We start from the raw sequence: 57,671 nt of genomic DNA, 5'->3' as shown, positions 1-57,671 counted from the left end.
TGTAAAAGAAATATTGCTGCGTTTGGATCGCAAATTTGCAGAGCTCGCATTCATGACAATTGACTCAGCAAATGCCTGTGTAGAGGCTCTTTCTCATAAGGAGGCGGGGCTTCTTTTTAAACAGAGAATCGATAGGTACATGGCACATTGGAAGGCAACGAACTATGAGGTTACGGATCATGCTGAAATCAATAAAGTAATTGCCTATATGAATCAGCATTTTGAAGAAGAGATGCCACTGTCACTGCTTGCTGGTATTGCAACGATGGATGATAAATATTTAAGTGTTCTTTTTAAGAAAAAAACAGGTAAAACGATAACGGAATATATCATGGGGCTGCGCATTGAAAAGGCTTGTCACCTGCTGCTGCACACGGATCAACCAGTTGCTCAAATCGGGGCAAAGGTTGGTTTTGCTAATGAAAATTACTTCGCTCGCATATTTCGGAGAGAAGTCGGCATGCCGCCGAGTATTTTCAGACAACAAAATGCGAAGTTATGAAATCAAACTTTTGTGCTAAAAGAACAATACATTGTTCCTTCGAACCCTAAAAAGCTGGTGATATAGTTGATTTGTAACCAGTAAGGATATGAAATACAGGAGGGTCAAATGATGAATATGAAGAAAACAACGCTAAGTCTACTCTCTGCGGCTATCGTGTTGGGAGTTACAGCAGGCTGCGGTTCATCGGGTGAGAATGCCGCTAAGAACAGTCCCGCTGCTACTTCAGAAGCTAAGAAAGCAGTCACGCTTACGATGTGGGGGGGCGTACCAGCCGAAGCCGGTCCGCAGTTGGTAGTTGATAATTGGAACGCAAAGAACCCCGATATCCAGGTAAAATATGAGCGTTTTGTCAATGATGATGCCGGCAATCTGAAGCTCGATACGGCTCTTACGACAAATCAAGGTATCGATTTATATGTCAACTATACCTTATCATTTTTATCAAAACGTGTTGATGCTGGAACCGCACTCGACCTTAGTGAATTTAAAGACTACAATATTGACGATAAAATGGGCAGCGATGCAAAGGACTGGAAAGTAAAAGATAAGTATTACGGACTTCCCACCAAAAAGAATGTATCTTTCGTTTGGTTGAACAAAAATGCACTCGATGAAGCGGGGCTGTCCGTTCCTGCGTTAGATTGGACGATGGCTGATTTGCAGCAATATGCGACGAAGCTTAAAAAAGGCACACGTTGGGGCTTTACACAGCATATCTCCGCGTATCCTAGCTTCTTCGATGGTACCAATGCGGGAGCAGGATTCACGAAAGCAGATGGCACATCTAATCTCGATGAACCAACTGTTCGCAAGGCCTATGAGGCCGTGTTTAACATGATGTATACCGATAAGTCGATGCCCTTGCTAGGCGAACAAATGACGAGTAAAATGCCGACCGATTCGATGTTTTTAAAAGGCGAAACAGCTATGCTGGGCGCGGGCGAGTTTATATTCCGCAGTTCAAATAACATGAAAGATTTCCCTCGCGACTTCAAGATTGCTTTTGCTACGGTTCCTAAAGTGACGAAAGAACAGACTACTTTTAAATATCCGGGAGGACTTGGCGACGTTATTTCCATTAATCCAAACTCGAAGAACAAAGAGCAAGCTTGGAAGTTTTTGAAATGGTATGCGGATGGCGGAATGATGCCGATGGCTGCCGGCGGTCGCATTCCTTCTTCTAAAGATGCGAATGTGGAAGAAGCCATTAAACTTCTCCTTGGAGATAATGAAAAAACATATGATGTAGATTCGCTCAAAAAGGTTGTATTCGGCAAATTCCCTACGTTTACAGCAACGATTCCGCAACAGGTTGTAGATGCGCGAAGAGAAGAATATGAGAAATATTTCTTGAAGGCACAATCCTTGGAAGACACCCTGAAAAATACGGTCAAGCGCCATAACGATTACTTATCCAAAAACAAGAAATAGCAAGAAAGATAGGGGGATGCATCAAGAAAGAGGCACCTCCCTTTTTTGTTCAAAAAAGGAGTGATTTATGGAATGAACTGGGCAAAAAAACAACGTAGATTAGGGTACTTGTTCATTTTACCTAATATGCTAGGCGTCATCTTATTCTTTGTCATCCCTGCTATATTTTCGCTGGGGATTATGTTCACGAATTATAAATACACATCGCCGGATATCGAATGGATCGGCCTCGAAAATTTCAATAGATTATTTCATGACCCCGTATTCTATGTTTCATTAAAGAAAACAGCCTTATTTCTTGCCGCTGTCCCTGTTTCAATCGGATTGGCCTTTCTTGTAGCTCTTGTATTGAATCGGAGTGTGTATGTAAAGAGTCTGCTAAGGGCTATGTTTTTCATGCCGTACATTACGAGCGGTGTAGCTGTAGCTTTTGTATGGATGCTTCTGTTTCAGCCGTCGCAGGGACCTATTAACAGCTTTCTCCGTTCCATTGGCATTGATAATCCGCCAGGATGGATGTCTACGACGACCTCTTCGATGTATGCCATAGACATTATTTGGATTTGGTTTCTTCTTGGTTATAATATGATCATTTATTTGGCAGCCTTTCAAGAAATACCGCAAGAACAACTGGAAGCCGCAAAAATCGATGGAGCCAGCTCATGGACGACGGTTTGGAAAATCATCTTCCCGCTAGTGAGTCCCTCCACGTTCTTATTAATGATTACGGGCTTAATTACGTCGATGAAGACGTTTGGTATGATTGAAGCTGTTACGCAAGGCGGACCTGGAGGCAGTACAACGATTTTATCCTTGTTTATTTACCACAATGCGTTTCGTTACTATGAAATGGGCTATGCTTCGGCCATCTCATGGGTCTTATTCGCTATCATCTTCTTGATCACGATGATTCAATGGGTTGGCCAGAAGCGATGGGTTCACTATTAAGTAAAAACCGGAGTTGAGACAATATGGAGATAAAATCGACAAAATTACTATATACGATTGCCATGCTGGTAGTGGGTCTTTTTATGATTTTGCCGTTTCTTTGGATGATAAGTACATCTTTTAAGACACCTAATGAAGTGTTCCAGTACCCGATCCAATGGATACCCCAGAAGGTGACGTTTGAACATCATCTTAAAGTGTGGACAGGCAAGGAAAGCTTTGTTACTTATTATATGAATTCGTTGAAAATAGCGCTGATTTGCATGGTTGGAGCTACATTCTTGTCCTCTTTAGCGGCTTATGGATTTTCGCGAATTGAGTTTAAGGGAAGAAACCTGCTCTTCATGTTTTACTTATCTATGATGATGGTTCCACCGCAAGTGCTATTTGTTCCTAAATTTATTTTGTTTGATAAAATAGGGATTTATAATACACACTGGGCACTTATTCTTCCTGGTTTGTTTACCATTTTTGGGGTATTTCTGATGAGACAATTTTTTATGTCGATCCCGCAGGAGATTACTGAATCTGCTTTTGTAGATGGGGCTGGCCATTTCCGTATTTTCTTGCAGCTCATGCTGCCTCTGGCTAAACCGGCGTTGGCTACCTTAGCGATTATTGATTTCTCCTGGAACTGGAATGACTATGAGAATGCCCTCGTTTTCCTACTTGACCGTGATCTGTATACAGTCCCGCTGGGCATGCAAAATTTCATTCTAGAATTCAATATTGACTATAACGGGATGATGGCGGCTACATCTGCTGGCATTGTTCCCATGCTGCTGGTATTTCTTGTTGGGCAAAAATATATCATACAAGGTATTACGGGTTCCGCGGTAAAAGGTTAAGGGTTGATTGGAGGAGTAAATAGGTGGAAGTGGTGTACATGGTGTACACTCAAAGATTGGAAGTGTCGTTATCCTTTACCACGTCTTGAAAGGGAACGAGGATTCGCTATTTTATGAATATACGCTAAAAATGGCGCTGGGCGGAACGAGTAGGCGCTATGTGTTAGGAAATGATGTCAATCATGCCTGAAACTGCAAAATAGCGCTTCTACGTTCCTCCAATGCTGGGATTTGCCTGATTTTAACTAAATTAGCGCATCTACGTTCCTTCAAAGGGCTCATTTAAGATTGAAAAACCCTAGCCAGTGGCTAGGGTACTTCAATCTTGATTATAGGAAGAACGATTAGATTTTCTCAATTACCTTATCAATCAATCCATATGTTTTCGCATCTTCAGCGGTTAGGAAGTAATCACGGTCTGTGTCTAATTCAATCTTCTCGATCGGCTGCTTAGTTGTTTCGGCAAGAATTCGATTCAGTGTTCGCCGTGTTTTGAGAATGTGCTGGGCACGAATGTGAATATCGCTGGCTTGGCCTTGGGCGCCTCCCCATGGTTGGTGAATCATAACCTCGGCATTAGGGAGAGCGAACCTTTTGCCAGGCGCACCTGCCGTTAAGAGAATGGCACCCATGGATGCGGCCATACCTACGCAGATGGTGGAAACGTCAGGTTTAATGAAATGCATCGTATCGAAAATCGCCAGTCCTGCAGAAGTGGAGCCGCCGGGTGAGTTGATGTAGAGTGAAATATCTTTCTCCGGATCTTCAGCAGAAAGGAATAACAACTGGGCAACAATCGCATTGGCCACTTGATCGTTAACCTCCGTGCCAAGGAACACAATGCGATCTTTAAGCAGTCTGGAATAAATATCATAAGAGCGCTCGCCGCGCGAAGATTGTTCTACTACCATAGGTATGAAACTCATAGGAATCATCCTTTCATTTTTAAGTACTATATTTTAAGAAGCTTTGCTTTGGACGGTATGACTGTGGATAGTACGTTTTTGACCAAAACCAGAGGATACCATGATTAGACGGATCGGTTCTTCGCCATGGGTGGTTTGAAATTCACGAACGGTGAAGGTAGCTTCCGATTCATTAAGCGAGATACCTTGACGACGATAAGAGTCGATCGAGATCACGTTGCTTTCTGAGGTTTCAGTAGTACGATTAACGGCTTGCTCCCAAGCAATAACAGGTGTTGCAGGTACTGCGTCATTCTGCGGTTTACTTGTTTGTTGTTCATGATTCATGGCGTTTGCCTCCTCATTCTTTCGGTTTGGGATATACGGCTAACAAGACTTGATAGGCATCATTTCCGTCTTTGCAGCTCGAGTATCGATCCACCAATTGCTGCACCATGGCAGCGTACTCCTCAACGAATGTTTGCCTTTGCTGTTCATCAGACAGATGGACCTGCAACTGAAGTGTTGCACTAGGAATGACTTCGCCCACATCGGATTGCTCCATAAGCAGCATCGCATCTCTACGAATCCGCTCGGATGTGGTCACAAGGTGAGCCAAAGAGCTCTGGTCCTTCAACTTCTGCAAGGTTTCAGGCTTCATACTTAACGATTCGGCCAATACGAATGTTTTGGCTATCGCTCTGTACAATACTTCAACCAGATTGCGCACCTGGCGTGTGCCTACGCGTTGAACCAATCCGGCTTTTTCCAAAGCTTTGAGGTGATAGTTAATGCGTTGAGCCGTTTCCCCGAGTGTTCGAGCCACTTCAGCAGCTGAGCCAGGTTCCAGCAATTGAGCAATGATCTCCCCGCGAATAGGGTTCAGCAAGACGGTAGCTTGCTCGGGAGACTCGATGTAATAGCTGTCTTGAATATCTTTTAGCATGGAGTGGATAGCCTCCAATACAAAGTATGTGTTACGTAAAAATATTTTATTACGTGGAAGATGAAATGTCAATGGGCGGGGGGAGAAGAAGAGTGATATCGGATGACAAATAAGTTTTGAAGTGACAAATAAAGTTCTGAAGTAACAAACAAAGTTTCGAAGTAACAAATAAAGTTCTGAAATATAGAATATTGTCTTTTTGGCGAGATTCTATAATACCAAGATATATGGATATTTGTCCTTAGTCAGCATGCGTTCACTCCAATGTGTGAACGCATATTTTTACTTTTAGGGAGAATGAATAATGAATAGAGGTAGTGCAATACGCAAAACACAGATGAACAGACTTAAGGATGGCAGAGGTCAAGAATACGGAGAAGGTTACAAGCTTTTCATTCAAGCAAGTGACAACAAGGCGCCTTCTCTAGGATATCTTATCAGAGAATTAGGATGGAAGACTGGTAGAATACACCATACTCTTTCTAAAGAAGAATGTCGCTATCTAATGGTATTAACCTGGTCAGATAAAGTCGTAAATATAAGAGAACAATACCCACTTAAGCCGATTGAACGGAGTATTGAATTTGCGGAGCAATTGAATATTAAGCATTCAATTCAAGATAATGAACCTATTCTTACAACGACCGATTTTATGATCACAATTGAGACAGAGAAAGGATTTGAAGATGTTGTTTAATTTAAATTAATGTTTCAATAATTATGATTAAACCTGTATGTCCGATTCACTATATCCTAATCTTATTAGAAAGATAATTAAATCAGAATGCGAGTGGGGTCTCCTTTTGCTTTTTTGCCACCACAACAGACATATATTTGAACTGTCTTGTTTCAGCCGTAACAGCTACTATACTCATCATGCCTGCAAGTAGCCTTGCTTGGTTTACAATACCCAAGACAATCACTCCTTCTTAGATTTTCTGAATCAACAAATATATACATTATTTAGATGAGACATATCTTTGAAGTGGAAGTCGGTAAAATGCAATAGATAAGTCGCCTTAGTAGTAGTCGGGACTATCATGAGACGGTAAACTTATGATAGTTTATCTGCATTAATTACGAAAGAGGTGCCTTATATTGAAACCGCTACCCTATTTAGCAAAAGAAAACGGACTTTTTAGCCTTATTGTAGATGGCAATCCTTACATTGCTCTTGCCGGAGAGATTCACAACTCCAGTTCTTCAAGCCTTGAATACATGAAGGAAAAGGTATGGCAGAATTTACGCGGTCTTCATCTGAACACCCTCATTGTGCCTGTTTTTTGGGAGATGCTGGAGCCTCGCCAGGGCAGCTTTGATTTTACTTTGGTGGATGGCATCATCGAGCAAGCACGCGAGGAGAATATACGTCTCGTACTGCTTTGGTTCGGATTGTGGAAGAATGGCAGATCTACGTATGTACCGGGTTGGGTGAAGAGAGATGATATGACCTATTTCAGAGCCTGCTATCCGGGGCCTTCAGCAACGGATACAATTTCACCCCTGTGTGATGCAGCCGTTCAAGCTGATGCCAAAGCTTTCAGCCGGTTAATGAGCCACTTGAAAGAAGTGGATGGCCAGCAACATACAGTTATTATGGTGCAGGTGGAGAATGAGATTGGATTTCTAGGCAGCGACAGAGATTATTCCGCTTATGCCAATGAACAATTCGCTCAATCGGTTCCGCAAGACGTGAGTGAGGCTTTTGACCGTGACGGTACTTGGAGCGAGGTATTTGGGGAAGACGCCGCGGAATATTTCATGGCCTATTATTATGCTCGGGCAGTGGAGGAGATTGCACAGGCGGGGACGAAAGAGTATGCTTTGCCTATGTTCGTAAACGCATGGCTTGAGCAATTCCCTGAGCGAGCGGGTTCTTATCCGAGCGGCGGTCCGATAGCGAAAGTGATGAAGATATGGAAAGCAGCGGCACCTACGATAGCCCTCTACGCACCTGATATTTATTTGGCTGACTTTGCCAAAGTTTGTGAGGAGTATACGGCGGGAGGCGATAATCCGCTGTTCATTCCTGAAGCGAGGCGCGATATGGTATCCGCCACGAATGTCTTTTATGCGATTGGCAAGCATGATGCGCTTTGTTTTGCGCCCTTTGGTATCGAAGATTTTCTAGCTCCCGCAGACGGCAGCGATACAGGGATTGATTTCGGAATCATGATGGCGTTGAACATAGACGTATCCGCTTTCCATTTGAACGGGACTGGGCCTTATTTGGCCCAAAGTTATGAATTACTCAGCAATATGCTGGGAATTATAAATCAATACCGCGGCACGGGGCAAATGACGGGATTTCTGCAGCATCACAACAGCGGTTGCATACTTCCGTTCTCGAAATATGACTTAAAGCTGACGTATAAACGTCAGGAACAGGGGAAACCCATAGCCGGAGGGCTGGTTATCGAAGTTTCCGAAGATGAGTTTATACTGGTGGGTATCGGATTTTCAGCGGAATTTCTCCCAAAACGCGGGGAAGCAAAAAAAGTCGGTTTTGTGAAAATTGAAGAGGGATCCTTTGTGAAAGACCGGTGGAAAATGAAGCGGGCACTTAATGGGGATGAGGCGGCATACGGGATTTCAATAGGAAGGAATCCTTCGGCGCTTTGTGTGGAAATGTATAAATACAATGCTTGATTAATATAAGCAAAAGCAAGGACTGTCGAGCAGAAGCTGGCGGTCCTTTTGGACATGTAGGAGGGCTGGTTCATGCTTGGATTCATATCGCATATTTCATGGAATTCAATTCGATTTAAACTGGTAGTTGGACTTTTGTGCATCACAGTGCCGCTGATTACTCTACTGATTTATACGAACTATTACAGTATTCATGTCGTTCATAATCAAGTGGCCGTGTCTAACAAAAATATGATGTCGCTTTACATGAAGCAAATCGATAATCAACTGGATGATGCGGACAAGCACGTGGTCAGCCTTGCCGCTACGGATCTGGATATTCAAACGTTCGGAGCTCCGGAATCGGATAATGCCTATCAATTAGCCAAAACGAGCCTTAACAATAAACTATCCACCGATATACTGTCCAAGTCCGTCGATTCATTTTTTGTTTACTCTATTCCCAAAGATGATTTGTTAGATGTGTTCCGCAGCCCTACTTTCTATGGAGAAAGGACGTTAATCAGAGACTACCTACATTCTTATTTGAGCAGCAATCCGGATTATGACAGCATCCATGGCAACAGATGGTTCGCACAGAAGATTGGACAAAGCTTTTACTTTTTCCGTATCCTTCAAATTGGGGATATCTATATAGGAACTTGGGTCAATGCCGGAAGGCTGCTGACTCCACTTAATTTTATTAATCTTGGTAAAACAGGGGCGGCATTATTCGTATCGGATAAAGGGGATCCCATGAGCAGCACAAATATTTTACCATATGGGAAGATTGATCTTCATCAGGGGCTTCAACAGTATTATATGACAGGGGATAAAAATGATATCCTTGTAGTCGGCGAGGCTTCACGCATAGGTGATTTCAGCCTGATGGCTGTCATTCCTGATGATCAAATATTACAGCATTTGCCTTATCTTACCCGTATCATTACAGCCATATCGCTCGGTTCCATCGCATTGCTTCCGCTTAGCTTATGGTTCCTGCGGAAGACGGTTCTCGTTCCGCTAAAACGGATACTGGCGACAATGCGCCGGATCGGTGACGGACATGTAAGTGTAAGAATCGAACCGTTTTCGACGTCAGACGAATTTCGGATGGTAAACGATACGTTTAATAAAATGATGTCGCAAATTGAAGATCTGAAAATTAACGTATACGAAGAACAGCTTAGTAAGCAAAAAGCTGAACTCCAGCATTTGCAGCTACAAATCAATCCGCATTTTTTTATGAACTCGCTGAATATTTTATTTAACTTAGCCCGGATGAAAAACTTTGATTTGATTCAGGAAATGACGCTTTGTTTAATGCAATATTTCCGTTATATGTTTCGCAGTAACTTAAGCTTTGTCACCTTAAGAGATGAAATCAAGCATATTCAAAATTATTTGCGTATTCAAAAGCTTCGTTTTCCGCGGACGTTAACTTGCACCATATCAGCTCCTGATTTCTTATCGGAGACCCAGATTCCACCGCTTGTGATTCAGACCTTTGTAGAAAATGTTATCAAACATGCCATTACGATGGATGATCCGATGGAGTTGACCCTTGATATCGATTTAGATGAAACAGCACTTGAGCCCAAACTGAAGGTAGTCATTCGTGACACGGGAAAAGGCTTTTCTGAAGAGGTGCTTGATGAAATCCATAAAGGAAATAGAATCATTGATGAGCATGGAGATCACATCGGAATTTGGAATGTATCACAACGCTTGAAGTTACTGTATGGGGATAAGGCTCGGATCGTTTGTTATAACGGGTTTCCACAAGGGGCCGTTGTTGAAATGACGCTTCCACTTGAACCGCCAGAACAAGAAAGGGGATGATCGACCGTGTTTTCTGTACTTATCGTGGATGATGAACAAATAGCCGTAGAAAGCATACAATTCGGTTTGAATTGGAGTGAATTTGGCGTTTCCTCCGTTCATACCGCCTATAGCGTGCGTCAAGCGAAAGAAATATTTGAAAACCATCGGATTGATATTCTGCTCTGCGACATCGAGATGCCTCAAGCTTCGGGACTCGATCTGCTGGCGTGGGTGAGGGAGCGTTTTCCCAAGACGGAAACGATTTTCTTGACTTCCCATGCGGATTTCTCTTACGCGAAGCAGGCTATACAACTAGGCAGTCTTGATTATATGCTCAAACCGATCCTGTTTGAGGAGCTGGGAGTAGTGATGGGCAAGGCCACTGAGAAGATCAGTAAGGAGAGCGAGTTGAGCGAATACAGCCAGTATGGAAAATATTGGTTTCAACATCAACCGCTGTTGATCGAGCGGTTTTGGTTGGACATTATAAACCAGACAATTCCATCAAACCCCGAAGCTGTGATGAAAGCCGCTGAAGAACGGAATATTCCATATGCCGACGAAATGTCCTTTTACCCGATTCTAATCCGTGTTCAACGTTGGCACAAGAGTGTCAGTCTGCGTGACAAGAAGATTCTGGAGTACGCGTTAAAAAACTCAGCAGAAGAATTAATCATCAAAGAACGGCAGAATGGGATGTTGATTGCGATGGGGGCTGACACGCTTCTGGCTATTTTGACTGTCGAGGCAGGCACACAAGAGGATCTGAAGCAATCTTGTCAGAAATACATCGCATCTTGCCATCAATATTTCTTTTGCGATTTATCTTGTTACATGGGGGATGAGGTCGTCGGTCATGAAATGACGGCCATGGTTTTCAAGTTGATGGAGTTGGATAAAGACAATGTCGCCTATGACAATCGTGTATTCTTGTTAAAAGAAGCGCAAATCGCCGAACGGAGCGGCAAGCTGCCGGATATGAGTCTGTGGGCTGTCTTGCTGAAGGAGGGAGCCAAAGAAAAAGTGTTGGCGGAAGCAGCGCTTTTTTTCGAGCAGTTCAACGTCAAGGAACGGTTAAATGCACAGCTGTTGCATCAATTTTATCAGAATTTCCAACAAATGCTGCATTACTTGCTGCAAACAAAAGGGATACAGGCGCACCAATTACTGAGTGAACAAGAAACCATAGAGTTGTCGTCTAGTGCGACCCGATCTGTGACCGATCTTCTACGCTGGATCAGGCATGTTGTCACTAAAGCAATGGATTACATGGTGATTGTGGAGCAATCCCAGAGTGTGGTGGGAAAAGTAATCGCCTATATCAAACAGCACATCTCCGAGGATATAACACGTGATGACATCGCTGCCTATGTGTATTTAAACCCGGATTATTTAGCGCGTATTTTCAAAAAAGAAACGGGACTGATCATCTCTGATTATTTGAATCAGGAACGTGTGAAAATTGCCCAGGAGCTGTTGGCCAATACCGACATGCCGGTAGCTGCGGTCGCTTCACAAATCGGTTATTCTAACTTTTCTTATTTCTCCAGGGTTTTCAAAAAGGTCACGGACTTGAATCCGATCGAATACCGATTGAAATATCATACCGGGCGGAATGGCTCAAAAAGTCGGCTAAGTGAAAATGAAAAGTCGTGACTGAAGCAGATACCTTTCGTAGTGGATTGTAAAATAAAGATACATTCGTCAGGAACTGCAAAAAGGTTGAAGAAACCGGTTCCAATTTGGCGAATAGAAGATGAAACGGGGGATAACCATGAACAAAAAAACAATGGCAGTAAGCTCAGTTGTACTCTCTTCCATGCTCTTCCTCTCCGCATGCGGCAGTAGTGGCAACCAAGCCAGCACTGCGACACCGGGCTCATCTACCTCGGCGAATACACCTTCATCCAATGAGAAATCGGTAGAGTTAAATGTAGCTTTTCCGATCTTCGGAGCCGTGCCGAAAGATATTCTGGCAGTACAGGAGGCTATTAATCAGATTTCCCTGAAGAAAATCAATGCAACGGTCAAATTAACGCCGATTAGCATCGGCGACTGGCAGCAGCAGAATAACTTGATGCTGACAAGCAATGAGAAGCTGGATTTGATGGCTGTTTTCGGCAATAATTACAGCAATCTCGTTGCTAAGAATCAGGTTCTGCCCTTGTCTAAGCTATTGGATCAGCAGGGAGCAGGCATCAAAAAGTCACTTGATCCCGCCTACTTGAATGCCGCCAAGATCAAAGGCGATATTTATGGAGTGCCCACGATTCGCGATCTTGCTGTCAATTATGGGATTTTAATGAAAAAAGAAATTGTCGACAAGTATAAAATTGATACGACGAAAATCAAAACGCTAGACGATGTGGAAGGTGTACTGAAGACAGTTAAAGATGGCAATCCGAACTTTACACCGCTCGTGCCGGCCGCTGTCGGCCAGTCGTTCATGGATGAGTATGTAACCTTTGACAGCATGGGCGATTTTATCGGAATTCTGCCAAATTATGATAACGATTTGAAAATTGTTAACTTGTATGAATCGAAGGAATATGCGGACTACGTGAAAAAGATGAGAAGCTGGTACAACGACGGATACATTCTTAAAGATGCAGCCACGAATAAAGACTCGCAATTCGATTTGATGAAAGCAAATAAAGGCTTTGCGTATATGTCCAATCAGAAGCCTGGCTTCGAAGTTAACGAATCGAAGTCCGTCGGTCAGCCAATGGTCGCAGCTTCCTTGATTTCTCCAGTTGCGACTACAGGCACTGTAACCTCAGTTATGTGGGGAATTCCACGCAACACCAAGATGCCTGATAAAGCGATGGCGTTCCTGAATTTAATGTACTCGGACAAAGAAATCATCAACTTGTTTGATTGGGGTATTGAAGGTAAACACTACGTGAAAAAGTCGGACAATGTCATCGATTATCCGGAAGGCGTTAACGCCTCTAACAGCGGATACAACCTGAATATGGGATGGTTGTTTGGCAATCAATTCTTGTCCTATGTATTTAACGGGGATGACCCTAATCTTTGGAAAAATTTAGATGAATTTAACAAGTCAGCCAAAAAATCGAAGGCTCTTGGTTTTATTTTCGATGTGACACCAATCAAAACCGAATATGCGGCTGTTACGAACGTTGTGAAGCAATATAAACTGCCGCTTGAAACAGGATCCGTGGATCCGGATAAAGTACTCCCTGATTTCATAGCCAAGCTAAAATCAGCCGGGATGGATAAAATTATCGCTGAGAAGCAAAAACAGCTCGATGAATGGGCGAAAACTAATAAATAAACCTGCGTTTTCATTATGGTTCTACCTGCCCGATCAACGCCATGTTGATCGGGCTTTTCTTTTTACGTGGCAGCCTGATAGTCGCCTGAGTGAAAGTGAAAAGTCGGTTTAAAGGTAGTTGGGGAAATCCAATTTCACTATCATTAAGAGTATAAATAACATCAAGAAACACCTATTAAATGAAGGGGGAAAGCGCCATGGCAACTATCCAAATGCCAAATAAGAAAGTAAAAAGAATACTGAAATATAGCCCGCTCTACGTCATGATGATCCCAGGAATCGTGTACATGCTAATCAATAATTATATGCCGATGTTCGGACTCAGCATCGCATTTAAAGACATTGACTATGCCAAGGGTATTTGGGGCAGTGATTGGATCGGGCTGAAAAATTTCGAATATTTATTCAAAACACAGGATGCGTTCATTATTACTCGCAACACGATATTATATAACACCGCTTTTATTATTCTCGGTCTAATCGTTTCGGTCGGACTTGCCATTCTACTAAACGAGATCAAGAGTAAATTTGCTTCACGTTTTTATCAGAGTGTCGTTATATTACCGTTTCTGATTTCGATGGTGCTTGTTAGTTATCTTGTCTATTCCATGCTCAGTATGGAGAATGGTTTCATTAATAAAACGATTTTGCCTGCAATCGGCTTGGATCCGATTTCTTGGTACAGCGAACCGAAATATTGGCCGTTCATTCTGACTTTCGTCAACATTTGGAAAGGGGCAGGTTACTCTTGCATCGTCTATCTGGCGGCGATTATCGGCATCGACCAAGAGTATTATGAAGCGGCAACCTTGGACGGAGCGTCGAAGTTTCAACAGATCCGTACGATTACGATTCCGCTGATTACTCCCGTTATCATCATGCTAACGATGCTTGCAATAGGCCGCATCTTTTATTCTGACTTTGGCTTATTCTATCAAGTGCCTATGGACTCGGGAGCGATCTATGATACAACGAATGTTGTTGACACTTATGTGTATCGAGGCTTGATGCAGCTCGGCGATATCGGTATGGCATCGGCAGCGGGCTTCTATCAATCGATCGTCGGCTTCGTGCTTGTCATCGTATCCAACTTTATCGTTCGTAAAATAAACAAAGAGAACGCACTTTTTTAAGGGGGAAACATCGTGAACAAAGAAAATCGCGCCTGGCAGTCGGCGGCCCATATCATTCTAATCTTGTTTTCCCTGGCTTGCCTGCTTCCGTTCGTTCTGCTCACCGTCTCATCCTTTACCGATGAGAATGTGATTGTCCAATACGGCTATTCTTTTTTCCCAAAAGAACTGAGCCTTGAAGCTTATGTGTATTTGTGGCAGCAGTCCTCCCAACTTTTGCACGCTTATGCCATCACCATTCTGGTGACGGTGCTAGGGACAGCATCCAGTCTGCTGATAACATCGCTGCTTGCTTATCCACTGTCGCGTCGTGATCTTCCTGGGGGTATATTCTTTGCCTTCCTGCTCTTCTTCACGCTGCTGTTCAACGGAGGATTGGTTCCGACGTACTTGATCTATACACAAATTTTCCATATAAAAAATACAATCTGGGCGCTGCTCATCCCAGGACTATTGATGAACGGCTTCAACGTGCTGCTGATGCGAACGTTCTTTATGACGACCGTGCCTGTGCCTGTGCTGGAGTCAGCGAGCATTGACGGCGCAGGGGAGTTCAAGATGTACTACAAAATCGTTCTTCCGTTATCGCTGCCGATTATGGCGACCGTAGGGCTCTTCCAGGGTCTTGCTTATTGGAACGACTGGTACAACGGCTTGATATATGTGACGGATCCCAGCTTGTTCAGCTTGCAGAATGTGCTTAACCGCATCATGAGCAATATTCAGTTTCTGGCCAGCAACAGTTCGTTGAGCTCCCGGTCCAGTGAAGCGGTTGCACAGATTCCGGGCGAAACGTTCCGGATGGCGATTGCGGTGGTCGGTGTCATTCCGATTCTGATTGCCTATCCGTTCTTCCAAAAATATTTTGTCAAAGGCATGACGGTTGGAGCAGTGAAGGGTTAATTCCATTAAAAACGAAAGAGAGCTGAGAGAATACATGATAGGTAATTGGCATTCCATACACCAGACTCCACAAACAAGGATGAAATTGCAGTTTATCATTGAGAACAAAGAAACGTATACATTGACGATTGTGATGGAACCTTTTCCAATGTCTATTGTGATAAAGACAGTCACTTTTGAAGGAAATAGCTTGACCGCGAAGGGGTATTCAGCAATGGTACCGACGGAAGAGGTAACGGTTGAGTTGAATTTTAACGGTGATATCTTTAGCGGCGAGATCAAGCTTCCTTTTATGGGAAGTATACCGCTGCAAGGAGTTAAAGGCCGTGGTCCTTCCCTCTCGGAAACGCTGATTGAAGAAGTGGTGCCTTACCGGAAAACCGGAGTCACCGAGCGATCGGATGAGGAAATCCGCAAGGCTGTCGACGAGCTGCTTGGACAAATGACTGTTCTGGACAAAGTCGGCCAAATGAGCCAATGTATGGCGTCGAATTTCTCCTTTGGCGGCGACGTTGCCTCCGATCCACCGGAGAAGCTGGTTGCGGAAGGCAGAGCGGGGTCAATACTTGGCGCTTTTGACAGCCGCCGTGTATTCGAATTGCAGAAAATAGCCGTTGAGCAGTCGCCGCACGGCATTCCACTTTTGTTCAACGCCGATATTATTCACGGACATCAAACCGTATTCCCGGTACCACTAGCGTGGTCATGCAGTTGGGACATGGAAGCAATCAGGAGAGCCTGCGCGATTGCGGCCAAGGAAGCAAGTGCTTCAGGTATCACATACAATCACGGCCCGATGGTCGATATTACACGTGATGCCCGTTGGGGCCGGGTCGTAGAAGGCGCAGGCGAGGATCCTTACCTCGGCGCGCTCATTGCTCGGGCGCAGGTTGAGGGGTTCCAGGGAGACAGCTTGTTTGATCAAGAGACGATCATCGCCTGTTTGAAGCATTTCATCGCCTACGGGGCCGCGGAAGCGGGACGGGATTACAACAGCGTAGATATTTCTGAAGGTACGCTGCGTAACGTGTACCTGCCGCCGTTCCAGGAAGGAATAGCTGCGGGAGCGGGTTCGGTCATGAATTCCTTTAATATTTATCAGGGGATACCTGTGGCAGCCAGTAAGTTTTTATTGAATGAGTTATTGCGTGAAGAGCTTGGCTTTGATGGTATTCTTATTTCCGATTATGGGGCGATCGATGAGATTGTTATTCATGGAAATGCCAAGGACAGCAAGGAAGCAGCACGGAAGGCGCTTGAAGCGACGATGGATATCGAGATGGTGACTCGCGCTTACGATCATCTGCCTCAATTACTGGAGGAAGGCTCAATCACGGAGAAACTGTTGGATGATGCCGTTCGGCGCATTCTTATTTATAAATACAAATGCGGACTTATGGATGATCCATTCCGTTACATTAGACCAGAGATGGAAATAGCGTATCACTTTAGCGAAGCGCACCTTGAAGCTAGTAGAGAATTGGCCCGCAAATCAATTGTGTTGCTGAAAAATAACGATGTGCTGCCTTTAGCTGGCAAAGGGCGGACTGTAGCGCTGATCGGGCCGTTTGCTGACAGCAAGGATTTGCTGGGTCCATGGCAATTTTCGCGTTATGGACACGAAACAGTCACTTTAAGGCAGGGGCTTGAGGCTAAAGGATTGAAAGGCGGACAACTGCTCTATGCGCAAGGCTGCGGAGTAGAGGAAGAGATCGAAGACGGCATTTCTCGGGCGGTTGAGCAGGCGAATCAGGCCGACATGATTATTCTTGCGCTTGGAGAGACAAGCGATATGTCCGGTGAAGCGGCCTCACGCATGAGCATCGAGCTGCCGGAAGTGCAGCAGCGTCTTGCGTTAGCCTTAGCGGAGCTTGGAAAGCCCATCGTGCTGGTGCTGACGAACGGCAGGCCGCTTGTGTTAGATGGGATCGAACAGCTTGCGGATGCCATTCTGGAAACGTGGTTCCTTGGCTCGCAAGCCGGTCATGCCATCGCCGACGTGCTGTACGGAGATACCAATCCGTCGGGCAAACTGACAATGAGCTTTCCGGCAAACACGGGGCAGGTGCCTGTTTATTATAATCATTTCAGTACAGGCAGGCCCGTTACGGAAGCGAATAAGTATCAAAAATTCATTTCGAAATATTTGGATGGGCCGAACGAGCCTCTCTATCCATTTGGCTATGGGCTTAGTTATACAAGTTTTGCCTATTCGGATATTCGTTTAGATAAAACTACTCTGAAGGCAGGGGACTTGTTGACTGCATCGGTAACCGTTACCAATTCAGGTTCCATATTTGGCGAGGAAACCGTACAACTTTACATTCAAGATGTGCACGGAAGCGTTGTTCGGCCGGTGAAGGAGCTGAAAGGCTTCCATAAAGCGGCGCTTGCCGCAGGAGAAAACGAGGAAATCAGCTTTACGATCTCCGTCTCCGATCTCGCCTTCTGGACAGCAGATTTAAAGTATGAAGCGGAGCCGGGTGAGTTTAAGCTTTACATCGGAGCGAATTCAAGGGATGTGCGTGATGCCTCCTTCGAGCTGTTGGACTAATAACAATAATAGGGGTGTATACATCGATGGAACGGAATATCAAACAGATGATTAGTCAAATGACATTGGAGGAAAAGGCAGGACTCTGCTCCGGTCTTGATTTCTGGCATACGAAAGGAGTTGAAAGACTCGGCATTCCGTCTGTGATGATGACTGACGGTCCTCACGGGCTGCGCAAGCAGAGGGCTTCAGCTGATAATCTGGGCATTTTCGATAGTGTCCCTGCTACATGCTTTCCTTCCGCAGCTGGACTCGCGACTTCGTGGGATCGCGATCTGATTGAGCAGGTAGGCATCGCGCTGGGCGAGGAATGCCAAGCTGAGAATGTTGCTGTTTTGCTTGGACCTGGCGCCAACATCAAACGTTCGCCACTTTGCGGGAGGAACTTTGAATACTTCTCGGAGGATCCTTACTTGTCCTCCGAGATGGCCGCACACCATATCATGGGTGTGCAAAGTCAAGGCGTGGGTACGTCACTGAAGCATTTTGCTGCGAATAATCAGGAGCACCGCCGCATGTCGATTGATACGATCGTCGATGAGCGGACGCTCCGGGAAATTTACTTGGCAAGCTTTGAAGGTGCTGTCAAGCAGGCACAGCCATGGACAGTGATGTGCGCTTATAACCAAGTGAACGGCGGATTCTGTTCGGAGAACGAGTACTTGTTGACCGACATCTTGAAGGACGAATGGGGACATGAAGGCTTTGTGGTGTCCGACTGGGGCGCAGTCAACGACCGTTCTGTCGGTCTAGACGCCGGTCTAGAGCTAGAAATGCCGTCCAGCAACGGAGCCGGTGATCGCAAAATCGTTGAGGCTGTGCGCAGTGGCAAGCTGTCTGAACAAAAACTGGATGCAGCGGTCGAACGTCTGCTTACGGTCATTTTTAAGACGGTTGACAATCGGAAAGCGAACGCTGATTACGATGCGGAGGCACACCACCAATTGGCTCGGCATGTTGCTCGCGAGAGTATGGTGCTGTTGAAGAATGAAGATGGAATCTTGCCGCTGCCAAAATCCGGACGGATTGCTGTTATTGGTGCACTTGCGAAGCAGCCGCGTTATCAAGGCGGCGGCAGCTCACATGTGAAGCCTACTAAGTTGGAAGATATTAGTGAGGAGCTGGCGAAGTCCGCAGGGCATGAAGCAGGGATTGTGTACGCACAAGGTTATGAACTGGATGGTGACGCAACGAATACGCAGCTGCTTCAGGAAGCAGTGAAAGCAGCGCAAGAAGCATCCGTTGCCGTTATTTTCGCCGGACTGCCAGAACGATACGAATCGGAAGGATTTGACCGAACGCACCTTGATATCCCAGCGAATCAGTCGGAACTGATTGACGCAGTCGCCGCTGTGCAGGGCAGAGTCGTTGTCGTGCTAAGTAACGGATCGGCTGTAGAGATGCCGTGGCTTGGCAGCGCTAAGGCAGTGCTTGAAGCGTACCTTGGCGGTCAGGCGTTAGGCGGCGCGATTGCAGACCTGCTGTTCGGCGACGCAAATCCTTGCGGAAAGCTCGCGGAAACGTTTCCAGTCCAGCTGAGTGACAATCCTTCCTACTTGTTTTTCCCAGGTGAAGGCGATCGTGTCGAGTATAAGGAAGGGCTGTTTGTTGGTTACCGTTATTACGATAAAAAGAAGCAGCGCGTGCAGTTCCCTTTTGGTCACGGGTTAAGCTACACATCCTTTGAGTATACAGATTTATGTCTGGATAAAACGCATCTATCTGACGCAGAGGAGCTTCATGTCTCGGTTACAGTCAGAAACATTGGTAGCCGTGCAGGAAAGGAAATCGTGCAGCTTTACGTACGAGACGTGGAGAGCAATGTGGTTAGACCAGATAAAGAACTCAAGGGCTTTGTGAAGGTATCTTTGGAACCAGGTGAAGTAAAAAGTGTATCGTTCACATTGAGCAAACGTTCTTTTGCCTACTATAACGTTCAATTGAAGGATTGGCATGTGGAGACAGGCAAGTTCGAAATCTTAATTGGCCAGTCATCTAGTGACATTGTGCTGAAAGAATCTGTTACGGTACAGTCGACGGTCGCTCTAAAGAAGACATACACGATTAATTCTACCGTTGGTGATTTAATGGATGACCCGGATGCCGCGCAAATTGCCATGGAGCTCGTGAAGCATTCCCCTTTTGCAGCAGCAGGTGGGGAGATGGATGGGGCATCGGATATGATGGCTGCCTTCCTCCGTTATTTACCTTTACGCGGTCTTGCTGCATTTAGTGGGGGAGCCGTTTCGGAGGAGCAGCTTGATAGAATCCTTTTTCGGATTAACGATAATCTAGAAGACATTTTATTAAAGAATTAATAGCCATTCTATACAGATGAGTGGACTCATTGGGGTCCACTCATTGTCTTTAGATATATAAAGAAAAAACTTATATATTCCAATGAGTTAGCGACTGCCACAGCGACAATATTTTATCGACTTGAGAGCGTAAAAAGGCTTAGGAGGAGAATATATTGAAATATCGGAATCCAGTCATTAGCGGCTTCCATCCTGATCCGAGCGTCTGTAGGGTGGGCAACGATTATTATTTAGTTACCAGTTCGTTCGAGTACTTTCCCGGCGTTCCCATCTTTCACAGTCGAGATTTAGTAAACTGGCGACAAGTCGGACATTGTTTAACACGAGAGAGTCAACTTCCGCTCAAACAGTGCAAAAGCTCATCGGGCATATTCGCGCCCACGATTCGTTATCATAACGGACGTTTCTACATGATTACCACAAATGTTGCGGTAGGAAAGAACTTTATCGTATGGGCAGAACAACCCGAGGGACCATGGTCCGAGCATATATGGCTGGATTGGCCGGGAATCGATCCGTCACTTCTATTTGATGAAGATGGCAGGGTCTACATCACGGGAACTTCTGATTTCTTTAACTCTGAAGTATTGGGGATCTATCAATCAGAAATCGATGTGGAGACTGGTGGTATTCTAACGGAACGACAATTGGTATGGGAAGGAACCGGAGGACAGTTTCCCGAAGGTCCCCACCTCTATCGAATCGGTGATTGGTACTACCTAATTATTGCTGAGGGAGGTACCGAATATGGACATATGGTGACGATAGCCCGAAGTCACACGCCATACGGCCCCTTCGAAAGTAATCCGAATAACCCGATTCTGACTCATAGAAGCAGTGCTAGCCTGATACAAGGCACTGGGCATGCAGATCTTGTACAGGCTGAGGATGGCAGCTGGTGGATGGTATTCTTGGCAATACGACCTGCACCAATTCTATTTGCCGGGAAACATCACCATTTGGGACGAGAAACGTATCTGGCACCGGTACAGTGGTCTAATGAAGGGTGGCCTTTAATTGGCAACCGCGGTACAGTTGAGTTGGAGATGGATGCAGGTAACATTCTCCTGGAGGAGCAGGAGTCTTGGTGTAGTAAAGAAGACTTTAACAGCAGTAAATTGGACTTTGCCTGGAACTTCTTACGGAATCCTTATCCGGAAAATTTCTCTCTCACCGACAGGTTGGGATTTCTCACCCTTTATGGATCTGCGGTCACTCTTGATGATACCGATTCTCCTGCCTTCGTAGGAAGAAGACAGCAGCACTTTGATTGCAGTGTATCGACCCATTTGGAATTCAATCCTGCACAGGAGGGGGAAGAGGCAGGGTTAACCGTATTCATGAATGAACGGTTCCACTATGAGATCGCGTTAGGCTTCCGGAACGGTGTCCGTAAGGTTTTGGTAAGGCGAAGAATTGGGTCGTTATGGAGAATTGAGTATGAACAGGGGTACGATGCGAACAGCGTTATTCTCGGCATACGTGCTGATGCGAAGTGTTACAGTCTTACGTATCGACCACTGGAAGGTGAAGAGGTAGTAGCATCTATCGGGGAATGCGCGTTAATCTCGACGGAAACTGCCGGCGGGTTTACCGGCGTATATTTCGGACTTTATGCCACCGGAAATGGTAGGAATGCGACAACACCAGCTTATTTTGATTGGTTTGAATATGCCCCGACCTAATACTGTCCGCATTTTGATCTGGACCCTCTGTCAAGGACACTTGAAAAAAGCCTAGTATCTCTAGGCGAAACGCATCATACATGCGCTGGAGCTGTCGTCTCAGCCCGATGCAGAGGCACATCATCGATGGCGTAGACCAGTGGGATGACGAAATGAAAATCATAGTCGTACCGGGGCATACACGGGGCTCCATGACACTGTTGTACAAGAACCGATTCCTGTTCACAGGCGATCACCTGGCTTGGGACAGGCTCCGCAGTAAGCTGGAATCGTTCGACGATTTCTGCTGGTATTCATGGGATGAGCAAATACGTTCCATGGATCGGCTTGCCGCGGAGCCATTCGAGTGGGTCATTCCAGGACACGGTGAAAGAGAAAAGCTGCCGCCGGAGGAGATGAAGCTCGCGATCCGGGCTATGACCCGTTGCGTACTCTCATCTTACCGAGGCGCTCATTTTTATTCAAAGTCCAAATTAATCGTTCCACAGGAATTCTAACGGGGAACGTTAGTTTAATGAAACCGTAGGCAATAATTTGTTAGAAGTACTTCAAAACCTATTTGTAAATCAGGTTTTTCACACCAAAACACCACTTCAAAACTTAATTTGTAAATCGATTTTTTATTAAAATCCAGCAAACCCTTGAGTTTGCTGGATTCTTGCACTTCAAAACTTATTTGTCACCCGACAGAGAAGAGTTTTTTAGATGACAAATTGGTTTTGAACTAGACAATAAAGTTTTGAAATTTGGCTGCGGAAATCGCAGGGGCATTAGTTGAAGAAAAGGAGCAGATCGTTTGGCGAAGTAGTAGTAGATTAAAGAGCTTACGTGAGTAGCATGCCTTTCAATTTGTTTTATCTTTGCTGAATATGTAGAAAAATTCATGGTCACAATAAGACTATAATGCTGAGGAAAATTTTCCTCTTGCATTTATGTGCATATGAGACTAAAATCTGTTTAGCAAGTTGATTTACTGAACTGAGCACAATAAGGTTACGATTCAGGAGGTGAAAAAATGTCGGTAGATATCAATATCCCAGAGCTATGTAACTGTACGAAGTTAAGACGCGCTCAACGTCATATTACACGTCTCTATGATACCTTCCTAGCAGAGTCTGGGGCAGAGCTGCGAGCGACTCAATTCTCCATATTGGGTTATCTTAAGATTGGAGGCCCGAAGACGATGATGCAACTCGCCGAACTGATGACTATGGATCGTGCTACAATTGGACATAATTTAAAGCCACTTGAGCGCGATGGTTTGGTTCGTATAGAGGTTAGCGAATCAGATCGACGTGCCCGAATTATTTCAATAACGGATGAAGGTCTTAGACGAGTCGAAATCGGAAGACCTGGATGGGATCGTGCTCAAGCTGAATTTGAGAGGCTTTTCGGCACCGATCACGCCAAGTCAATGAGGGATATGATGGATGAGATTAGTAACCTTCCCTTTACCATAAAATGAATGGGCTGCTTTAATACATCAGCCTTTTGTAATAGAGAATTCATCGATATGCGACATACGTGCATATGAGACTATTTTGTGATATACGTGCATATGAGACTATATTCTTAACTTTACTTTATTGTAGGGCATACTAAAGTAGATCAACAAAACAAGAGGAGAGTTAATAAATGACAACAACGAATACGAACTTCCAAGAGCATCGCATCGACCGTGGACAAGGTAGTATCTACGTCCGTGATTACGCGGGTAAAGGTCCAGCATTTGTACTGATGCACGGCTACCCTGATAATTTGCATATTTACGATGACTTGGTTCCTCACCTGGTAGCTGGCGGTCGTAGAGTCGTTGTATTCGACTTCCTAGGATTTGGTGCATCTGACAAACCAGTTGGTGGGAAATATAGCTTTGAACAACAATTAGGCGATCTGCATGCAGTAGTGGAGGCCTTGAAACTAGACAAAATCATACCTGTAGGTCACGACTCCTCAGGTCCAGCAGCGGTCAACTATGCCATCGAGTATCCGCAACACGTTGATTCCGTTTGCCTACTCAACTCCTTTTATATGGAGTCGCCAACGGCAAAATATCCTGAATTCATCGAGTTGTTTGCCACTACGAATCTAAAAGCACTCACACAAGCCATTCTTAGAAGCCCAGAACAATTCGCATGGGTCCTTCAATTCCAAAGAAGCAAATTCCAAGAGCATCTAATAGAGGAACAGAAGGAATACTACTCAAAGATCCTTGGCCCAATAATAGACGCCAACTTCCGCCAGCAGCCGAGCTCTGGACCAGCGTTCGCACAAATGACTTCACAACACTTTGATGAACTTTCAAGAAATACGAAACGAATTAATAAGATGTGGCAGCTTGATATGCCAGTCAAACTTATTTGGGGCGAAAAAGACCCGTACCTTAACTATGGTATTGCGAGACATCTCACGACGCTTCTAAAAAAACCGCAACTGCATGTTTTGCCAGCAGGTCACTGGTTGCAAGTGGATATTCCTGACCAAGTCGCAAAGGTTATGTTAGAAAACGAATAAAAAAGATTTTGACAGATCACCCGAAGCAGCTAAAAAAGCTGCTCAGGATAAAGGAAAATATCAGTTCTTAATTTTAAAAGGAGAGCTTGAATGAAAAGAATGCTATTGATCGTACTTATTATGTCTTGTGCGGCGACGTACATTTCTTCTTTGTTCCCTGTTTATGGGGAGCACTATAAGCTCAGTAGTTTAGAAATTACAATTTTGTTTGCCGTTTATGCTGCAATCCTACTTCCAACATTGCTAATTGTGGGAGCGCGAGGGAGTTACTGGGGATTGAAGAGGGTACTTCGAATCAGTATTTGGCTTTCCATTGCATCGACGCTGCTCTTTATTGTGAGCACCAATGTTTGGATGCTCTATGCTTCAAGGATTTTGGAAGGTATTGCTTACGGGGCTTTTACAGGTGTAGCAAGTGCTTTTCTGCTGAAACAAACCGCTAGCGATAAAGTTGTAACTGCACTGAAATTATCCGGAGTAACGGTTAACTTCGGATTTGGATTGGGACCGGCCATCTCAGGCTTAATTGTACAATACTTGCATGTACAACCGCTTCGTTTACCGTTTTGGTTCTTGCTTGGCATGTTATTAATTTCTTGGGTAATACTCGAATTGTTGCCAAAACACGCAGATCAGAATGCACAGAAATATAAGATTTCACTCGGAATTCCATCTAATATTCGCGCTCAATTCTGGTCGTTTATCGGCTTGCCAATCTTCACCCTATTTACGCTTGGTGGGATTGTGTTCGCGCTTATTCCCTCTTTCGTTAAGAATGTCCTGCACACCAGCAATCTTTCTATTTCAGGACTTTTGATTTTGTTACTTCTTGGCGGAGGGGCACTGATGCAGTTTTTCCCTTGGCCTCGTCATCCTGTAACTCGGATGCGAACAAGCATCCTAGCGCTTGCCACTGGATCATGGCTCATTGTGTTATCTGGACAAACAGAGAGCCTTTTCTTACTTTGGGCAGGTATTTTCATTCAAGGAATTGGTGCAGGATGGACGTTTCAAGTCGCATTGCGCTTTGCCGGCCAGCTGCCGAAGCCTGAAGAACGACCGCGCGTCATTTCCGCTTTTTATTTGTGTGCTTACGCTGGATTTATTGTTCCTCCGGTTGCGGTAGGCCTGCTAACACTATTCTTTAACATAAATGTGTCTTTGGTCATTATTAATTTGTTTGCAGCAATGATTGTGATCTATATATTAATTTACTCTTTTTCGTTTCAACGTTATTATGCAAAACTCACATCTAACTAAAGACCATTTGTGACCGAAGGGAAACAAAAAGAACAGGCTTGTTAAGGAGGAAATACTCATGGATTGGAAAGAAATCACAACGCTTGAAGAGTGGAATGAAGTTTTGAACAGGTCGACTGAACGCGGACAAGTAATCTTAAAACACAGCACGACGTGCGAGGTCAGTGCGAATGCGATAAAAGAGTATGAGTCATATTTGAAGACCTCCCCAAACCCTAATAATGATTATACACTTATTAAAGTTGTCGAATCACGCCCAGTATCTAATAAGATTGCCGAGGACTTAAATGTAAAGCATGAGTCTCCACAAATGATTTACATTGTAGATAAAACCAAATACTGGGCAACATCGCATTGGTCGGTTACAAAAGCTCATATGACAGCAGTACTTGATTAATCCAATAGAATATTAAACTGAAGGAGACAATAATAATGAGAAAAGAGTTTGTATTTCACCTTTACAATGTGGAGCTGATAATTTTTTGAAACTAATTACCAAATGTCCAGAAGAAAAGCGCATGGTAGCCCCTGAAGGATTTAACACAAGTATATATTGGCATCTGGGACATGTGCTGCGGATCACGGAAGTTCATGTTTATGGCTTATCGCAACAAACAATGGCTCTTCCGGAAATTTATAAAGACTTGTTTCACTACGGTACAAGTGCAAAGGGCTGGACGGATGAGCAACTGGCGCAGCTGCCGAACTGGGATACATTGATAGCGCAGCTCAAGGAACAACGAGAACGTATCTACAACACATTGAAGGACCGTCTAGAAGAAACTGTTCCAGAGAACTTCAAGAAAGCGGAAACCTTTGGAGAGTTGATCGTAACGACAGCGGCACATCTATCAAATCATAACGGTGTTGTAGCTGCTATGCTGCAAGTGCTTTAATATATAATCGAATAATTTCCATTTATCGGCTGAAGATTTTGCCAACTTAAATGGATGCCTTCAAGTTTGAAGCGATCAAGCGAGCAGTGTGGTAAATGGTAAAAATACTTTGAACATGAGGTGGTAAAAGGGTGGAGGTTATTTCATTAATAAAAGAGACACTCCGAGGACAGATAAATCATGGGATCACGCTCGTTGATTTTTATTCGCCTGAGAGCGAATCTTGTCAAGAGCAGCTTCTCATTGCTGAGAAGCTGGCTCGAGACGTAAGATATCAAGCTACCATCGCCAAAGTTAATATCGATCAGGAAAAAGAACTTGCCACGGAATACGGTGTGTTGAGCGTGCCAACTTTAATGCTGTTTAAAGATGGCTATCAAGTGGAAACATTGGTTGGGCAACAAAGTAAAGAAATTTTGCTGCAGAAAATCAACCGATATGCGACCATGGGCGATTCATGCGTGTAATGATGTAAGATAACTCAATCATGACTCAATAATTAAATTAAAAAGCGACTGCCGGCGTGAATCGGTAGCCGCTTTTTTTTGAAGTAAAACTCGAAAAACTGCGCATCATATTTTTGGTTTCCTCAATTGGTAGTTGTGGTGTTTTTTTAGTGAAAGGGCAGTTTACTATGATATCTGGTGTTAATTATAGAAGCGAAAGACGGCAAAAGTCGTTATATGTATAGGGATATGTCGTCAAAACGGTAGCGAAGACATCTAGGAATCCTATATGATTACGATGGCATACTAATGAATAAAGTCGGACTGCTGAGAGGATTCTTGGCAGTCCTTTTAGACTTCCAGAAGGGAGAGACATTGGATGGGACTGCGGCTTCCGCATATATCATGGAATTCCATTCGGTTCAAGCTAGTGGTTGGGCTGTTATTCGTTACGGTTCCTCTCATCACGCTGCTGATCTACAATCATTTCTACAGCATTCATGTCGTACACAATCAGGTGGCGTTGTCCATCAAAAATTTAATCTCTTTGTATGAGGGGCAAATTGATATCCAACTGCAAGATGCGGATCGAAATTTGATCAGCTTAGTAACTTCGGATAATGATATCCGTTCAATGAATACTCCTAATTCGGAGGATGAATATCAGCTGGCCAAACATAGCGTTTCGGATAAACTGACTAACGATATTGTTCTTTATAAATCGGTCGATGCTTTTTTTGTGTATTCACAGTCAAGGCAGGATCTGTTGGACGTTTTCAAAGCATCAGTTACATTTCAAGAGAGGGACCCTGTCGAGCAATATTTACATCATTTGCTGAGCGAACGTCCTAATCTTGCGGAGATTCGCGGCAGCGGCTGGTTCGTTCAGAAAATCGGACAAGACTATTACATGTTGCGCGTCATTCAATCGGATGATCTGTATATTGGAGCATGGGTCAACGCTAAGACGCTGCTCATACCTTTGAATCTAATTAATTTGGGCAGCGAAGGGAGCGCTCTTTTTGTAACAAATCAAGGGGAGTTGATGGTCAGCACCAATCCATTGGCTGATGAAAACATTGATTTCTCGAAAAGCTTTCAGCAGTTTTATATGTCGGGAAGCAAGAATAACTTGCTAATTGTCGGGGAGCCCTCGCAAAAAGGCGACTTTAACCTGGTAGCGGTTATTCCGGATAAACAAATTTTACAAAATTTGCCTAATTTGACTCGTATCATAGAGGTGATTTCACTTGCCTCCATTGTGCTTATACCGATAAGTCTTTTTTTTCTCCGCCACATTCTGCTCGTTCCTCTTAAACGGATGATTGCAGTTATGAGAAGGATCAATGATGGAAACGTGAACGTTCGAATCGAGTCTTATCCGGCTTCTGATGAATTTCTATTGGTCAACCAAACTTTTAACCGCATGATGTCGCAAATCGAAGAGTTGAAAATCAATGTGTACGAAGAACAGCTTAGTAAGCACAAAGCGGAGCTTCAGCACTTGCAGCTGCAGATTAACCCGCATTTTTTCATGAATTCTTTGAACATCCTGTTTAATCTGGCTCAAGTGAGAAACTACGAATTAATTCAGGAAATGACGTTATGTCTTGTCCAGTATTTCAGATTTATGTTTCGAAGTAATTTGACGTTCGTTACTTTGCGGGAAGAATTGCAGCATGTCCGAAACTATATCCGGATTCAGGAGCTCCGGTTTCCAAATAGCTTAACTTGTACGATCGATTCACCCGATTTCCTGGAAAATATTCCGATCCCCCCCTTGGTGATTCAAACCTTTTTGGAAAATTCCATCAAGCACAGTGTCACGTTGGACGAACCCGTGCATATTTCCGTTGCCATCGATTTGATGGAAGCCGGACTTAAGCCCTATATCGAAATCATCATTCGCGATACAGGCAAAGGATTTTTGGAGGATGTATTAGCCGAGATTCGTTCTGGAAACCGCGTGGCCGACGAACAAGGCGAGCATATTGGTATTTGGAACGTTCGTAAGCGATTGCAACTGTTATATGGAGAGCATGCGGCCATATCCTGTTACAATGGATTCCCTAGCGGCGCTGTTATAGAAATCAAGCTTCCTTATCAATCGGAAAGATAGGAAAGGGGTTCCCTAGTATGCTTCAATTATTGATTGTAGATGATGAAATTCATGCTGTTGAAGGAGTCCGGTCGGGAGTCGAGTGGCAGAAGCTTGGTATAACCGCAGTATTCTCGGCTTTTACCGTAAAACAAGCGAAAGAGCTCTTCGAAAATGAGCGAATAGATATTATGCTATGCGATATCGAGATGCCGCAAGTATCGGGACTGGAACTGGCGGAATGGGTTGTGGAACGATATCCGAGCACGGCGATGATTTTCTTGACCTGTCATGCTGATTTCAAATATGCCCAACAAGCTCTCCAGTTAGGGAGTCTGGACTACATTCTCAAGCCGATTCCTTTCAATGAGTTGGAAAAAACGATCCTCAAAGCGGTCGAGAAAATCAATAAAGATTCGGAATTAGTTGAATTCAGCCAATATGGCCAGTTCTGGTTCCAGCATCAACCCATGCTGATTGAGCGGTTCTGGCTGGATATCATCAACCAGACGATACCGCCCATAGCGGAGTCGGTAAGTCGAGCCGCGGCGGATCGCAACATTCCTTATGCCGAAAAAATGACATTTGCCCCGGTGCTAATTAGCATGCAGAGATGGCACAAGCATGTGACGATGCGCGAAGAGAAGATATTGGAATATGCGCTAACAAATGCGGCTGAGGAAATCATTCTGGGGAACAAAAAAAACGGACAAATTATAACGTTAAACAGCGGAAGATTGCTAGCTATCTTATCTGCCGAAAGTTATTCCGACATCGAGCTGTTGTTGAAACAATCTTGCGAACGTTACATTGACACCTGCAGGAAGTATTTTTACTGCGATCTTTCCTGTTATATTGGTGAAAAAGTACACGGTCACGAAATGTTTGAGATGGTAAAAAGACTTGGTGAAAATGAGAAAAACAACGTGGCCTATAACAATAAGATTTTCCTGCTTTCCGGGGAACAATTACAACCCGTTATTAGACAGCTCCCCGACATGAGCACGTGGTCTATTATGCTGAAGGAGGGGGAATTCGCTAAAGTATTGGAAGAAGCAACCTCTTTTTTGGATCTCTTGTTGCGGCAGAATGGCTTGGATGCAAACCTGCTCCGCCAATTTTACCAGGATTTTCAGCAAGCGATGTATTATATGCTCCAGATGAAAGGTATTCAAGCTCACCAATTGTTTAGCGATACCATCTCGTTGGAGTTTTCCGCAAACGCGACCCGCTCAGTAACCGATCTGATCGCATGGATGAACCACGTTGTAAGCAAAGCGATGGAGTATGTGAACACAGTTGAACAATCCTTCAGTGTTGTCCAAAGAGTTATTAGTTACATTAAGCAGCATATTACAGAAGACTTGTCGAGGGAAGAGATTGCGAATCACGTGTTTTTGAATCCGGACTATTTGACCCGGATCTTTAAAAAGGAAACGGGCATGGCCGTATCGGATTATCTGTTTCACGAACGGCTCAAGCTTGCCCAGGAACTGCTCGCGAAAACCGATATGCCGATCAGCGCCGTGGCATCGCATATCGGGTATGCGAATTTCTCCCATTTCTCCCGGATGTTCAAGAAGCATACCGACCTGAATCCGATTGAATACCGCCAACTGCACCAACCCGTTCAAAGTGAAAGGTAGTCGGCAAATGCACAGCGAAAAGTCGTGAGCGGAGCAGAGCCGAATCTGCAGCAAAAGTAAAATAAAGATATGCTTGCTGAAGATTCCGAGTATCGCAAACAGTTTCAGTAGGCAAACGCCAAAAAGTAAATGGGGGAGTACTATGAAGAAGAGATTCATGTCGGCAAGCGCACTCATTATAGGATCTATGCTTGTTCTATCCGCTTGCAGCAACAATAGCGGAGATACGGCCCCAGTAGCCGGGGATAAAACGGCAAAGCCAGAGGGAAAACCGACGGAACTGACTGTTGCTTTCCCGATTTTCGGTGCAGTGCCTAGGGAGTTGTCCTTGGTGGAGGATTCCATTAATCAAATCGCACAGAAAAAAATCAATGCAACTGTGAAGTTGACACCGATCAGCATTGGGAACTGGGAGCAGCAAGTTAACTTGATGCTGAGCAGCAGCGAAAAGCTGGATTTAATGTTTGTATCTGGCACCGGCTACAGCAGCTATGTTTCAAAAGGTCAAATTGTTGCCCTTGATAAACTGCTCGAACAGCATGGTCAAGGTATTGCAAAAGCGATGGAATCGGACTATCTCAAGGCAGCCAAAATTGCTGGATCCATTTACGCTATTCCTACCATCCGCGACTTTGCCGCGTATAATGGTCTGACCATGCGGAAGGATTTGGTCGACAAGTATCAAATCGATGTCAGTAAAATTCGTACTTTAGACGACGTCGAGGCCACATTGAAAACGATTAAGGAGAAAGAGCCCAATGTGACGCCGCTGATTCCAGGCAGTATCGGCAGAACGATGCTCGATTCGTACCGTACGTTTGACATGCTTGGGGATTCACTTGGTGTTCTTCCGAATTTTGACAATAATCTCAAAGTGGCCAATTTGTACGAAACGGACGATTATGCTCAGTTTATTAAAAAGATGAGAAAATGGTATACATCTGGCTTGATTCTGAAAGACGCCTCAACGAATAAAACTTCTCAGTTTGACTTGATCAAGTCGAACCGCGGATTTGCCTATTTCTCCAATATGAAGCCAGGGTTTGAACAGCAAGAAACGAAGAGCAGCGGTGTGCCAATGGTCACGGCAAACTTGCTTCAGCCTGTTTCTACAACTACGAACGTAACTGGTGTCATGTGGGGGATACCAATTAACTCCAAAACACCGGAAAAAGCGATGGATTTCCTGAACCTTATGTATGCAGACAAAGATATCGTCAATCTGTTCGATTGGGGTGTGGAAGGGAAACATTATGTCAAATCGGACAACGTCATCGACTTCCCTCAAGGCGTTGACGCCAAAACCTCGGGCTACAACCCGAATATGGGATATATGTTCGGTAATCAATTCCTATCCTATGTATTTAAGGGTGACGATCCAAAAATTTGGGAGAAGATGGATCAATTCAACAAATCGGCATTAAAGTCGAAGGCGCTGGGCTTTACGTTCGACGCAAATCCGGTCAAGGCTGAATATGCCGCGGTAACCAACGTGGTTACGCAGTACAAGCTTCCGCTTGAGACTGGGAGTGTCGATCCGGAGAAAATCTTGCCAGAGTTTATCTCCAAGCTGAAATCCGCCGGAATTGACAAAATTATCGCAGAGAAGCAAAAGCAGCTCGACGAGTGGGCGAAAAAAAGTAAGTAATCATTTCGGCACTTATTCATTTGCCCCGGTCAACATCTCAGTTGACCGGGGAATTTTTTGACAGGGATCCAGTCATCTCAATCAACACCGAAAGGGGTAATTATCATGCTAAATATCATGCCATTAAACGATCAATGGACATTCACGAAAACGAATAATCCCTCCTACGTACTTGAGTCCATACAAGACGGCGAGTCAGTCACACTGCCTCATTCATGGAACGATACTGATGGTCAAGGCGGTAGCGAACAATACTATCGGGGGCAATGCTGGTATCAGCGGATTGTGGACATTTCCCATGAAGATCTTACAAAACACATCTACTTGGAAATCGGCGCCGCTGGGAATATGGCTCATGTTTATGTCAATGGCAGCTTGGCAGGGGACAGCCGGTGTGGATATGCCATGTTTAGAGTCCCTTTAACCCCCTACTTGAAAGAGGGAGAAAATCTTATCGCCATTATGGCTGATAACGGTTATGACAATACAGTGTTCCCTCTAATGGCAGACTTCACCTTCTATGGCGGTTTGTACAGAGAAGTGAAGCTTCTTGTGATGGACGATATTCATTTTGACGTCATGGACAATGGACGGGATGGTGTCTATTTGACGCAGCAGAAAATTGCCCCAGAAACGTTTGAATTGGCCGTTCATGGTCAAATCGTGAATGAATCCTCTGTCTCCAAAGAGGGAGTCCTTAAGATACTGATCAAGGATGAAGCAGGAAGAACAGTAATGGAGGCAAACTCAGAACTTGTTCTTGAAAATGAAGCAAAATTCAGCATAAGAAGCGAAATTGTAAATCCGATTCTTTGGGACGGCATAGATCAACCCTATCTTTATACGGTAGAGGTATCCGTCGTCATTGAGGGACAAGTCTGCGATTCTCGGCATGTCGCGATAGGATTTAGGACGGTTGAAGCAACGACGGAACAAGGCTTGCTCTTGAATGGCAAACCAGTCAAGATCAACGGCGTATGCCGTCATCAGGACTTCGCCGGTGTAGGCAATGCTATTACGAAAATGCATATGGATGAAGATATGGCCCTGATCCGGGAAATCGGAGCGAACAGCCTTCGTCTTGCCCATTACCAGCATGATGACTATTTTTACAGCTTATGCGACCGTTACGGACTGTTAGTATGGGCGGAAATTCCATTTATTAGCATTCCTTCCACCAAGGACCCGGAAAATCATAATGCGGAAGAACAGCTGGAAAAGCTTATTAAGCAGGCTTATAATCATTGTTCTATCTTTTGTTGGGGTGTCCAAAATGAGATTACAATTGCTGTTGAGACGGAGCAAACCTATAAGACTATCAGAAAACTGGAGGCTCTGGCCAAACAGTTTGACCCTAGTCGCTTAACCGTTCAAGCTAATATTAACGGTGTCGAGAATGAAAGTATTATAAATAGCTTTACTGACCTGATTGGATACAATTTATACTACGGCTGGTACTATGGTGAAATCAAAGACTTGCAAGATCGCCTTGATGAGTTTCATCAAGCTCAACCTAAAATACCAGTAATCGTATCCGAATACGGAGTGGATACGAATCCCAAGTACCATTCTTATACGCCTGGGGTCCAAGATTATACGGAGGAATACCAGCTTTTATTCCATCACAATGCCCTGGAAACCTTCGATAAGAGATCGTTTGTATTAGGCGGTTATGTATGGAACATGTTTGATTTCGGCAGCGCAAACAGAAATGAAGGCGGTGAAACAGGAAAGAACTTGAAGGGACTTGTTACCATTGACCGGAAACTCAAGAAGGACGCCTTTTATCTTTATAAAGCTTACTGGTCTAAGGTTCCTTTCGTTCATTTAGCCGGCAGACGATTTGTGAATAGGCACCAAGAGCTCAATGATATTGTGATCCTGTCTAATTTACACGATGTTAAAGTTTATTTAAATCATACCCTTCTTACCGAAATCAAGAGCGGCGCACCGATGAAAATCATAAAGGATGTTCCATTGATCGCAGGGGAGAATGATGTAAAAGTCGTAGCTACGGATGAACTTGGCGTCATCTATACGGATGAGATTCTGCTTCATCATGCAGCGGAAATTGACCAAAGTTATATCCATGTTAAACCGGAAAAAGCAAAATATGTCGTCAACTGGTTCGAAAAATTTGATCTATCTAATGCTGAGCCTATCGAATTGAAAGACGGATACTATTCTACATTTGACACGATTGAAGACCTCTATAGCAATGAAGAGACGAAAGCGATCTATCTTAAATACTTTGGAGATATGGCCACTAATCCGTTCTTTGAGGTGATGAGAGGGGTTATGTCCATTCAGAAAATGTCCCAACTGGTGCAATTTAATATTGTCCCGGAATTGTTGGCAGTCATTAACAAAGAACTGAATGCGATAAAAAAATGATTACTGAATTGTCCCTGTCAACTTTGCCTGTTGACAGGGACAATTTTTTGAATTAATGGTGGAAGGCAAGTCGGCAAAGTGCAAACCAGAAGTCGTAGAAACGGTAGTGGGACGAACGGGATTTCAGTACTATGAGAGTACAGCAAGATACTACACAAGGCGATAGAAATGGAAAGGGGAACTTTCGGAATGACAAAACGTACGCATAGCAATGCCAGGAAGAGAATTTGGAAATACAGCCCGCTATATCTCATGATGCTTCCGGGAATTGCATACTTGATCATCAATAATTATTTACCAATGTTCGGTCTCACGATTGCTTTCAAGGACATCAATTTCGCTAAAGGAATATGGGGGTCCGATTGGGTTGGTTTTCAGAATTTCAAGTTTCTGTTCCAAACTTCTGACGCTTATTTGATTACCCGCAATACGATTCTTTATAACGCAGCTTTCATTGTGATCGGCCTCGTCGTTGCGGTTGGCTTCGCCATTCTGCTGAACGAAATCAAGAGTAAATTTGCGTCCCGTCTGTATCAAAGCATTATCATTCTACCATTTCTAATTTCGATGGTATTGGTCAGTTATCTCGTATTTTCGACGCTGAGCATCGAGAGCGGATTCATGAATAAGACGATCCTGCCGGCGCTGGGCATCGAGCCGATTTCTTGGTACAACGAGCCGAAATACTGGCCGGTCATTCTGACCTTGGTCCATACCTGGAAGGGTGCAGGGTACGCATGTATCATTTACCTGGCTGCAATCATCGGCATTGATCCGGAATATTATGAAGCGGCGAAGCTGGACGGGGCATCCAAGTGGCAGCAAATCCGTACGATTACAATACCGCTGATCACTCCCGTAATCATCATGCTGACGCTCCTGGCGATCGGACGCATTTTCTACTCAGACTTCGGCTTGTTCTATCAAGTCCCGATGAATGCAGGAGCCCTCTTCAGTACTACGAACGTCATCGATACGTATGTGTTCCGCGGTCTATTGCAGCTTGGTAACATCGGCATGTCATCAGCCGCTGGCTTCTATCAATCGATAGTCGGATTCGTGCTGGTTATCGCCTCCAACTATGTTGTTCGAAAAGTCAACAAAGAAAACGCGCTGTTCTAAGGGGGATATACATGAATAATGAAAATCGTGTTTGGCAGTGGGCTGCACATTTTGTGATGATCTTGTTTTCAGTCAGTTGCCTGCTTCCGTTTGTTCTTTTGACAATGTCGTCCATAACGGACGAAAAGACAATCCTGCAGAATGGGTATTCTTTGTTTCCAAAACAGTTCAGTTTAAGCGCATACGAATATCTATGGCAGCAATCGTCGCTCGTTTTTAACGCTTACGGGATTACAATTCTCATAACTATAATAGGGACAACTATCAGTCTATTAATCACATCGTTGCTCGCTTATCCTTTATCGCGTCGCGATTTGCCTGGCGGAACATTCTTCGCCTTTCTGCTGTTTTTCACTTTGTTGTTCAATGGCGGCCTTGTTCCAACGTACTTGATTTATACACAACTATTCCATATCAAGAATACGCTGTGGGCGTTGATTGTTCCGGGACTTTTAATGAATGGCTTTAACGTGCTTCTCATGCGAACGTTTTTTATGACGACAATTCCGGTTCCGGTATTGGAATCGGCCAGCATAGACGGTGCAAGCGAATTTAAAATGTATTACAAAATTGTATTGCCACTCTCACTGCCGATTCTGGCCACCGTCGGCTTGTTTCAAGGATTGGCTTACTGGAACGACTGGAATAACGGATTAATTTATGTAACCAACCCTAAATTGTTCAGTCTACAGAACGTGCTCAACCGGATTATGAGCGACATCCAGTTCTTGGCTAGTAACAGCGATATCGGCTCGCAAGCTGGGGAGAGCATTGCGCAGCTGCCCAGCGAAACATTCCGCATGGCGATTGCGGTGATTGCCGTGATCCCGGTTCTGATCGCATATCCGTTCTTCCAGAAATACTTTGTCAAAGGTATGACCATTGGTGCTGTTAAAGGTTGATTTCATTACATTAGGAGGGTAACTATGAAAAGAAATATTCAAGAATTGATTGCACAAATGACTTTGGAAGAGAAAGCATCTCTCTGCTCGGGACTTGACTTTTGGCATACGAAAGGAATCGAGCGGCTCGGCATTCCGTCCGTCATGATGACGGATGGGCCTCATGGGCTTCGTAAGCAGCGCGCGTCGGCAGATAATTTGGGACTGTTCGATAGCGTTCCTGCTACGTGCTTCCCATCTGCAGCCGGGCTTGCTTCTTCGTGGGATCGTGAGCTGATCGGCAAGGTCGGTGTGGCGCTAGGCGAAGAGTGTCAGGCTGAAGACGTCTCCATTTTGCTTGGCCCCGGCGCAAATATTAAGAGATCGCCGCTATGCGGGCGCAATTTCGAATATTTTTCGGAGGATCCGTATTTGTCCTCTGAAATGGCCGCTGCTCATATTCAAGGGGTACAGAGCCAGGGCGTGGGCACGTCGCTAAAGCATTTCGCGGTAAATAATCAGGAACACCGTCGGATGACGACGAATGCGGTTGTGGATGAGCGTACGCTGAGGGAGATTTATTTGGCCAGCTTTGAAGGAGCAGTTAAGAAAGGTCAGCCGTGGACGGTCATGTGCGCCTATAACCAACTTAACGGCGAGTACTGTGCTGAAAATGAGCGTCTGCTTACGGACATTTTGAAAGACGAATGGGGACATGAGGGGTTTGTCGTGTCCGACTGGGGCGCAGTGAACGAGCGTGCAGACGGTTTGGCTACAGGTCTTGAGCTGGAAATGCCGACAAGTAACGGCGCCGGTGACCGTAAAATCGTCGAAGCGGTGATAAGCGGCAGGCTGTCAGAGAAAAAGCTCGACTCGGCTGTTGAGCGAATATTGCACATTGTCTTCATGGCGGTTGACAGCAAGAAGCCGGATGCTTCCTATGATCCGGAGGCGCATCATATTCTAGCACGGGAAGTTGCGCGTGAAAGCATGGTGCTGCTTAAAAACGAGGACGGCATCTTGCCATTGCCGAAGTCCGGCAAAATCGCTGTCATCGGACAACTTGCCAAGCAGCCGAGATATCAAGGCGGAGGCAGCTCGCATATTAAGCCAACCAAGCTCGAGGATATCAGCGAGGAACTTGCTAAATCGGCGGGAAGCGGTGCGGAGATTGCGTATGCCCAGGGCTATGAGTTGAATGGAGACCAAACGAATCCACAGCTTTTGAAGGAAGCGATCAAGCTTGCAGAAGATGCATCGGTCGTTATTCTATTCGTCGGATTGCCGGAACGTTATGAATCAGAAGGGTTCGACCGTGAACATATGAATCTCCCAGCCAATCAATCGGAGCTGATCGAAGCGGTGACGGCAGTGCAGAAACGGACCGTGCTCGTGCTAAGCAATGGAGCTCCGGTGGAAATGCCTTGGATCGGCGGTGTTAAGGCTGTGCTTGAGGCTTACTTGGGAGGACAAGCGCTGGGTGGAGCGATTGCGGATCTGCTGTTCGGCGATGCCAATCCTTGCGGTAAACTGGCCGAGACATTTCCGGTACAGCTCAGTGATAACCCGTCCTACTTGAATTTTCCGGGTGATGGAGACCTTGTGGAATATAAGGAAGGGATCTACGTAGGTTACCGCTATTATGACAAGAAGAAGCTACGGCCACTGTTCCCATTTGGTCACGGGCTTAGCTATACAACTTTTGAATACAGCGGACTTGTACTGGACAAAGATGAGATGGACGACACCGATTCGGTCAACGTCTCGGTCCATATAAAAAATATCGGCAGCAGAGTTGGTAAAGAGACCGTGCAGCTTTATGTGCGGGATGTGCATAGCAGCGTGTCCCGCCCGGAGAAGGAACTCAAAGGATTCGTCAAAGTAGCGCTTAAGCCTGGAGAAGAGAAAACCGTTACCTTTAGGCTTGACAAGAGATCCTTTGCTTACTTTAACACGGAACTGAACGACTGGCATGTCGAGTCCGGCGAATTCGATGTGTTAATCGGCAAGTCCTCGGCTGATATCGTGCTCAAGGGAGCCCTTCAGATGAACTCTACGGTACCGATCGAGAAGACCTATTCGCGCAATTCTACGGTAGGAGACTTGATGGAGAATCCGCAAGCTGCTTCAATCTTAGGGGATTTGCTGAAGCATTCGCCGTTCGGCTCTACTAACCATGAAGGGGAAGGGATGTCAGAACTGATGACTGCATTCCTGAAATATTTGCCGATTCGCGGTTTAGTTGCATTTAGCGGAGGCGGACTTACGGATGAGTCACTTGATTCATTGCTCGAGTGGCTGAATCAGGCAAATCCAATTACTACTTAAAACTTTATTTGTAATTTACTTTTATATGAAAAGCCAGCAAACCCTTGCGTTTGCTGGCTTCTTGCACTTCAAAACTATATTGTCCTTCAACAATCGTGTAGGTATCGGGCGTAAAATGATAGCGATTTAGAGCCTCAATTGTTGTCGGTGAAGCGGGAGTCATTGGACCGTATAATGCAATACGCATTTAGTGCGTAGACTTTCATAGTGGCTCTGTCATTAAGATCGTTTCCCGAAATTACCTATGAAACTTCCCGCAACACCCGGGAAGAGCTACTCTCCAAAACAGGAATACAGGTTTGTTATGATGATTACATAAATCGAAATCAAACGGAGGATGAAAGAATGACATTGGAGAAAGTAGTCAAGTGGCTTGGGTTTCTTTGCCTATTGGCGGGAATCATCAGAATGGGGATGACGCCGTCGTCCCTCATTTGGGGAGATGATAGTACGCCGGAGGTTATTTGCGGATTTATGGCCTGTATGTTGATGGCCATCAGCTCCATCGCCCTTTACATGTCCCAGTCACGTGAAACCGGGGTACTTGGCTTTATTGCAGCCTTACTCCTTATGATCGGGAATTTGTTGGTAGCATCTAATTTTTATGGTTTGTTCGCATACGGCTTTTACGCCAAAGAAGGAGCATTCGCAAGTATTATGGGAGGAGTTTCGGGCATGGGGATGCTGCTGGGGACAATGATTCTTGCGATTCTAACCTTCCGCGCAAAAGTGTTTCCGCGTTGGACGGTTATCCTGATGGTCATTATGCTGGTCTCATTCGGACTTCCGTGGCTCGACAAGTGGTTTGCCTTCTTCTGGGGGCTATCGTATGTAGGAATGGGCTTTCTAATTTGTACAGGGAGATATAATAAAGGGCCCGCTGCAAAAATTAAAGGAATTATTTCTTTGTAAGAATGAATTGGGAGAAGGAGAATGATCATGATGGTTACGTTAAAAAAACAAAGAATTTGGAATTCAGCTCTATCCCTTGTGCTGGCGGGCTGCTTGTCGTATGGCGGAGTCGCCGGTGCTTTCGGAGAAACCTCGCCTGCGGGAGTTGCGATCAAGGAGTTTAGTCTGCTAGATACGGCGTCTGATGTTGTCGGTGCAGCTGACTTCAAGCCGGAGGGAAATAAGGATGGGCACTTCAAGCTGGTGCTGAGCTTAGCACAGAAAACGGTCATTAATGCGGTTGTACTTCGCTCTACAGATGATTACGGCAAGGATAATTCTCAAGGGGTGTGGAGAACGAACCGTGCTACGACCGGCTGGCTGCTCGGCATCGTAAAGGACAAAACGGTTACATCTGCAGACGGCGCGATAATCCATGAAAGCGAAATTATTAACCCTGGTTTTCGAAAAGATGTGAAGGAGCCGGTTGGCGAGTTCCAAGGGCAGCTTACGTTCGACTTGTACGCCAGCGACAACGGCACGATTAAGGAAACGCAGTCTTATGTGCTGGAAATCGAGACACCGCAAGGTGCGATAGTTTCCAAACCGATTAAATACAAGAAGCCAATGATTTCGGATGGGATGCCTGCTCCTACTACGACGCCAGCGCCGTTGCCGAGTCCGGCACCCTCACCGGCGCCTAACCCGAACCCGACGCCTAACCCAACACCAGCACCGACGCCGAGTCCTGCTCCCGTTCCTTCTTCTGCGGATGGATCGAAAGATATTGCCATCCATGTGCTTTTCAAAGGGGCAGAGCTTCACTTTAACGATGCGCAACCGATCGTTAAAGACGGTCGCACGCTTGTCCCATTCCGCAAACTGTTTGAAACCCTAGGCTTTACGGTGCAATGGGTGGAAGAGGGAGCTGTCCGGAAGGCGATCGGAACGAAGAACGGCCTTTCCATCGAATTGACGATTAATAATACGAATGCAATCGTAAACGGAAAAGCTGTCGCCCTGGACGTACCTGCCCAGATCATTGACGGTAGCACGATGGTACCATTGCGCTTCGTGTCGGAGAGCAGCGGCTACAATGTTGCCTTCTCCAGTAGCGGCAACGTTTGGACGATAAGGATCGAGGATGCCGCCCCTGGCACGAATCCAGAACCCGCTCCGGTTCCGACGCCAACGCCGATGCCAACGCCGGCACCAACACCGGCACCGACGCCAGCACGGACGCCAGCACCAACGCCAGCACCAGCACCAACACCGGAACCAACGCCGGCGCCCGTACCATCTGTAGAGGAAGTTGAACCATACGTCGTGAAAGGCTACGTACGGGACGCGAAGGGAAATCCGATACCAGACGTTGAGATCTTTGCGGATAACACCTTGCTTTATGACAGCAATCTCCTTGCAGTCACCGATGAATCAGGACACTATCGGATTGAATTACCGCAAATCGCAACAACCTATCGAATGGGAGCTAACATCACCAAAGAGTTTAACGGCAAAAACTTCACATTCCATTTAGCAGCTGACGTCGATCGTCCGCTTGCTGGAAGCACAGGAGCTGTCCGAGATTTTACTTGGAAGAAATTCGAGGGTCATATTTTTGTTTATCCTAATTTTTCATCCTTCGATGACAGCCTGCCTGAGTTCGATATGAGCGATCTTGAAATTACGCTTACGCCTGTCGGTCCATTGCTTGATGGAAGCACAGGCCAAACGTTGATTAAACGCGGCGGCCCGGTCCCAGGCGGCGCGGGTATCGATCATGTGCCGATCGGCCGATACAAGGCGAGCGCCAGATGGCTGCCTGAAGGTCACGAACCATTGCCCATGCAGATTAGTGTTAAGGGCGGTAAATATGCTGATTCTGCCGAATTCGAATTTGGAGAATCCATAACCACTTCCTACTATATAAGCGAGTTTGTAGTCAAGCTTCCTTAGCATTTGCTAGAAAATCTGCTGTACTAGTAACTCTTATTCTTATCCAGTTAGTAGATACAAGGAGCAGTTTCCGCGGCAATCCGCTGCTTGTGATCGCCCACTATCGTCTGTGTTAGCACACAGCCTCTCCTATTTGGAGAGGCTGCAATTTTTTCGGAGCGAAAAGATGAACTAAGGTTGGTAAATTTGATCAAGAGTATACTTTCGGATAATACACTGGACATGACGATGTTGATATAGTGTTGGGTAAGTGATTGAATTTTTTGGGAATCAAGATTGGAACAACCTTACATCTACGATTTTTATGATACAATATGTATCGAAATAAATAATAATCTCGGAGGTACTAATCAAATGAGCGTTCAAGCATTCTTGATGAAACATATTAAAAGAAGGCTGTCTCTCGTACTCGCTATTGTTTTATTGTTGGGCAGCGTGCTGCCGATAAGTGCGCAAACACAGTCGGAAGCACAAGGGACAGGAAATACAGCTGCAGTCGGATCTGATTCATCGGTCTCCGATTCTGTCTATGGTTTGTTAGGATCAGGTGCGCCAACACCTTGGAATGTACTTACCAAAATTGGCGCCGATGACAAGCCGATTGTAGGTTTTGAAAATAAGATTACGCCAGACGGGCGGTATGTTGGCTTTCAGGAAATGTATTATAAGGTACCTGGACAACAATTTCCAAATTTTAAACTTTCTTTATATGACCGAGATACTAGCATCATAACGAGTGTATTGACTGAGACGTATGACGTTAAACATTTTTCTATGTCTGCAAATGCGCAGTATATCGCATTTTCAGGTTATAATTTGGATCTACAAAAAGATCCGCAAGTCTATTTGCTCGACCGCAGTAGCGGAAAGATGGAGTTGATTAGCAGCGATGCTGACGCGTGGGCAGATGAACCTTCCATAAGCGCGGATGGCCGTTATGTAGCATTTAGCTCATCTTCAGATAAACTCGTTCCTCATGATACGAATGGGCATGCGGACATTTTTATCTATGATCGCGACACGAAAACAATGGAGCGCATCAGTCAACCACGCCTAGTAAAAGATCCTAAAGATCCGCTGGTTGGTAGCGGTGATAGCGAGTGGCCGTCGATTAGTGCCGATGGTCGTTATGTGGCGTTTACATCGTATTCCAGTCTCTTGGTGGAAAACGATACTAACGAAAAAGGCGATGTTTTTCTATATGACCGAACTACGCAAGTAATCAAACGTATTAACGTATCTTCTACAGGAGAAGAAGCGAACAATCATAGTTTTGAGCCATCGATTAGTGAATACGGGCGTGTTGTAGCTTTCCAATCAGACGCTGATAATCTGGTGGCAGGGGATACGAACCATGTTTCTGATATTTTTGTGTATCAAGCAGACAGCGGTTCGATCAAACGGTTATCCCTTCAGCCTAGCGGTGAGCAAAATGCATCGGAAAGCCGATCGGCACAAACCAGCAACGATGGTAAATATGTGGGCTACATCACAACTGAGATTTTTTCACCAACTGAAAGTATAGAACAGTCATTTGTAGGGAATGTCGAAACCCTTTCCTCTACAGAAGTGAGCGTGGACGATACTCACTATGAATTGCATAAGCCGAGCTTTTCGGTAGCTGTTAGTAATGAAGCAAAGGCTGTGACTTTCTCCGCATTTTATAAAGTCAAACCAGCACATGATGGCAGTGATCCGATTGCTGGGATGTTTATTGCATCCTCAGAAAGCACAGCGAGCCGTCCGACTTGGCCAGCAGGAAGTAAGCTGACAGCCTCGGATGCACAAGGAGATAAAGTAACGTTATCTTGGCCAGCAGCGACAGATGCAAAAGGGATAAAAGAATATAAACTGTTTCAAAACGACACGGCTATTGCAACTATTCCATCTCCAGGTCTAACCTATACGGTTACGGGATTGAAGCCGAATACGGATTATACGTTTCGCGTAGAGGCTGTAAATCTGGATAATGTAATGAGCAGAGGCGGACCTACTTACTCCATGAAAACGGAGCCAGATTTAAATAGTGTAATCGTGACTGCGGAAGTCGATCGCATGTCGCAGGGATTACCGATGATCAACAGTAAGCTGGCGATTAAAGCTGTTACAGCACCAGGTCGTGAAGTCAAGGCAACGATTACGTACAAGACATGGTTTGACGATAAAGGTGCGCGTTTAACAACGCCTCGACCAACAAGCGAAACCATTGAATTGCGAGTAGATTCTTCAGAGCCTAGTCATTATGCGGGCCAGTTTGTCATTGATGAGAATAAAGGTATTGCCGAGATTGTTTCAATTAAGGGTTCCACCAAGAATGGTTCTGGCGAGGTCATCGAGGAAGAAGCCAAAGGCTATCCAATTAAAGTAACGGGCAGCTTGAAGGTAAGCTTTGAAAATCCAGGTCATATTGATCCGAATGGTGCACAGGTTGCCGTAGTAAGCAAACGCATTGGCGGTAAAAATACGTTGCTGGCAAGCGATAAACCTGTTGTGGTGGAAGGCCTTCTACCTGATTCGGAATATGGGGTTCAATTAATCTCACCGAAATCAAACAGTTGGGATCGAAAAGAACACGTTGCAGTTCAGTCCGGGCTGATCAATGAGGTCACACTTGCGATTCCGATTTCAGCTAAGTTTCGTTTTAAAGTGCAAAACCAAAATGGGCAGCCAGTAGATCAAATTAGGCTCGAACTCATGGATGGTACGGGTAACAGCTATATGGGTACGTTGTACAGCGATCCTTCAGGCTTAACTGAATGGACCACCATTGGTGATGCCCGTATGACGTTTAAGGTGAAAGTGGATGTTGAAGGTAAAATATATAAAGACGTACCTGATCAGGACGTGGTATTGAAGCCAGGTGAAAATGAGCAGATTATTACGCTTCATACACCGCCGCAAGGGATGTTAACGGGGAAGGTGACTGACCCGGAAGGCAAGCCTGTATTCAACGCAATGGTCACAACGACGCAAATGTTTCAAGGCAGACCGCTTGTAAAAACATTGTACACAGATTTGAAGGGCGAGTACCAAGTGGAGCTGCTGGCCGGTGAGTTTGCAGTTGAAGCTTCCGAATATAAGCTTAACTATTTTTCAGACAAAAATATAAAGAACGTGATTAAAGACGGCCAAGATATGGTTCTAGATATTCCGTTAAAAGCGCCTGATACGGGTACGATCCAATTGAAGGTATTCGTGAAATTTTTGGATTCCGAGTGGCAAGGTCCGATTAACATGGAGCAGCTTGGTATGCGTTCAGAGGTTACCTCTGCACTTGGTGGCGGGATTTCAAGCTATTATCTAAATGCAGTTCATTATCAAGGTTACCCAGGTCAAGAAATGAACGTTTGCGTGTCGGGTACGATTCACCGGATCGGTACTGGTTGCACGCGCGTAACGTTGGATGAGCATTCGAATGCTACAGCAGAAATTCGTTTAGAGGAAAAAGGCTCTAGGGTAAAAGGGATGCTTCCTGCATTTGACGGCAGGGAGGCGGACGTAAACGTATATGAAGTTTTGTCAAGCGGCGAGCTGCAACACGTTGGTTGGGAAAATGTGAATGCACAAGGACCGTTTGAGGTTCATGTTCCGAAGCAAGGCACATACCGCGTAGAAATCAGCAGAAGAGAAGTAAGCAGCAGCAACAATCCGAAATGGGAAATGTCCCATGTGGAAGTTTCAGTTGGTGATCAGCAGATTAAAGATATAGGTAGTGTGACATTTACTGAAAAGAAATTTTTTACACATCCTTCTTTAAATTACTTTATGGCGGTGCCGAATCAGGCTTCTCCTGGTGGAGCGGTACAGCTTCGTGCGAATTACCGCAGTCAGAGCGGAAGTGAGACGATCGTCAATGCTCGTATGCGCGTAGACATTCCAGAAGGCATGCAGCCGGTAAAAGATGCTGTAGGCCGAGTGGTGGTGAGCGGAGCGAGTGGAAGCGCGGTTTGGAATGAAAGTGAACGTTACTTGGAAATTCCTCTGGCTAACGTAGATGCGAAGAAACAGGGAGCCGTTCAATTCCAAGTGAAGCTGAATGACAACTTCAGCTCCCAATCGGTACGTCTTGCCGCTCATATCGAAGGCAAGACCTCGGCAACTGAAGTGGATGTGAAAGAATCGCTTGGCGAAGTTTTACTAGACGTACCGAATGTAACGCTTGATGCGCCAGAACGTTTAACGAGCTCCGATATTCTCGTCTCAGGACTTGCACAAGTCGGCAGCAAGATCAGTGTTTATGATAGCGATACGTTGGTGGGGACGTTTGAAGCAACAGGCGTAGGAACATGGAAAGGAACGATTTCGCTGATCGATCTAGGCTCACCTAGCGTTCACGTACTGCGTGCAGTTGCAGAGTCAGGCGGCGTACAGCTGCATTCTAAAAAGATTTTTTCCAATTTTGATCCAGATCAGCCGATCTTGGAGGAAATGGCGATGGCCCAGCAGCCGAATGGCAAGTGGATTCGTTTGGATGTCAAAAAGGGCGCAATGCCATTCCCGTACAGAGTCGTACCTGGAAATCCGTTCGTGTTCCAATTAAAGTTTGACAAACCAGAGAAGGTAACGAATGTTCAAATCTTTATGGACGGCCAATATGGCGCACCAGTGCAAGCACAGCGGAAATCAAACGGGATTTTTGAAGCCATTGTGCCAACGAATATAGGTGCGCTAGGCGGGATTTACGTGTTATACGATACCGTTAAGCCTAGGCCGTCTTATAATGCGGAGGATTTGCCGAGCGATGAGCAAATTCGCAAGTCGCTTCCGGCAAATATGCAGGATTTTGAAGTGGTATCGAAAGAGCCTTTTACCCAGGTTGGAGATACGTATACCGGCAGGGCCGTGATCAAATTTCCGAAAGTGCCCGGACTAAAAATGACCGTGAAAGTTACAATCAATTTGAAGCCGGCAGTCAAATACGTTCCAACGGCTGAAGAGATAACGTTGGCGAAACAAACAGGAGAGGCCTTCTTCAACAGCAGCTTTACAACAACCAATGATGAGAAAGGGTTTATCAATGTAGTGAAGGGCTATGCACCTCGTAAGTTGTTATTCCAAACATCAGATTTAGCTTCAGGTGCCCGAACATTTAATTTACTCCCTTCTCCGAAAGATGTTCTGCAAAATGTTCTCGAAAAAGCTATTGAAATCGATGACGAGGTTGAGTTTGTGACGGAGACGAAGGCTGAGTTTGAAGAGGTCACAGAACCGCTTGGCAAGCTTAATGAGGTAACAGAAGCTTATACGGGCTACAGGGATTATGCTGGAAAAATTAACAAAATTATGATGGGGGTTGAATCCAGCTCAGGCTGTATTGAAAATGCGGAGGAAGCCGGCAAGCAAGCGGGGAAAGCGCTTCTTGTCACGGTTGGCGGTGAAGTGGTGAAGACAGCGCTTGGCGCTTGGACAGGTGCCATGGCATTGGAAGGTCCAGCAGCTATTGCAGCAGGTGTTGTCACAAAAATTGTAGGTGGTAAAGTAGATAGTTATGTCGATTCTCAAATTGATGCAGTAGGCACAGTAGGCTCAGGAAGTAAATGTAATAACAATGATTACGAATTCCCGGATGATGAAGAAAATATTTATAAGAAAAGAGTAAAAAGAACGCCGCGCATCGTGAAGCCGAAGTGGATTTATGATCCAAGCGGTTACGTGTATGAAGCGGTAGAGAGTAATCGTTTGCAAGGTGTAGAAGCCAGAGTGCTTTACTTGAACCCGGCAACGGGAACCTGGGAAGTATGGCATGATGCGGAAGATTACGATCAAATCAATCCACAGCAGACAGATGCTGAAGGGAAATATGGCTGGGATGTACCGGAAGGCAAGTGGAAGGTAGCCTGGACAAAAGACGGCTATGAAACAGCCAGTAGTAGCGAGCTGGAAGTACCTCCACCGCATTTTGACGTGAATATGGGACTTGTTTCAAAAGCAACGCCAGAAGTAGCTGCGGTTACAGCAGTCGTAAGTTCGGATGGCAATTACGTGGATGTGAAATTTTCTCAGTATGTCCAAACGTCCATTCCACTTCACCCAGACACAATTGTGGTGAAGGATGCCAACGGTAATGTGCTTGAGGGCGCGGCTGCATATGTGAATGCAGAGAACAGTGCAAATGGAGAGTCGCTGTCAAGAACACTTCGATTTACGCCGACGAGTAAAGAGAGCTTGCAGGCAGGGCAAGAGTATCAAGTCATTGTTGCCCCGGAAGCCATCGTCAATTATGCATGGAAAGTGATGAGCAGCGGTGTTGAACCTAAGGTTACAGCAGTCGTGAAGGATGCTGTTGGTCCAAATATGCTAAGTGCTGAATTGCAAGGCGGCAATCGGATCGTTCGAATTACATTCGATGAGGAGTTTGAGGCAGGAACATTAGCGGACCCAGAACGATTTGTCATTGGGGCGACTGGTTGGAACGGTGAGGTGCAATCCGTTGTTGCAGAGCGTACGGATAACAATGAGCCGGTCAAAAGTGTTCTGGTCACACTGTCCCGTGCTTTACCAGAAGGAGTTAACGTATCTGTAAAAGCTGCAGCGGGTGCAGTGACAGATTTGCAAGGCAATCCTTCGGTAGAAAAAACAAGTATGATTGCTGGACCAAATACACTTATTGATGCGTTGACCATTACTGGCGGACAATTGACTCCGACCTTTAACAGCTCGACATCGGATTATACGTTAAAAGTTGCTAAAGACGTACAAGTGCTGCAGCTCAATGCTAAACTGGCTGATGGATCAGCGAAGCTGTATATCGGAGAGAGAGAGGCGATGGACGGAAAATCAGAGAACGTTGATATCCGAGACGCTGCCTCCATTAAATTAACTGTAAAAGCGGCAAATCATCCAGAGATCACACGTACTTATACGCTTACTATTGAGCGAATTGAGAGCAACCCTCCAACAGAAACGCCATATCATCCTGCAGACCTTACAGATTTAGGTCGAGATGCTCGAATTGAGCGTACGACGGGCGCAGATGGCAAAGAGCAGTTAATCGTAGAACTCAATCCGAAAACGGTGAAAGAGGCAATCGATGCAGGTAAATCGTTAGATAAACTTGCAGTGAATTTAAAAGAAAATGCAGAGCAATACATGGTGAAGCTGCCGATTGAAGTGTTCCGTCAATTAAGTCAAGCGAAGGCGAAGGTAAACATTCAACTGGGCCCTTCAGTTGTCCAATTACCTGCGAGTGCTTGGGCAGAAGATGTGAATGATAAGACATACGCAGTTACGGTGAAGATTGTGAAGCCATCTGCTGTTGAGGAAAAGGCATGGTTAAGCAACTTGAACCAACGCAGTAAAGGAGTTAAGCCAGTATCAGATCTGTTGCATGTCCAGTTGCTGGCAGAGGCAGATCAACAAGGAGCTGCTTTACTACCACACAAGCATCAGCTAATGGTATCTGTCGATAACGTTAGTTCAAAACCAGGCTTAGGCATTTATGGCTTTAATCCGGCTAAGCAGCAATGGGTATTTATCAGTGACAGTCCGACATCATCAGGTAAGTTAGCCTTCGAGGCAGAGGCGTCTATGTATGTAGCAGCCATGTCATATACGAATAGCTTTACTGATATTACGAATCATTGGGCGAAGAATTCGATCGATTGGATGGCAGCACGTATGCTTGCTGGCGGTTATGAAGATCAAACGTTCCGCCCGAACCAGTCGGTGACGCGAGCAGAATTCACCGCATTTATCGTTAGAATGCTAGGATTAGAGGCGAAGAAAGAAGAAGCCGCGGGTAAATTTAACGATGTGCAGTCAAGTGATTGGTATTACGAAGCAGTAAAAGTCGCAGCGCAGGCAGGATTAGTTGCAGGAAGCGGTGAAGGGAACTTTGCGCCGAATGCGCTAATCACCAGAGAGCAAATGGCGGCCATGGTGTGGAGAGCATACGAAAAGTTGTCAGATAACGGCCATACCGTAAGCGGTGAAGAGCAAGCAAAGCTGCTGCAAGCTTTCGATGACAAAGGCGCGATCTCAGATTGGGCGAAAGCGAGCGTCGCTTCTTCCGTGAAGGAAGGACTGATCCAAGGCGTAAGCAGCAATCAATTCCAGTCTTCGGGACTCGCGACACGCGCACAAGCCGTTACATTGCTAAATCGTTTGTCTGAGAAGCTAGAGAAGTAATTAGCTGTGAGAAAATAAAGTGTTAGAATGAAAATTATCAAGACCTTGGTTGAGAAAAATTTATTAAAATAAAGGGATTTACATATTACGCATGACTAATATGTAGATCCTTTTATTTTTATTTTCCGGGGCATACCAATTAGGTATATAGACGTTGCGTGGAAAAATTCATATTCAACACAACCTAAAGGAAGTTGCAACAAGGAAAAGAATATGATAATATTCAGCTACATTTAACGATTGGAGATGAAGAGGATAATGTAATATTTCTTGCCCTTTTTCTAAGAATAGAACAGTGCTTGTTTTATTCCTGATTGGCAAGAAAGTTACCTTATTCTTCTCTCTCAAAATATATCCTTTTTCATACCCTCGCCCGGGTTGAATTTGTCGTATTTTTTTGAGCTGCAGGAAAGGTAACTTTCTTGCAGCTTAATTTTTTTTCGACAAAGGAGGATATCGGAGTGTCTATTATTAACGTATCAAACCTAACCTTTGCCTATGAAGGTAGCTACGACAACATCTTTGAAAACGTCAGTTTTATGATGGATACTGACTGGAAATTGGGCTTTACAGGGAGAAATGGCCGGGGGAAAACGACGTTTCTCCAACTATTGCTCGGCAAGCATGAATACAGCGGCTATATTTTGTCGCAGGTAGAGTTTGAATATTTTCCATTCCATGTGGAGCGCAAGGAAAGTCTTACGTATGAAGTAATTGAAGATATTTTCCCGGACTATGAGCACTGGCAATTAATACGGGAGTTTTCGCTACTAAAAGTGTCTGAGGACGTGTTGTATCGCCCTTTCAATTCGTTGTCCAACGGCGAACAGACCAAGGTGCTGCTAGCGACCTTGTTCATTAAGGAAAACAGCTTCCTGCTCATTGACGAGCCGACAAACCATCTAGATATGAATGCGAGGAAGCTTGTAAGCCAATATTTGAGATCAAAGAGTGGATTTATTCTTGTATCTCATGACAGAGCGTTTCTCGATCATTGCGTCGATCATATTCTCTCCATCAACAAAACCAATATCGAGATCCAGAAAGGCAATTTTTCGAGCTGGTGGGAAAATAAGCGGAGGCAGGATCAGTTCGAACTTGCGACGGACGAAAAACTCCGTAAGGACATCAAACGGTTGTCCGATTCGGCCAGACGTACTGGGAATTGGGCGCATGCAGTAGAAAAAAGCAAAAACGGCACAAGAAATTCCGGCTCCAAAATCGACAAAGGCTATGTAGGCCACAAAGCCGCCAAAATGATGAAACGCTCGAAATCGATTGAACAAAGGCAGCAATCGGCCATCGAAGAGAAATCCAAGCTTCTGAAAAATATTGAAAGCTCAGAAAATCTGGAGATTACACAGCTCTCTTATCATAAGCCTCAACTTGTGGAGCTGGATGCAGTTTCGATTTATTACGGGGAAAGACAGGTTTGCGAGAATGTAAGCTTTACGATTGAGCCAGGCGAAAGCATTGCGCTAATAGGCCCGAACGGTTCGGGAAAATCTTCGATTCTCAAGCTGATATGTGGTGAGGGGCTAAGCTACAACGGAAACTTACGGAAGGATAGCCAGCTTCGAATATCGTACGTATCGCAGGATACTTCCCACCTTCGTGGAAATTTGTCGGACTATGCTAGGGAGCATGGAATTGACGAAAGTTTGTTTAAATCGATTCTTAGGAAGCTTGATTTCTCCAGACCCCAGTTTGAAAAGGATATGTCGGCGTTTAGCGGCGGCCAGAAGAAAAAAGTGCTGATCGCCAAAAGCCTGAGCGAGCAGGTGCATTTGCATATTTGGGACGAACCGCTTAACTTTATTGACGTCATCTCGCGTATGCAAATCGAAGAACTGCTGCTTGAGCATACCCCAACCATTCTATTCGTGGAGCATGACAGCGAGTTTTGCAAGAATATCGCGACAAAGATTGTAGAACTGACAAACTAACCTTTCTTGGAGGATGAGGGCAATGATGATTGAGGTTGAAGTTGAGGTTGTAGATGATTTTGTGAACCTGTTCATTTCGAATGAGAAGGTTCACGAAAATATATTCTCGGGGATTTACCAGTTTATCGACAAAGGCACATGGCGTTTCTTCCGCACTGTTCCGCAATTTAGAAGGAACATCGGGGAGGCCCCGTTATCAACGGTAAAACGTCACATTTGTGGCAACTGTATCACGGGAATCATGCTCTCGTCTTTTACTTTTAAGAGGCGGGAGCTTTTTTATTTTAGCTTGTCAAAATCGGTTGACAAGAACTTGAGGACATTCCCGATTTTGACAAGAACGTTATGACATCCCGACGGATCGCGCTACTAGATATGGATGGCTATGTAATCTTGGGCAAGTTAGTTGCAGGTTGAGCGGGCAGAATAGTTCCAATATGTGGTGAAGTATTTGACAAAAAACGAATCCTGTATCACAATAGAATGAACATTCGATCTAAACCATTTAATTGGAATAGAATGAACGTTCAATTTATAATTTGGAGGTATTAACATGAGTAAAACAGTTTTTATTACGGGAACCAGTTCAGGTTTGGGAAAACTTACGGCGATTAGGTTCGCTGAAATGGGCTGGAACGTAGCTGCAACCATGCGTACACCCGACAAAGAAACGGAGCTTACCGGTTACGATAATATCAAAATTTTCAAACTGGACGTCACCAATGTGCATGAAGTTCAAACATCGGTAGATCAAGCCATTGCCGCGTTCGGTAAGATCGACGTCGTCATCAATAATGCAGGTATGGGCACTTACGGTCCGTTGGAATTAGCCCAAGAGGAAGCGATCGACTGGCAATTCGCCGTTAATACGCGAGGACCGATCAATGTCATTCGTAAATTTATACCACATTTCAGAGCCAATGGCGGAGGCATGTTCATCAATATTAGCTCTTTCATGGGAATCACGACAGCGGTGCCGCTCGGATCTCTCTATAATATGTCGAAATTTGCTTTGGAAGGACTGACGGAAGGTCTTTATTACGAACTGAAGCCGTTGAATATCGAGCTTAGATTGATCGAGCAGGGAGGTTCTACAGGAAATAATTTCAAGAACAGTATCACTTGGAACCGAGATGATAACATACATGATTACGATAATCTGATGACGAAAGTGCAGAATTTAATGAATCATGCGGAATCCAGCTCAATATTGGATGATCCTCAGATTATCACGGATGCCATAGCCGCTTTGGCGACTGGAGAGAGCAATAAATTTCGCACTGTCATCGGAACAGCAGGCAATGATCTGATGGCGCTTAGAAATTCTGTGTCCATAGAAGAATATTTGGAGACGATCGCTAAGAATTATAGGTAAGCCCATTATGAAACGCTTCGTCATAACGCCAGGTCGGTCTGACAATCTTGACTACGGATTGTATGAGGTGTATGTTAGATTAGAATGATCATTCGATCTTATGGTGGGAGCGGGATAACCTAATGTTTGAGAACTATAACAAGGTGCAGCAGGCTGTCCTTGAAACAACACTTAACATCATCATCCGAAAGGAATTACAGGCTACCTCAATGGCGCTTATCGCCAAGGAGTCTGGTGTATCGACTGGGAATATTTATCATTATTTCAAAAGTAAAGAAGATATCGTTAACGAATTGTATAGAGCCATTGTTACGTTTAACGGAGAGTATGTGCGAGGAGGCTTGCTGAAGGGCACAACGATTCGTGAAAAGTTTGAATTAGGTTGGAATCGGGTTATCGAATTGGGGAAACAATATCCTCAGGGCTTTCAATTTATTGAGCAGTATTCGTTCTCGCCTTACATTTACGAAGAGGTAAAGCAAGAAGTCTATACCGGCGGATGGTGTGGACCAATGAACGAGTTATATGAAGAAGCCATTCAGGAGAAGCTATTTATCCCGATGAATCCGAAAATGATGGTGCAGATGCATTACGGCACATTTGTTTATATGTTGAAGGCCCATCTACACGGAATCTTTGAGTTAAGCAGTGAGAGCGTCAGTAGTGCAATCCGTTCGTGTTGGAATGCTGTAACTCTTAGAGATGTAACATAGGTAGTTGGCCAAAAGCCGCCCTCAAAGGAAGTTCGATATCAACCTTTGAGGGCGGCTTTCTGTTTTTAAGGGTGGGCATAGTCGCCATTGGACGGATAATTCTCGTCAACTTCAAGCGGGTCAAGAACAATTCGGCATCATATTTGTCGGGTGACAAGATCTCATTCCCGACGAGACTCATTGAAGAGGATATAACAAAATCGAAGGCACACCTGCCTAGGGGTTAAGCTGATGGAAGATTTACGCAACAGCGCCATGTGCATTGGACGGAATAGCGTGCTCAGGAAGCATATTTGACGAGGACTGGTAAGGATTTTATTTATAAAACAGAATGTTCTTAAGAGTCATTTGAAAATAAAAGTGGATTGAACTAACGGAAACCAATAGCGTAATAAGTATAGCAACTAAAAGGGAGCTGCCGAGGTAGCTCCTTCGCCTTTTTCGCCGTTATGACCGTTAAGGTGAACCCTATCATAAAAAATTTGTTGGGAAAAGTGAGGGAGGGTTGAGGAGAGTGTGAGTCTATCCCCTCAAGGAATACCCATACCTAGATACTTTTCTGCATAACGCATAAAAATATCGGCTGCCGGCGAGAGATAACGTCCCTCGAAGGAAAAGATGGCCACTGAACGAGATAGAGGAAGATCCAGTGGGATAATCGAAATAGATGGCCCTGGCGTCTCTGCCATCAGCCTAGGGAGTATCGAAATCCCGAGGCCTTCTGCCACCAGTATCCGCGGAGAAGCGCATTCGTAGGTAATGTTTGGCTCAAAACCCTCTCTGATGCACGCCGCATATACAAGTGAACGTAACCTCGATCCCTCTTTAAAAGATACAAACGATTCTTCCCTTAATTCCCGGATAGAAACCGCTTTATGTTTCTCCAGCGGATGACCCTTAGCAACGGCAAGAACTAACTCGTCATTATACAGCGATTTCGCACAAATTCCAGACGGAGGATTTGAATCTTCCAACTGTGGAAAATGTTTATCATCCCATTCATGTGCAAGAGCGAGATCCAATTCGCCCTTCTTAAGTGCCTCAAGAAGCGATCTGGTTGTATTCTCCCTTATAAATACTTTAATCCCCGGATACTCAATCCCGAAGGTTGCCAGCATTCGTGGTAGTCTGGTTTGCACTACGGATTCTAGCGCACCTACAGTTACCTTCCCTCTTAGCTGGTTGTTGAATCCTTTGGCTGAATCTTTGGCCCGTTCCGCCTCAGCTAATGTTTTTTCTGCACCAATAAAAAATATCTTTCCTGCCTCGGTAAGCGCTACACCGCGGGCAGAGCGGTCAAACAGCCTTACGCCAAGTTCTCGTTCCAGGTTTTTGATTTGCTGCGAGAGCGCCGGTTGGGCGACTTTCAGCCGTTCAGCCGCTCGTGTTAAATTGTTCAATCTCGCGACTTCAACGAAGTAAGCTAATTGTCTGAACTCCATATTTCCGAGATCACCTAATTTTCAAGATATAAGTAAATCATATTGCTACAATAACATATATGTCTTTTTCTTATCAATTTAACTGTAGTAAAGTAATCATCAACAAAAGCACAGTTTGATTTTCTTGGGAATGGAGGTTAATAGATGAAGCCGGCAATCATGAGAAAATTTTAAAAGAAGCATCTGATAATTATATAGAAATTTTGTTATAAAAGAAGAAAAAAATTGGGAATTGTAAACTCGTAAAGATGCGCTATACTGGGGAATTGGTATTATTTCCCAAAAAAAGGTGAGAGGGGCTGTTTACTAATGAAAATAGCTATCATTTGCTTTGATGATTTTACGGATCTTGATGTGTTCCTGCCTTGGGATTTGTTGAATAGAGTGCGATTGGTCGGTGGTATCGCCGATTGGGAAGTAAAGCTGCTGGGGACCGCATCTTCGCATGTATCTATGGCGGGATTAAGAATCCCCATGCATGGGATGGTTGAGGAGGCGAATACATTGGATGCCGTCCTGTTCGCAAGCGGAAGAGGGGTGCAACCCTTGTTCAAGGACCCGGCTTATCTAAGCCGATTTCAACTTTCTCCGGATCGGCAATTGATCGGATCCATGTGTTCGGGTGCTTTGGTCTTGGGAGCTTTGGGTTATTTGACAGGAAAGAGGGCTACCACTTATCCGACTGCGGCCGGACAGTTAGCCGCGTTTGGCGTAGAGGTCGTTAACGAGAGCTTTGTAAATAACGGAAACATTAGCACGGCTGCCGGGTGTTTGGCCGGACAAGATTTGTCCGCTTGGGTGATTGATTCTTTGATGGGGAATGAAATGACCCAGCGTGTTCTGGAGACGGTTCAGCCTGTCGGCCAGGGGCTTGAGATTGCTTTGTAATTATGAAATTAAGGTTTTAAGAATAACCGCCAATCGGCGGTTATTCTTATTTATAAATTGCGGTTGGGTATGGATTTAAGGGGTTTAAGGGGTATGGATATATGTTCTTGTCTTTTAAGGATATATATTCTTGTCCAACGACAACAAACGATGAAGGAGCTGCCACGGCAGCTCCTTCTTACATGTTCATAAAATAATAGATTTTTTACATATGTCCAGTTCGGCTAAAGGGCAGGATAGTTCCAGATTGATGTATATTTTTCAGGGGCAAAGTTGCGGTTTTATCGAAACACAGAACGATAGCTTAAAAAGCAGCAAGCGAAGGCCATGATCCCGATCCGGCCGCCGTCACCGACGCGACCATGTGCGTGCAGCTATTGTCTGAAATACCTAAATTTTCTAACTAACGGACAGATCAGTCAATACGTGGAAGGATATTGAAGCTGTTTTACAGAAATAAGGAATAACATCTTTTACAAAAAGCGGTGATCCATCTGAACATGATTATTCCGAACAAAATACATATTATAGGCTCAGTCGGGAGCGGAAAAACCACACTTGCTAGAAATTTATCGCGTGAGTACAGCGTTCCTTACTATGAATTAGATAACGTGGTTTGGATAAGGCATGGATCTGAAGATATTAGAAGATCTGACGAAGAAAGAGACGAGTACTTAGACAATATTATCCGTTCGGAACGTTGGATTATAGAAGGTGCTCATAGCCATGATTGGGTTTTCAAAAGTTTCCAGAATGCTGATTTAATCATTTTCTTGGACACCCCGTACGCGTTAAGAATAATTAGGATTACAAGAAGATTTATCTTGCAAAAACTAGGGATCGAAAAAGCGAACTATAAACCAACATTTCATATTTTCATGAAGATGTTCGAATGGAATGCTGGATTCGAGAAACAAAGTAAACCGATGATCTTGAATATGCTCAATCAGGATAAAATAAAGTCTCTGATTTTAAAGGATAACAGTATGATTTTGGGGAGGGATTAAGAAGAAGTAGATAAAATAGCCCTATTTTCGATTGCTACTAATTGCAAGCCCTCCAGATAACAAATAACTGTTTTCGTTAGATCCTTATGCTAACGGAGAACAAAAACAAGGAGCAGATCTGCCGCGGCAGCTGCTCCTTGTTTTTATTGAGGGACGGGCAGGATAGA

At 44.8% G+C, this 57,671-nt stretch carries 42 protein-coding genes (2 of these 42 only partly in view); 36 read left to right on the top strand and 6 right to left on the bottom strand.

Going from position 1 to position 57,671, the window contains the following annotated elements:
- The 4 genes from AC58U0_RS20095 to AC58U0_RS20080 form a co-directional block, all read left to right on the top strand.
- Positions 1-502, top strand: partial view of a response regulator transcription factor gene (locus tag AC58U0_RS20095; RefSeq protein ID WP_497380757.1) — the end only. Its footprint begins 959 nt before the window's first position; 502 of the gene's 1,461 nt are visible here — the last part of the coding sequence; its start codon lies beyond the left edge, outside the window; the stop codon is at positions 500-502.
- 111 nt (positions 503-613) lie between these two features.
- Entirely contained in the window at positions 614-1,936 is a 1,323-nt protein-coding gene (locus AC58U0_RS20090; RefSeq protein ID WP_497380756.1) for an ABC transporter substrate-binding protein, read from the top strand.
- 72 nt (positions 1,937-2,008) lie between these two features.
- Positions 2,009-2,884 (top strand): carbohydrate ABC transporter permease, encoded by an 876-nt coding sequence (locus AC58U0_RS20085; RefSeq protein ID WP_497380755.1) that lies wholly within the window; start codon positions 2,009-2,011, stop codon positions 2,882-2,884.
- A 23-nt stretch (positions 2,885-2,907) separates the two neighbouring features.
- On the top strand, positions 2,908-3,732 hold the full coding sequence (locus AC58U0_RS20080) for a carbohydrate ABC transporter permease (RefSeq protein WP_497380754.1): 825 nt from the start codon (positions 2,908-2,910) through the stop codon (positions 3,730-3,732).
- Between the two features lie 344 nt (positions 3,733-4,076).
- Here the strand turns inward: AC58U0_RS20080 and clpP are convergent, their stop codons facing one another.
- From clpP to AC58U0_RS20065, 3 genes are read right to left on the bottom strand one after another with little or no spacing between them, the layout of a single operon-like run.
- Positions 4,077-4,658 carry an ATP-dependent Clp endopeptidase proteolytic subunit ClpP gene (clpP, locus tag AC58U0_RS20075; protein ID WP_047684586.1) on the bottom strand — a complete coding sequence of 194 codons (582 nt, stop codon included), beginning with the start codon at positions 4,656-4,658 and terminating at the stop codon, positions 4,077-4,079.
- A 33-nt stretch (positions 4,659-4,691) separates the two neighbouring features.
- On the bottom strand, positions 4,692-4,985 hold the full coding sequence (locus AC58U0_RS20070; RefSeq protein ID WP_497380753.1) for a hypothetical protein: 294 nt from the start codon (positions 4,983-4,985) through the stop codon (positions 4,692-4,694).
- A gap of 13 nt (positions 4,986-4,998) precedes the next feature.
- A complete protein-coding gene (locus AC58U0_RS20065; RefSeq protein WP_497380752.1) occupies positions 4,999-5,583 on the bottom strand; it encodes an ArsR/SmtB family transcription factor in 585 nt (194 codons plus the stop codon).
- A gap of 304 nt (positions 5,584-5,887) precedes the next feature.
- Here AC58U0_RS20065 and AC58U0_RS20060 point away from each other — a divergent pair, with 304 nt between their 5' ends.
- On the top strand, positions 5,888-6,280 hold the full coding sequence (locus AC58U0_RS20060; RefSeq protein WP_497380751.1) for a PDDEXK family nuclease: 393 nt from the start codon (positions 5,888-5,890) through the stop codon (positions 6,278-6,280).
- Positions 6,281-6,362: 82 nt separating this feature from the next.
- Here AC58U0_RS20060 and AC58U0_RS20055 read toward each other — a convergent pair whose 3' ends face one another.
- Positions 6,363-6,497, bottom strand: a complete 135-nt coding sequence (locus tag AC58U0_RS20055) for a hypothetical protein (RefSeq protein ID WP_497380750.1) — start codon at positions 6,495-6,497, stop codon at positions 6,363-6,365.
- A gap of 184 nt (positions 6,498-6,681) precedes the next feature.
- On the opposite strand from AC58U0_RS20055, the gene AC58U0_RS20050 reads away from it, so the two are divergent.
- From AC58U0_RS20050 to AC58U0_RS19910, 29 genes are all read left to right on the top strand, one after another.
- Positions 6,682-8,232 (top strand): GH35 family beta-galactosidase, encoded by a 1,551-nt coding sequence (locus AC58U0_RS20050; protein ID WP_497322848.1) that lies wholly within the window; start codon positions 6,682-6,684, stop codon positions 8,230-8,232.
- Between the two features lie 72 nt (positions 8,233-8,304).
- The gene (locus AC58U0_RS20045) at positions 8,305-10,053 is read left to right on the top strand and encodes a sensor histidine kinase (protein ID WP_497380749.1); all 1,749 of its coding nucleotides are present in this window, start codon (positions 8,305-8,307) and stop codon (positions 10,051-10,053) included.
- Between the two features lie 6 nt (positions 10,054-10,059).
- A complete protein-coding gene (locus AC58U0_RS20040) occupies positions 10,060-11,691 on the top strand; it encodes a response regulator (RefSeq protein WP_497322850.1) in 1,632 nt (543 codons plus the stop codon).
- 118 nt (positions 11,692-11,809) lie between these two features.
- Positions 11,810-13,333 (top strand): ABC transporter substrate-binding protein, encoded by a 1,524-nt coding sequence (locus AC58U0_RS20035; RefSeq protein WP_497380748.1) that lies wholly within the window; start codon positions 11,810-11,812, stop codon positions 13,331-13,333.
- Positions 13,334-13,530: 197 nt separating this feature from the next.
- Entirely contained in the window at positions 13,531-14,466 is a 936-nt protein-coding gene (locus AC58U0_RS20030; protein WP_497380747.1) for an ABC transporter permease, read from the top strand.
- Positions 14,467-14,478: 12 nt separating this feature from the next.
- Positions 14,479-15,369, top strand: a complete 891-nt coding sequence (locus tag AC58U0_RS20025; RefSeq protein ID WP_497380746.1) for a carbohydrate ABC transporter permease — start codon at positions 14,479-14,481, stop codon at positions 15,367-15,369.
- Positions 15,370-15,517: 148 nt separating this feature from the next.
- Positions 15,518-17,923, top strand: coding sequence for a beta-glucosidase BglX (gene bglX / locus AC58U0_RS20020; RefSeq protein WP_497380745.1), 2,406 nt, complete (start codon positions 15,518-15,520; stop codon positions 17,921-17,923).
- 26 nt (positions 17,924-17,949) lie between these two features.
- Positions 17,950-20,241: a beta-glucosidase gene (locus AC58U0_RS20015; protein WP_497380744.1), complete on the top strand. Its 2,292-nt coding sequence runs from the start codon at positions 17,950-17,952 to the stop codon at positions 20,239-20,241.
- Positions 20,242-20,396: 155 nt separating this feature from the next.
- Positions 20,397-21,926, top strand: coding sequence for a glycoside hydrolase family 43 protein (locus AC58U0_RS20010; RefSeq protein ID WP_497380743.1), 1,530 nt, complete (start codon positions 20,397-20,399; stop codon positions 21,924-21,926).
- Between the two features lie 80 nt (positions 21,927-22,006).
- Positions 22,007-22,423: an MBL fold metallo-hydrolase gene (locus AC58U0_RS20005; RefSeq protein WP_497380742.1), complete on the top strand. Its 417-nt coding sequence runs from the start codon at positions 22,007-22,009 to the stop codon at positions 22,421-22,423.
- A 518-nt stretch (positions 22,424-22,941) separates the two neighbouring features.
- Positions 22,942-23,391: a MarR family winged helix-turn-helix transcriptional regulator gene (locus tag AC58U0_RS20000; RefSeq protein WP_497380741.1), complete on the top strand. Its 450-nt coding sequence runs from the start codon at positions 22,942-22,944 to the stop codon at positions 23,389-23,391.
- Between the two features lie 170 nt (positions 23,392-23,561).
- A complete protein-coding gene (locus tag AC58U0_RS19995) occupies positions 23,562-24,440 on the top strand; it encodes an alpha/beta fold hydrolase (RefSeq protein ID WP_497380740.1) in 879 nt (292 codons plus the stop codon).
- Between the two features lie 90 nt (positions 24,441-24,530).
- A complete protein-coding gene (locus AC58U0_RS19990; RefSeq protein WP_497380739.1) occupies positions 24,531-25,700 on the top strand; it encodes an MFS transporter in 1,170 nt (389 codons plus the stop codon).
- Positions 25,701-25,758: 58 nt separating this feature from the next.
- Positions 25,759-26,097 carry a bacillithiol system redox-active protein YtxJ gene (gene ytxJ / locus AC58U0_RS19985; RefSeq protein ID WP_497380738.1) on the top strand — a complete coding sequence of 113 codons (339 nt, stop codon included), beginning with the start codon at positions 25,759-25,761 and terminating at the stop codon, positions 26,095-26,097.
- Between the two features lie 85 nt (positions 26,098-26,182).
- Positions 26,183-26,596: a DinB family protein gene (locus AC58U0_RS19980; RefSeq protein ID WP_497380737.1), complete on the top strand. Its 414-nt coding sequence runs from the start codon at positions 26,183-26,185 to the stop codon at positions 26,594-26,596.
- 131 nt (positions 26,597-26,727) lie between these two features.
- On the top strand, positions 26,728-27,063 hold the full coding sequence (locus tag AC58U0_RS19975) for a thioredoxin family protein (RefSeq protein ID WP_497380736.1): 336 nt from the start codon (positions 26,728-26,730) through the stop codon (positions 27,061-27,063).
- Between the two features lie 358 nt (positions 27,064-27,421).
- On the top strand, positions 27,422-29,161 hold the full coding sequence (locus tag AC58U0_RS19970; RefSeq protein ID WP_497380735.1) for a sensor histidine kinase: 1,740 nt from the start codon (positions 27,422-27,424) through the stop codon (positions 29,159-29,161).
- A 17-nt stretch (positions 29,162-29,178) separates the two neighbouring features.
- The gene (locus AC58U0_RS19965) at positions 29,179-30,786 is read left to right on the top strand and encodes a response regulator (RefSeq protein WP_497380734.1); all 1,608 of its coding nucleotides are present in this window, start codon (positions 29,179-29,181) and stop codon (positions 30,784-30,786) included.
- A 142-nt stretch (positions 30,787-30,928) separates the two neighbouring features.
- The gene (locus AC58U0_RS19960) at positions 30,929-32,434 is read left to right on the top strand and encodes an ABC transporter substrate-binding protein (RefSeq protein ID WP_497380733.1); all 1,506 of its coding nucleotides are present in this window, start codon (positions 30,929-30,931) and stop codon (positions 32,432-32,434) included.
- Between the two features lie 105 nt (positions 32,435-32,539).
- Complete coding sequence (locus AC58U0_RS19955) at positions 32,540-34,828, top strand: glycoside hydrolase family 2 protein (RefSeq protein WP_497380732.1); 2,289 nt, start codon at positions 32,540-32,542, stop codon at positions 34,826-34,828.
- 189 nt (positions 34,829-35,017) lie between these two features.
- Positions 35,018-35,950 (top strand): ABC transporter permease, encoded by a 933-nt coding sequence (locus tag AC58U0_RS19950; RefSeq protein WP_497380731.1) that lies wholly within the window; start codon positions 35,018-35,020, stop codon positions 35,948-35,950.
- Positions 35,951-35,961: 11 nt separating this feature from the next.
- On the top strand, positions 35,962-36,852 hold the full coding sequence (locus tag AC58U0_RS19945; protein WP_497380730.1) for a carbohydrate ABC transporter permease: 891 nt from the start codon (positions 35,962-35,964) through the stop codon (positions 36,850-36,852).
- 24 nt (positions 36,853-36,876) lie between these two features.
- Entirely contained in the window at positions 36,877-39,159 is a 2,283-nt protein-coding gene (locus tag AC58U0_RS19940) for a glycoside hydrolase family 3 C-terminal domain-containing protein (protein ID WP_497380729.1), read from the top strand.
- 345 nt (positions 39,160-39,504) lie between these two features.
- Positions 39,505-40,071, top strand: a complete 567-nt coding sequence (locus tag AC58U0_RS19935) for a hypothetical protein (RefSeq protein ID WP_497380728.1) — start codon at positions 39,505-39,507, stop codon at positions 40,069-40,071.
- A gap of 27 nt (positions 40,072-40,098) precedes the next feature.
- Positions 40,099-42,006: a stalk domain-containing protein gene (locus AC58U0_RS19930; protein ID WP_497380727.1), complete on the top strand. Its 1,908-nt coding sequence runs from the start codon at positions 40,099-40,101 to the stop codon at positions 42,004-42,006.
- Between the two features lie 354 nt (positions 42,007-42,360).
- Positions 42,361-50,133 (top strand): S-layer homology domain-containing protein, encoded by a 7,773-nt coding sequence (locus AC58U0_RS19925; protein WP_497380725.1) that lies wholly within the window; start codon positions 42,361-42,363, stop codon positions 50,131-50,133.
- 461 nt (positions 50,134-50,594) lie between these two features.
- Positions 50,595-52,079, top strand: a complete 1,485-nt coding sequence (locus tag AC58U0_RS19920; protein ID WP_497380724.1) for an Lsa family ABC-F type ribosomal protection protein — start codon at positions 50,595-50,597, stop codon at positions 52,077-52,079.
- A 553-nt stretch (positions 52,080-52,632) separates the two neighbouring features.
- A complete protein-coding gene (locus AC58U0_RS19915) occupies positions 52,633-53,454 on the top strand; it encodes an SDR family oxidoreductase (RefSeq protein ID WP_497380722.1) in 822 nt (273 codons plus the stop codon).
- A gap of 122 nt (positions 53,455-53,576) precedes the next feature.
- Positions 53,577-54,167 (top strand): TetR/AcrR family transcriptional regulator, encoded by a 591-nt coding sequence (locus AC58U0_RS19910; protein WP_497380721.1) that lies wholly within the window; start codon positions 53,577-53,579, stop codon positions 54,165-54,167.
- Between the two features lie 530 nt (positions 54,168-54,697).
- Here the strand turns inward: AC58U0_RS19910 and AC58U0_RS19905 are convergent.
- Positions 54,698-55,609 carry a LysR family transcriptional regulator gene (locus tag AC58U0_RS19905; RefSeq protein ID WP_497380720.1) on the bottom strand — a complete coding sequence of 304 codons (912 nt, stop codon included), beginning with the start codon at positions 55,607-55,609 and terminating at the stop codon, positions 54,698-54,700.
- A 309-nt stretch (positions 55,610-55,918) separates the two neighbouring features.
- On the opposite strand from AC58U0_RS19905, the gene AC58U0_RS19900 reads away from it, so the two are divergent.
- On the top strand, positions 55,919-56,497 hold the full coding sequence (locus AC58U0_RS19900) for a DJ-1/PfpI family protein (RefSeq protein ID WP_497380719.1): 579 nt from the start codon (positions 55,919-55,921) through the stop codon (positions 56,495-56,497).
- Positions 56,498-56,997: 500 nt separating this feature from the next.
- Entirely contained in the window at positions 56,998-57,504 is a 507-nt protein-coding gene (locus AC58U0_RS19895) for an AAA family ATPase (RefSeq protein ID WP_497380717.1), read from the top strand.
- Between the two features lie 143 nt (positions 57,505-57,647).
- Here AC58U0_RS19895 and AC58U0_RS19890 read toward each other — a convergent pair whose 3' ends face one another.
- Positions 57,648-57,671: the 3' portion of an SRPBCC domain-containing protein gene (locus AC58U0_RS19890; RefSeq protein ID WP_497380716.1), read on the bottom strand. 273 nt of this gene lie beyond the right edge of the window; the window shows 24 of its 297 coding nt (coding positions 274-297); its start codon lies off the right edge, out of view; the stop codon is at positions 57,648-57,650.

Source organism: Paenibacillus sp. J31P190, assembly GCF_059692075.1.
Note: the sequence above shows the minus strand (reverse complement) of the source record. Positions and strands in the feature narration are given on the sequence as shown.

Coding starts and splice junctions, on each gene's coding strand:
- AC58U0_RS20090 (WP_497380756.1), top strand. CDS start 614: ATGAATATGAAGAAAACAACGCTAAGTCTACTCTCTGCGGCTATCGTG.
- AC58U0_RS20085 (WP_497380755.1), top strand. CDS start 2,009: ATGAACTGGGCAAAAAAACAACGTAGATTAGGGTACTTGTTCATTTTA.
- AC58U0_RS20080 (WP_497380754.1), top strand. CDS start 2,908: ATGGAGATAAAATCGACAAAATTACTATATACGATTGCCATGCTGGTA.
- clpP (WP_047684586.1), bottom strand. CDS start 4,658: ATGAGTTTCATACCTATGGTAGTAGAACAATCTTCGCGCGGCGAGCGC.
- AC58U0_RS20070 (WP_497380753.1), bottom strand. CDS start 4,985: ATGAATCATGAACAACAAACAAGTAAACCGCAGAATGACGCAGTACCT.
- AC58U0_RS20065 (WP_497380752.1), bottom strand. CDS start 5,583: ATGCTAAAAGATATTCAAGACAGCTATTACATCGAGTCTCCCGAGCAA.
- AC58U0_RS20060 (WP_497380751.1), top strand. CDS start 5,888: ATGAATAGAGGTAGTGCAATACGCAAAACACAGATGAACAGACTTAAG.
- AC58U0_RS20045 (WP_497380749.1), top strand. CDS start 8,305: ATGCTTGGATTCATATCGCATATTTCATGGAATTCAATTCGATTTAAA.
- AC58U0_RS20035 (WP_497380748.1), top strand. CDS start 11,810: ATGAACAAAAAAACAATGGCAGTAAGCTCAGTTGTACTCTCTTCCATG.
- AC58U0_RS20030 (WP_497380747.1), top strand. CDS start 13,531: ATGGCAACTATCCAAATGCCAAATAAGAAAGTAAAAAGAATACTGAAA.
- bglX (WP_497380745.1), top strand. CDS start 15,518: ATGTCTATTGTGATAAAGACAGTCACTTTTGAAGGAAATAGCTTGACC.
- AC58U0_RS20015 (WP_497380744.1), top strand. CDS start 17,950: ATGGAACGGAATATCAAACAGATGATTAGTCAAATGACATTGGAGGAA.
- AC58U0_RS20005 (WP_497380742.1), top strand. CDS start 22,007: ATGCGCTGGAGCTGTCGTCTCAGCCCGATGCAGAGGCACATCATCGAT.
- AC58U0_RS20000 (WP_497380741.1), top strand. CDS start 22,942: ATGTCGGTAGATATCAATATCCCAGAGCTATGTAACTGTACGAAGTTA.
- AC58U0_RS19995 (WP_497380740.1), top strand. CDS start 23,562: ATGACAACAACGAATACGAACTTCCAAGAGCATCGCATCGACCGTGGA.
- AC58U0_RS19990 (WP_497380739.1), top strand. CDS start 24,531: ATGAAAAGAATGCTATTGATCGTACTTATTATGTCTTGTGCGGCGACG.
- ytxJ (WP_497380738.1), top strand. CDS start 25,759: ATGGATTGGAAAGAAATCACAACGCTTGAAGAGTGGAATGAAGTTTTG.
- AC58U0_RS19970 (WP_497380735.1), top strand. CDS start 27,422: ATGGGACTGCGGCTTCCGCATATATCATGGAATTCCATTCGGTTCAAG.
- AC58U0_RS19965 (WP_497380734.1), top strand. CDS start 29,179: ATGCTTCAATTATTGATTGTAGATGATGAAATTCATGCTGTTGAAGGA.
- AC58U0_RS19960 (WP_497380733.1), top strand. CDS start 30,929: ATGAAGAAGAGATTCATGTCGGCAAGCGCACTCATTATAGGATCTATG.
- AC58U0_RS19955 (WP_497380732.1), top strand. CDS start 32,540: ATGCTAAATATCATGCCATTAAACGATCAATGGACATTCACGAAAACG.
- AC58U0_RS19950 (WP_497380731.1), top strand. CDS start 35,018: ATGACAAAACGTACGCATAGCAATGCCAGGAAGAGAATTTGGAAATAC.
- AC58U0_RS19945 (WP_497380730.1), top strand. CDS start 35,962: ATGAATAATGAAAATCGTGTTTGGCAGTGGGCTGCACATTTTGTGATG.
- AC58U0_RS19940 (WP_497380729.1), top strand. CDS start 36,877: ATGAAAAGAAATATTCAAGAATTGATTGCACAAATGACTTTGGAAGAG.
- AC58U0_RS19935 (WP_497380728.1), top strand. CDS start 39,505: ATGACATTGGAGAAAGTAGTCAAGTGGCTTGGGTTTCTTTGCCTATTG.
- AC58U0_RS19930 (WP_497380727.1), top strand. CDS start 40,099: ATGATGGTTACGTTAAAAAAACAAAGAATTTGGAATTCAGCTCTATCC.
- AC58U0_RS19925 (WP_497380725.1), top strand. CDS start 42,361: ATGAGCGTTCAAGCATTCTTGATGAAACATATTAAAAGAAGGCTGTCT.
- AC58U0_RS19915 (WP_497380722.1), top strand. CDS start 52,633: ATGAGTAAAACAGTTTTTATTACGGGAACCAGTTCAGGTTTGGGAAAA.
- AC58U0_RS19910 (WP_497380721.1), top strand. CDS start 53,577: ATGTTTGAGAACTATAACAAGGTGCAGCAGGCTGTCCTTGAAACAACA.
- AC58U0_RS19905 (WP_497380720.1), bottom strand. CDS start 55,609: ATGGAGTTCAGACAATTAGCTTACTTCGTTGAAGTCGCGAGATTGAAC.
- AC58U0_RS19900 (WP_497380719.1), top strand. CDS start 55,919: ATGAAAATAGCTATCATTTGCTTTGATGATTTTACGGATCTTGATGTG.
- AC58U0_RS19895 (WP_497380717.1), top strand. CDS start 56,998: ATGATTATTCCGAACAAAATACATATTATAGGCTCAGTCGGGAGCGGA.